Here is a 57,671-nt window from a genome sequence, read left to right on the forward strand (position 1 = left end):
CGCCCACCCGGCCCGTTCGCTCACCCGGCTCCGAAATCCCCTACACATCCTTGACACCATCGGGGCGCAGCCTCCCTACTTAACTCTGCCCGACGCAACTGACAACGTTGTCTAGCTCGTGGAGAGGCGGAGCATGCGACTGAGACGCCCCAGCCCCAGACCATGGCACGCACCCCGACGAACGGCCGCCCTGGTGGCGGCCGTTGTGCTGACGCTGACGGCCCAGGGCGCGGCGGCCGCCGCCGCGCAGGCCGATCCCGCCGCCGCGTCCGCCAAGTCGTCCTCCAAATCATCCTTCGCGTCGTCCTTCGAATCGAACGACCCGCAACCCGACTGGCGCGACACGGTCGAGACCGGCCCCGACGGCGGGAAGAAGGCCTCCGGGGTCGACGGCGACTACAGCAGCGGTATCCCCGGCAATGTCACCGACAAGGTCAGCGCGGTCCGGGCCAACGGGGAGAACACCGGGGGCGGCGAGGTGAAGGAGAACGTCGCCGACGGCGACACCAGCACCAAGTGGCTGGTCTTCGAGAAGACCGCCTGGCTGGAGTTCGACCTCTGCGACCCGGCCAAGGCCGTCCGCTACGCCCTCACCTCCGCCAACGACGCCCCCGGCCGCGACCCCGCCGACTGGACCCTCAAGGGCTCCGCCGACGGCTCCGACTGGAAGACCCTCGACACCCGCGAGAACCAGTCCTTCGCCTCGCGCCACCAGACCCGCGAGTTCAGCTTCGACAACGAGACGGCGTACCGGCACTACCGGCTGGAGATCACCCGCAACGCCGGCGACGACATCGTGCAACTCGCCGAGCTGCAGCTCGCGACCGCCGACACCACCCCGCCCGCCGCCGCCGATATGCGCACCCACATCGACTGCGGCGGCGCCGTCGGCTCCCCCACCGCCAAGGCGAAAGCCGGCTTCACCGGCACCCGCGCCCTGCTGTACGCGGGCACCCACAAGCCGGACGGCCGGGCGTACTCGTACAACAAGATCTTCGACGTGAACACGGCCGTCACCCGCGACACCCTGTTCTCGTACCGGATCTTCCCCTCGATGCCGGAGACCGACCTCAACTATCCGGCCACCCACGTCTCCGTCGACCTCGCCTTCACCGACGGCACCTACCTGAGCGATTTGCCCGGCGCCGTCGACCAGCACGGCGCCCGGCTGAGTCCCCAGGGCCAGGCCGCCTCCAAGACGCTGTACGTCAACCAGTGGAACCACAAGGAGTCGCGCATCGGCGCGGTCGCGGCGGGCAAGACGATCGACCGCGTCCTGGTCGCGTACGACTCCCCCAAGGGCGCGGCGAAGTTCCGCGGCTGGGTCGACGACATCTCCATCGCCCCCAAGGCCCCCGAGAAGCGCCTCAAGCACCTCTCCGACTACGCGGTCACCACCCGCGGCACCAACTCCAGCGGCAGCTTCTCCCGCGGCAACAACTTCCCGGCCACCGCCGTCCCGAACGGCTTCAACTTCTGGACCCCGGTGACCAACGCGGGCACGGACAGCTGGCTGTACGAGTACGCCCGTGCCAACAACGCCGACAACCTCCCCACCGTCCAGGCCTTCAGCGCGAGCCATGAGCCGAGCCCCTGGATGGGTGACCGGCAGACGTTCCAGGTCATGCCCTCGATCGCGTCCGACGTACCCGACGCCGGGCGCACCGCCCGCGCCCTCCCCTTCCGCCACACCAACGAGACCGCCCGGCCGCACTACTACGGCGTGACCTTCGAGAACGGCCTCAAGACGGAGATAGCCCCCACCGACCACGCCGCGATCATGCGCTTCACCTACCCCGGCAACGATGCGAGTGTCATCTTCGACAACGTCACCGGGGACGGCGGGCTGACGCTGGACGCCGAGCACGGCGTCGTCAGCGGCTACTCCGACGTCAAGAGCGGCGGGAGCACGGGAGCGGGCCGCATGTTCGTGTACGGAGTCTTCGACGCACCCGTCAGCGCGGGCGGCAAGCTGTCCGGCGGGGCCGGGAAAGACGTCACCGGCTACTTCCGCTTCAAGCCCGGCGCGGACCGTACGGTCACGCTCCGGATCGCCACCTCCCTGATAAGCCTCGACCAGGCGAAGACGAACCTGGACCGCGAAATCCCGGCATCGGCTTCGTTCACGCAGGTCAAGGAGGTTGCGCAGACCGCCTGGGACGACATCCTGGGGAGGATCGAGGTCGAGGGCGCGACCCGCGACCAGCTCACCACCCTCTACTCCAGCCTCTACCGGCTGTACCTGTATCCCAATTCCGGTTTCGAGAACACGGGAACCGTAGGGAAGCCCCGATACCAATACGCCAGCGCGTTCTCCAAGCCGGCCGGCGAGAACACCCCGACCCACACCGGCGCCAAGATCGTCGAAGGCCAGGTCTACGTCAACAACGGCTTCTGGGACACCTACCGCACCACCTGGCCCGCGTACTCCCTGCTGACCCCGGCCCGGGCCGGGAAGATGGTCGACGGCTTCGTCCAGCAGTACAAGGACGGCGGCTGGATCTCCCGCTGGTCCTCCCCCGGCTACTCCGACCTGATGACCGGCACCAGTTCCGACGTCGCCTTCGCCGACGCCTACCTCAAGGGCGTCCACTTCGACGCCGAGGCCGCGTACGAGGCCGCCCTGAAGAACGCCACCACCGTCCCGCCCTCGTCGGGCGTCGGCCGCAAGGGCATGGACACGTCCATCTTCCTCGGCTACACCACGACCAAGACCCACGAGGGCCTGTCCTGGGCGCTGGAGGGCTACCTCAACGACTTCGGCCTCGCGAAGATGGGCAAGGCGCTCTACGAGAAGACCAAGAAGGCCCGCTACAAGGAGGAGTCCGAGTACTTCCTGCGCCGCGCCCAGAACTACGTCAAGCTCTTCGACGACAAGGCGGGCTTCTTCCAGGGCAAGGACGCGGACGGGCAGTGGCGCGTCGACTCCGACAAGTACGACCCCCGGGTCTGGGGCTACGACTACACCGAGACCAACGGCTGGGGCTACGCCTTCACCGCCCCCCAGGACAGCCGGGGCCTCGCCAACCTCTACGGCGGGCGTTCCGGCCTCGCGAAGAAGCTCGACACCTACTTCTCCACCCCGGAAACCGCCTCCCCCGACCTCGCCGGCTCCTACGGCGGCGTCATCCACGAGATGACCGAGGCCCGTGACGTCCGCATGGGCATGTACGGCCACAGCAACCAGGTCGCCCACCACGCGACATACATGTACGACGCGGCCGGCCAACCCTGGAAGACCCAGGAAAAGGTCCGCGAAGTCCTCTCCCGCCTCTACCTCGGCAGCGAAATCGGCCAGGGCTACCACGGCGACGAGGACAATGGCGAGCAGTCCGCGTGGTACGTCTTCAGCGCCCTGGGGTTCTATCCGCTGGTCATGGGCGGCTCCGAGTACGCGGTGGGCTCCCCCTTGTTCACCAAGGCCACGGTGCACCTGGAGAACGGCCGCGACCTGGTCATCAAGGCCCCGAAGAACAGCGCCCGGAATGTCTACATCCAGGGGTTGAGGGTGAACGGCAAGCCGTGGAACTCGACCGCTCTGCCGCATGACGTGCTCGCGCGGGGCGGGACGCTGGACTTCGACATGGGCGTTAGGCCCACCAAGTGGGGCACCGGGAAGGGCGCAGCGCCTATATCGATTACGACGGACGACAAGGTCCCGACGCCGCGCCACGATGTGACGGTGCCGCCGAGTGGAGGTTCGGCGCTGCTGGACGACACATCGGGGACGGAGGCGTCGTTCGAGTCCGTTGACCTTCCGGTGGCTGAGGCCTCGCGGGTGGTGCAGTACACGCTGACGTCGCCCGGGGATCGGTCGAAGGCCCCGTCGGGGTGGGTGCTGCAGGGTTCCGACGACGGCGAGAAGTGGACGGATGTGGACCTGCGCTCGGGCGAGTCCTTCACGTGGGACAAGCAGACGCGGGTCTTCTCGGTCAGCTCGCCGGGGTCGTATGAGCGGTACCGGCTGGTGCCGGACGGCGGCAAGGCGACGCTGGCGGAGGTGGAGCTGCTGGCGTAGTTGGTTTGCGCTCGGCACGGGCCGCGTCGTCCCTGCGGGGGTGGCGCGGCCCGTCGGCGTCTCAGGCCGCCTCGAAGCTGGGCGCGGAGGGTGCGGCGAACCAAAGCAGCCGGGCGGTGGTGTCGCTGTGACGCCCAAACCACCAGGTAGCGCGCTCAGCAGACTTGAGGCTCAACCGATACCGACCGTCCACGGTGACGACGTGGGCGCTCCCGTCGTCGTACGCCAGTCCCCAGGCGGCGATCCGCCCGTCGGGCTCGCCTGGTGCCACGTCGTACTGGACGGTGACGGCGAAGACGCGGGGGGCGTTGTTCAGGGCGAGCTCGCGGAGCTCTTTGTCGGCGTCATACGGGGCGGGTTGGGTGTTCTGCGGGGATACGGTGTCCATGGATGTCTCCTGTCACAAGGAGGAGTTGGAGTGGCCTGGCTCACAACATAACGCGCCACCTCTAACGGTTTACTCGACTCGCACCAAAAGCTTTACGAGTACCCTCTTGTGAGTGACCAAGAGGCCCATGAGCGGGCAAGAAAGAAGGACCATGCCGCCCAGCAACCCTCCAACCGTGCGACGACAGCGCCTGGGCGCGGAGCTGCGGAAGCTCCGCGAGCGCGCCGGGATGTCAGCGGCAGCAGCGGCAGGCCTCCTGGGCAGCAACCAGACCCAGATCAGCAACATCGAGGCGGGACGGCATGGGGTGAGCGCGGACCGGGTGCGGACACTGGCCTGCAACTACTCGTGCACGGACGAAGCGCTCATCGAGGCGCTGGTCGGCATGACAGGAGAGCGCGGACGCCAGTGGTGGGAGGAGTACCGAGGGATCCTGCCCGCCGGGCTACTCGACCTGGCTGAACTCGGCCACCACGCACTCGCCTTGCGCGTCTCGCCCGCCATCCACATTCCCGGCCTGCTCCAGACACCGGAACACGCCCGAGAGGTCTTCCGCCAGGTCGTCCCAGCCCTCCCACCACACGAGGTAGAGCATCGAGTGTCGCTCCGCACCAAACGACAAGAGGTCCTGCACCGGGACGGCCCAACACCACTCACCGCAGTCATCCACGAAGCCGCCTTGCGCATGAAGTTCGGCGGACCGGAGATCACGCGGATGCAGCTGCAGCATCTTTTGGAGATGAGCGAGCGGGACCACATCACGATCCGAGTCATCCCCTTCGACGCAGGAGTCCTTCCAGGCGCCGGGCAGGCCGTCTTCTACGCTGTTGGCCCCGCCCCACAACTGGATACAGTCCAATTGGACCAGTCACACGGTCCCGTATTCATCGACGCGGAAGCGCAGCTTCAGAAGTACCGGGCACTCTTGGACCGGCTGGAAGAGGTGTCTCTCAAGCAAGAAGAGTCACGTGGTTTTATCCACAACATCGTGCGAAGCCTCAGAAAGGCATAGAAGTTGCAGACCATCACCTGGCGAACATCGTCCTACTGCGGAGAAGGAGAGAGCTGCGTGAACGTCGCACGAATCGCCGCCGATTGGCAGAAGTCCTCCTACAGCCAAGAGGGCTCCAACTGCCTCAACGTCGCCGCCCCCACCCCCGACATCATCAAACTACGCGAGAGCGACGACCCCGACATCATCCTCACCGCCACCCCCGCCGCCCTCGGCGTCTTCATACGCGCCGCCAAGGCAGGCCAGTTCGACCACCTCACCGGTCACTAGAACCCGAAGACCTGCACACCTTCTCAACCCTGCCACCTCGCAGGACCGCCGTGTTCAGGAGAAGAGCATGGGAACACTCTGCTGCACGCAGACCTCAAGGACCGTTACGAGAGCCTTGGCGTCATCAAGAAGATCTTCATCAAGATCACCAAATTCGACATCGGACCAATTCGCCACGATCTCCTTGAGCCTCGGAAGCACTTGTGTACATTCAACTACCGAGAGCTGACCTCGGTCATGCGGATGATCGAGAAACGGCCTGAGCGGGCTTGCGAACTCGCTCCACGATCGGCCGCCCCCAAAGCCCTGCATGGCCTCAAGGTCGATGCCCACAGCCGCCGCAAGCTCCCTTCGAAACATATCGAAATCTGAGTACGACCAACTAGACTCAACATGGCCTGCGTTACCGCTGTCCGGATAGAGGGTCAATCCCATTATTCACCGAGAGCTTCGCCAATTGCTCTCGCCACGGATATTGGCGTCGCCTCATCGCATGGATCGTCCATACCGAGAAGCGGTAGCCCAAGGAGGATAACCACCTCGTTGCCAAACTCGCGCCTGATTGCCTCGAGGCTTCGAACGATTGCAAAATATGCAGGACTCATCGCCGCAAAGTCCTCGCGTACCGTAATCTCGTCACCTTTTCGCGTAACGGGAAGATGTGGGGGAATGGCTACCCACGAGGGAAATCCATCCCCCTTTCGTTCGGCAAGATCTGAGCCTGATTATGAGATGGCCGTCCACCGTAACGTTCGAACGCCCAGATGCCAGCCATCACGATGATATCGGCCTCCACCAACGTGGCCGATGATTCAATAACCTCCACATCATCCCGCGTCCGGAAAACATTCATCCACGATCCGGAAGTCTGGGGGGGTTGTCGTCGCGATGTAAATTTTCACGATTCACCAAGGAGCTGGCATCCAAGGCAACAATGCGCGAGAGCAACGAGCCCGACGTTATCCTCACCGCCACCCCCGCTCCTCGACGCCTTCATACGCACCGCCAAGGCCAGCCGATTCGCCCACCTCACCACGACGACAGCCTCATCCATGCTGATCACTGCCCCAGGAACGGGCCGCTTCGCTCATCTGCCGCACCTGGTCACCCGTCAGCCGTCGTACATCCCACAGGAGTTCTGCCAGGCCAACCAGTGCCGGCTCAGGCTTTCCGGTGGGAAGCTTGATGCCGGTCAAAGCAGCCAGGTCGTTTGCCGGGATTCCCAGTACCGTCCCGAATCCGGCCAGCAGCTCGGGAGTCAGCTCCTTACGGCCGTGTCCAACCGCCCCGATCGTGGACGCTGAGAGATAGAGGTCGGTCATCACGAGCAGCACCTTCGCCGACGCCGTCCAGTCGAGGTTCCGATTGCCGAGCAGGCGCACGAGAAGCGCCCCGAAGCTCGGGTCGTACTGCTGGTACGCCGGAAGCGTCGGAGCTGGATGCTCGCGTGCTTCATCCGGCAGCGACTGAGCAAGCCGGCGCAATCGCAGTCTGTGCTCGGGCGACAGAGCCGCCGCATGTGAGACGAGTTGGGGGATCCATGCCCTGGCTCCCGGGTCCAGGGGAAACAGGTCGTCTGGCAGCGGTACCTCTGCGATCTGGAAGAGGTCTGCCGTGTGCAGGCCGAGTGCGGGTGCGAGCCGACGCAGCAGTGTCGGGCTCGGCACCCCTCCTTCAGCGACCGCTAGCAACTCGGGTTCGGGAAGCTGGGCGCGCTGCGACAGGGTCTGCAGGTTTAGCCTCCGGCTCTCCATCAGCCCCGCCAATAGCACAGCGAAACCAGGCAGCCCGCTCTCGGTCGAACTCACTCCGCCGTCCTTCTTCCCTCATGGCCCCCGCAGGGCCGACTGTCCTTTACTACCGCTATGCAGGCCGACGCACTCTGCGACCGACGGCCAGAGTGCACGGATGCCCATCACCTATAGGAAGGAGGGATCCAAGGATCCCAGGCATCTGGAGCTGGTTCCAGTCTGTGTCGCGCGAAGGCTGCGCGTGCGATGTCCTCCAAAGACTTGGACCCCGGCAACTGAGCGGGCTGGTAATGACCTGAGAAATTGTCGAACCTGTTGATCACACCGTCGGCGTTGACATCGAATGTGCCGGCCATGAGAACGGGCTGTCTCTCTCCCAAGCTTGTATGCCCGGCATCTGGTGCGAGCCTCCACATGTCGTCGTCGTACATCGCGCGCAGCGAACCGTCTAGTTTGACCACATAGTGGTGTCCGCCTGGTTTAAGGGCTTCTCCAGGCTTGATCCCCGCGTCTGCGGGAAGTGCACCCTGCGGTGAGTCGTCCACGCCCGGACGACCGGGATGCCACACCTCGGATGACCCACCTCCACACCCCTCCTTGACACCACTGAGCCCCAGTGGGTCTACCCATCCAGTCGGGTTGTGGACGTAAGTGGTGGGGTTGGGTGCTGGGGTGAGTCCGAGGGGGTCGGGGGTGAGGTAGCGGGCGGTGGTGGGGTCGTAGTAGCGGTGGTGGTTGTAGTGGAGGCCGGTTTCCGGGTCGTAGTACTGGCCGGGGAAGCGGAGGGGCGTGTAGGTGGTGCTGTCTGCGGTCCAGGTGGTGGTGCCCCAGAGAGTGGCGCGGGTGCGCCAGGCGATGTCGCCCGTCTCCTCTACGAGTTCAGTAGGTGTACCGACGAGGTCGGTGACGATGGCGAAGAACCGCCGGTCAATCTCCTGCTGGGTAGTTACATCAGTGATGCGCTCGGTCTGCGCGAGGGGGTGGAGACCTCGATGATCCCAGGTGAGAGTGACCGGGTGGGGCAAGCCGGGTGTGGTGGTGGTCTGTTCGACGAGGGTTGCGCCTTCCCACGTGAAGTCCACCTGCTCGGCGACCGCGCCGTCGTCCGCTAAGCGTTGTTTGGCGGTGCGGCGGCCGAAGGGGTCGTAGAGGTAGCGCCACACCGCGCCATCGGGGGTGGTGACGGCGGTGAGGCGGTCTTCGGCGTCCCAGGCGTAGCGCCAGGTGTCGGGCTTCTTCGACAAGCGGGTCTTCTGACGGAGGGTAAGTCGACCCGCATCGTCGTGTTCATAGCGGATGTTGCCCGCGCGGGTGATCCGCGTGCCGACGTAGGCGCGAGTGCCTGTTGAATCCTGTGCGGGGTGGGCTGCGGGCCAGCTCGCGTGAGTCTGGTTGCCCGCTTCGTCATAGGCATACCTCTCGGTCCAGCCCTGCGCTCGGACCGTGGTAACGCGGCCTGCTGTGTCGAGATCGAAGGCGCGGCGGCCAGTGAGATGGTCATCGATCGTGGTGACATAGCCGTCGGCGCGGTAGGTGTACGCCCGGTGGCGAACAGGGTCGGGCGTGGGGCCGGTAAGTGTTTGCTCGGTAAGGCGACCCAAGGGGTCCCAAGTGTGGGTGAGGGTGAGTGCCTCGCCTATGTGGCGGGTGGTTTCGCGGCCCGCGGCGTCGTGGTCGAAGGCGACGGTGTGGCCGGAGGCCGTCAGGGTGGTGCGGTTGCCAGCAGCGTCGTAGGTGTAGGTGGTGGTGGCGCCAGTGGGGGTAGTGCGGCGGGTACGGCGGCCTAAGGCGTCGTAGGCGTGGGTCAGGACCCGGCCGTTCACCATCTCGGATTTGACCCGCCCCAGCCGGTCGCGCTGGTAAATCACCTCCGCCTCCGGGCTGGTGGCCTGGAGTAGGCGGCCTGCCGGGTCGTACGTGTAGCGGGTGACGCGGTCGTCCGCGGCTTTGCTGGCGATGCGGCCCGTTGCGTCGCGCTCGTAGTGGATCGTCTGGCCGAGCGGGTTGGTGTGAGTCGTGAGGCGGCCTGCCGCGTCGTGGGTGTAGGTGAGGGTGCGGTCGTCGAAGTCCGTTTCGGCGACCAGGCGTCCCGCTGGGTCGTAGTCGTACGACCAGGACAGGCCCTGGGGGTTGGTGACCTGCGTCAGGCGTAGGTGAGCGTCATGCGTGAATTCGTAGCGCACGCCGTCAGGGTTGGTGCGCGCGGCCAGCAGGTCGAAGTGGGTGTACTCGTACGAGGTCACCCGGCCCGCCGCGTCGACGCTCTTCGTGCAGTTGCCCTCGCCGTCGTACGTCCAGGTTTCCATTGTCCCGTCCGGGTTGGTCCGGGCGACGAGCTTGCCCTCCACCGTCCACCGCAGGTGCGTGGTGTGGCCCAGGGGGTCGGTGAGGATCACAGGGCGGCCGAAGGCGTCGCGCTGGTAGCGGGTGGTGGCGCCCGGCGGATCCATGATCTCGACTGGCAGGCCCGCCGCGTCACAACGCACACCTGTGGTCTGACCCAGCGCGTCAGTGATGGCGATCAAGTGACCCCGGTCGTCATAGGCGTACCGGGTGGCGTGGCCGGTCGGGTCCGTGACACTGGTGTGGTGGCCTGCTTCGTCGTACGCCTGGTTCCAGGTGACGCCGTCCGGGCCGGTAACGGAAGTCGGCAGACCCAGGGCGTTGTACGTGGCGGTGGACTCGTGGCCGTCCGGACCTGTGATCTTTGTGAGGTTTCCGGCCTCGTCGTAGGTGTAGGCGGTGGTGTGGCCCAGCGGGTCGGTGTGGGTCAGCGGGCGGTCGTGGCGGTCGTACGTGGCGCGGGTGGTGTGGCCGAGGGGGTTGGTCTCGGCAACCAGCTGGTACGCGTCGTTGAACAGGTAGCGGGTGGCATGGCCGTCAACCGTCGTGACGGTCGTGATCCGGTGGCCTGTGCCCTGGTCGATGCGGTCGTAGTCGAGACGCAGCGCTATGTGGCCCGCTTCCCCACCTTGGGCGATGCAGCGATCACGGTTGTCGTAGACGTAGTCGTAACGGCGCTCGTTGGTGTCGGTCCAGGAGATCACCCGGGACTCGTCGTCGTACTCGAACCTCAGGGGCAGCCCGCTGGAGTTGACGACCTCGGTGAGGTTGCCGTCGGCGTAGCCGTAGCGGATCAGTTCCTGGTCGGTGCCGTCGGCGGCTGCGCCTGCCAGGTGGAGGGCTGTGATCCGGCCGTCCTGAGTCGTCAGCTTCAGGTGGTAGCCGGCGGAGTGGACGATTGCGGTCGGTGTGCCGCCGGAGTCGTATTCGAAGGTGATGAAGTTGCCGGAGCGGTCCGATATCTGCTCCAGCCGCGCCGTCCCGTCGCCTCCGTCGCTCGGGCCGGTGAAGTGGCGGGTGTGGCCGCCGGCCGGGTCGGTGACGGTGTAGTCGCCGTGCTCGTTCCGGTCGAGCGGCCAGCGGGGACCTGTCTCGGGGAGCGTGGACAGGTCGGGTGCGGGGTGCGGATAGGACAGCAGCAGGCCGTCCTCGCTGACGAAAACGACGCCTTCGGCGTCGATCTCCAAGCGCTGGTCGACGGTGCTTGACCACGAGGACCCGAACCAGCGGCCCTCGGTGTAGCCGGATTCCACACGGCGGGTGAACACCAGCGGCAGCGCACCGGGCAGGGTCACATCCGTCTGCGGCAGGAACATCTTTCCCGTCGCCAGGTCGATGGGGTCCGTGCCGCCGGAACATTTCTTTTTGCGCGCGAAGGCTTTCTTCCCCCAATTGCGCAGCGAGTCGCGGACCCTGCCCCGCGGCCGCGCATATTTGCCCGCCGTGATCCCCTTGCGCGCCGCACCGATCCCCTTGGCCCCCAGCACTTCGCCGAAAACCCTGCCGGTGCCCTCGGCAGGGTCCTTGGCGAACCCGTCCAGCATCTGCTTGCCCGCGCCGTACGGGTCGCTGGCCACATTCACCAGGCCCGCCGCCGTGTTGTTCAAACCGGTCGCGTACTCGGCCGGGTGCGTGATGTTGTACGGGTCCAGCGGGTTAACGCTGCGCGCGAAGCCGACAACGCTGGCACCGCCCTTGATCACACCCGCCGTGAAGTGCGTGGCGTCCAGCTTCAAGCCGGTCAGGCCGTCCTCCGCCTGCTCGAAGTACGACGGCTTGGGCGGCGCCGCGTCCCGCGCCGCCTTGACCGCCGTACGGGCCGTATCAGCCGCCTCGTTGCGCTGGCGGCGGGCCTCGTCCAGCTTCTGCTGCGCGAGTTTGGCCTTGCCCGGGCCCGGGTCGTGGAACTTCCCCGGCTTGCAGGCGTCCTTGCCGTCCTCGACAGCCGCGTTGTACGCCACGACCTGCTCGTTGTAAGCCGACACCGCGTCCTTCGACGCCTTCTTCGCCGCCTTGTAGTCGTCGATGGCCTCCTGCGCCTGGAGCTGCGCCCACTCCACCGTGCCCGCGAACGTCTCCATCGCGAGCGCGGCCTTCTCACACGCGTCGGCGGCCTTGAACCACTTCTTCGGCTCGACCGCCACCTCCTCGCGGAACGCGTCCGCCGCCTTGCCCTTCCAGTGCGCCGAGTCCAGCCGCTTCAGACCGTCCCCGACGTCGTTGAACGCCTTCTTGAAATCCCGCAGATGGCCCGCCGTCGAGCGGATCTTGCCCGCACTGCCGTAGATCAGCTTCTTCGGGTCCTCGGTCTCGTCCAGCCGCATCTCGGCGACATCCGCGCCCAGTTCGTTCGCCACCGAGCGGGACTTGTCACGGACCCAGTCCGCCCCGTCCTCCAAGCCCACCTTGTCCAGGCCGTCGGCGACCTTGTTGCCGCCCCACTCGATGCCGTCCCCGATGACCTCGGTGCCCTTTTCGACCGCGTCATCGATGAAGTCCGGCGTCAGGTCGAGTCCGCCCATCAGCCCTCACCGCCAACCTGGTCGCCGCCCTGCTCAGCGGGCGGGACGGCGTAATGGGCGATACGGCTGGTGCCGCCTATCTTGTCGCCCGTGGCCTGCCAGGTGCCCTTGATCTCCTCGCTCGCCTTCTCGTACGACTCCTTGCTGTAGTCCGGGCGCCAGGTGTCCCCCGAGAACAGCTCGCCCCACTTCTTCTGGGTGACCTCCTCCTCGCTCAGATGCGGGTTCCCGGCCACCGAGTTCGCCACGACCTTGAACGTGCCGTCGATGTACTGGTCTTCCTCCCACTGCATCCCGGCCGCCAGGCCCACCTTCTTCGCCAGCTTGTTCGCGTCCTGGATCAGGCCGCGCACGCCCCACTCCCAGCGCTCACAGAAGTCCTCGAAGTCCTTGGCCAGCCCGTTGTGTCCCGCCTCCATCGACGTCAGCGACAACTCGTCGAACCCCGACCCCATCACCGCGTCCGTCGCCGACCCGATGTCCTTCAACTCGCTGATCGCCGCCCGCAACCCCTTGGTGATGTCCTGTAACGCCTCCTTGTCCAGCTTCAGGTCCGGCTCCTTGCCGCCACCGCCCCCACCGCCGCTCATCGGGCGCCCTCCCTGGGCAGGGCGACGCACAGGGCAGGTCTGAGCTCTGCTACACGCGTAGCGACTCCACAGCGGCTGCCCCGTCGTATCGCGATCTGCCCCAGCAGGCTCATCACGCCCCCTTGCCCTCCCTCGTCGAACCCCCGTGCTACGCAACGGTATTCGATTGGCAACGGAGTGTCACCGCCATTGGAGGGCGTGTCGCGGGTCAGTGCGGTGGTGAGTGCCCAACGCTTGATTGCGCTCCGGCTCAGCACCACTGGGCGGCATGCGGCTCTGGCGGGTGCGGGCATCGTCTCGCGCCTTCGGCGCAGGGCGGCCGGCAGCGGGGAGGAGGGCGGTGGGGCTGCCGCCGTCGCCATCAGGTGGCCTGACGGGCCGGTGGCTCGTGACTGGGTGGGTGGTGCGACGTGGCGGGAAGGGGCAGCGGCGCATTATCGGCTGGGCGCCCGCGAAGCGGGGCAGGGCGGTCCGATCAGGGCCTCCCTCCACCCCCTTGCAAAAAATCGTTTGATGGAGAGCAAGCGATTTTTTGCAAGGGGGTGGGGGGAGGGCTCCGCTCGGGCCGCCCAACGCATCGCGGCCCGCTGGGGACTTACCAACTGCCCCCATTGCAGCGGCGCCTTCCGCACCGCCTACGGCCTACCTCCCAAGGACTACCGGCAGCTGCGCCGAACCCAGCAGCAGGACACGCCTCGATGACGACCGGGCCGCAGCGGGGACCAGCCCCAGGGGGACGGTCCCCGGCAGGCCGGGGCTCACTGAGCGCCCGGCTCACGGGGCTGGCGCGGAGTACTAAGAGGAAGGCGCTGTCTGCTAACAATGCGGCGCCGGGAGGGGATCGGGAGGGGACCCGGTACGCCTCGCCGAGCCACGGTACGGTCACGTTGCGCCACGAACAGGCGGCGGAACGGCCGCTGTTGCAAACTCCGCACAAACCAGACCCCAGGATCTTCCCAGCCCGACTCTCGGTAAGTTCCCTTCCGTTATTGCGCTCTGTTACCTTCCTAGTTCTGCCATGAAGAACGTGGTACACGGGTGGAGGAAGGCAGTATGGGGGACACAGGACTGTCTGAGCGTTGGCAGGCGTTTTACGACGCGGCGGGCGGAACGGATAGCGGCGGCAAAGACGTCCAAACCAGGCTGGCCAGTGCGGACGGGGATAAAGGGGGCGGCAAGGGCGGATCCGACGGCGATCTGAAATCGTCGAAGGGGCCGTGGAATGCCGCGTCAAACGCCCTGGACGATCTGCGCCGGAATGCCACGACCGCGCTGGGCGACCTCAAACACGGCCAGGAGGGCGCGGGAGTCGCCAGCAAGGGCGTCGAGGGGCTGGAGAGTACGTCCATGCAGCAGCGGGTCTTCAACTCCTGGGAGGCCCGGCTGACGGTCGTACGCGACGAATGCGGCGAACTCATGGGGAAGCTGCAGAAGGCGGGCAAGGACCTCGGTAATCAGGACGACGCGATAGAGGCTCTGTTCAAGGCGCAGGATACGAGGCCCATACCCCCGCCGGGCGGCCCGTCGGGGAGCTGGTGACCCGCGTCATGGTGACTTTCGCGCAGTTGAAGGCGGTCGACCCCGCTCAGTTCGAGCAGGCGGCGGACGGCTGGCACAAGGTGAGCAGCAGTGCCAGTGCGGCCAAGGACCGGCTGGACAATGAGATCAACGCGAAGCTTCGCGGGGGCCTGAAGGGCCAGGGGGTTGGTGCGGCGCTGGGCCGGCTGGAGCGGCTGAGCGAGAACTTCCACTACATGCAGGTGGAGTGCTCGCTGATCCTGACGGCGTTGAACGGGCTGGCCGCGGAGTTGCGGGCGGCGAAGAAGAAACTGGACAACGCCGTCCAGGACGCGCGGGACGCGGGGATGACCGTCAAGGAAGACGGTTCGGTGGAGTACAAGCCCCCGCTGGTGCTGCTGCCCGGCCAGGAGTACGAGCCGGCCGGCAACGGCCGCACCCCGTTCGTCGCCACGACGCCGAAGCAGCAGGCCCAGGGGTTCGCCGACCGGATCGGCGACGCGCTCAAGGACGCGACCGAGGCTGACGGCAAGTACGCCAAGACGCTGGGCAAGCTGATCACGGTGGCCGATCTGTCGGTCACCAAGGAGGACTGGACCGACGCGGACAAGGACCGGGGCGACGTCAAGAAGACGGTCGGCGACTATCTGCGCGATATCCCCAAGGACAAGTCCCCGAAGGACAACGCCGCCTGGTGGAAGAGCCTCAGCAAAGAGGAGCAGGCGGAATACATCTCCCTCTACCCCGCGAGCCTGGGCAAGCTGGACGGCCTTCCCGCCGAGGACCGTGACGAGGCCAACCGCGTCTGGTTCAACGAGCAGCGGGCCAAGTACCAGACCGAGCTGGACAATCCGCCGGCCGAGCCGAAGCCGAAGTACATCCTGGCCGGACGGTCCATGGTCCTCAATCCGGAGTGGACCAAGTGGGACAACCATATTAAGCATGTGAAGTCCTCCCTCAACGGTATGAAGCGCATTCAGATGCGTTTCGACGACACAGGGAAGGTCGACGCCTTCGACAACACCCGGCCCTCCGGTTACAAGCCGACCGGCGACGGGCTGCCGCCCGCATTTCTGCTGGATTTCGACCCCGAGAAGAACGGGCGCGCGATCATCGCCAACGGCGACCCTGACAAGGCCGATCACACCGCCGTGATGGTCGGCGGCACCAACGGCACGCTCGGCGGCATCAACAAACCCGTCATCGCGGGCACCAACCTCTGGCAGGCAGCCAGCGCGATGCCGGGTGAGCCCAAGGTGTCGACCATCACCTGGCACGGTTACGACGCTCCGCAGAACTTTTTCCCGGAAGCCATGAAGGACAAATACGCGGACAAAGCGGGGCCGGATCTCAATCAATTCCTGTCGGGGCTGCGCACCGCCCATGACCCGTCGGCAGGCGACCACCTGTCGGTGCAGGCGCAGAGCTACGGCACCGTGGTCGTGGGCTCCGCCGCCCGCCAGGGCGATCTGCCGGCGGACGATGTGATGCTCAGCGGCAGTCCCGGCGTCCAGGTGGGGCGGGCCAAGGATCTGGACGTGCCCTCAGGGCATGTGTGGAACCAGAAGGCAGAGGGTGACTGGGTGCCCAAGTGGGGGGCGCCCACTCATGGCCACCATGAGGGTCTGACGCAGTTCATCACCCCCAGCGACGCCGTCTTCGGCGCCAACCAGATGTCCACCGACACCCATGGGCACGGAAACTACTGGCTGGCCGGTTCGGAGAGCCTGGAGAACCAGGCGAGAGTCGTGGTGGGACGCTACGACGAGGTCCAGTTGAAGTAGCGGGGGTAATTTTCGATGTCCGACTCCGATGACCTCGGTCTCGGCTACACGCCCGAGGTGCGGGAGGTCCCCGCGCTGCGGGAGGAGGCCAGGCGGCTCTCCAGTGAGCTGTACGACCTGCTGCGGGTGAAGGGGAAGACGACCGCGCCCGGCCCAGTCGCGGACGTGTGCGGCGACTTGGACCCCGAGACGTTCTATGTCATCCGCCATCTGTGGTCGCTGTACGGCCTGCCGGCCGGGGATCTCGAGGCCGGCTGGCAGGGGCTCAAGGAGGACCTTCCCCGGCACGGCTGGGAGATCGTCCACGAGGGGCGGGAGTCGACCGTCGCCCAGTCCCCGTTCCTGATGGCCGACTCCACCCAGAAGAAGTTCACCCTGAAGGCCACCTTGCTGATCCCGACCGCACGGGACGCCGAGCGGAGCGGTGCGGAGCCCGGGATCATGTTCCATCTCGTCTCCGCCTGCTTCCGGGTCCCCGACGGCACCACGGTGGACGAGTACTGAGCCCTCACAGGGCACACACGCTCCCGGTCGCCCGGTGACCGGGGCCGCCAACCCCGTGGCGCATCGGGCATCATGGACGCCTCCGACGGCCGTCGGCGCGGCTGGATCCAGGTCCACGTCCACCCCGACGCGCTGCGACGCCTCGGGCTCCATCCCGACCAGCCGACCGCGGCGGTCGTGGGACCGTCCCCGCCCGGCTGGTGGCATGCCGTCGCGGAGCGCCACGCCCAGATGTAGGCACCCCTCACGTCGTACGCGGCCGCTCCGCGGGGAAGCCGTGCGCACGGGCGGCGATCACCACGGCCAGTACGGGCGCCAGGAGCGCCAGGACGCTCCAGGGGAAGGCATCGGGGCCGAGGCGGTCGAGGAGGATGCCGCCGACGACTCCGCCGCCGGCCATGGCCGCGTTCCACAGGGTGACGAGCATGGCCTGCGCGGAGTCCGCCGCGTCGCCTCCCGCGTCGGCCACGGCGGTCTGCAGCAGCGTGGGAACGCCTCCCCAGCCCAGGCCCCACAGCGCCGCCGCGAGGTAGACCAGGGCGCGGCTGTCGGCCGGGATCGCGAGGACGGCGGCCGCGGCGGCGAACAGGACCGTGGCGGCGATGGTCAGTGCCCGCAGCCGGCGGTCGATGCGGGCGCCCACGATCCAGATGCTCGCCACGGAGGCGGCGCCGAAGACCAGCAGGACGAGGTCGGTGGAGCCGCCCATGCCGAGCACGTCGAGGTAGGTGGCGATGTAGGTGTAGAGGATGGTGTGGGCCAGCACGTACACCAGCGTGACGAACAGGACCGGCGCCACTCCGGGGACGGTCAGGGCCCGCAGGATCGAGGGGCGGCCGTCCCGCCGCTGCCCGGGGTAGTCGGGGACCAGCGCGGCGATCCACCCGATCAGAACGGCTGCGAGCACGGTGATGAGGGTGAACGTCACCCGCCAGCCCAGCACTTCGCCGAGGAAGGTGCCCGCGGGCACCCCCAGCGACAGGGCGATCGGTATGCCGGTCATCACGACGGCGACCGCCTTGCCCTGCAGCGCCACGGGCGCCATACGGCGGGCGTATCCGGCCAGCAGTGCCCAGGCCAGGCCGGCGGCGACCCCGGCGACGAACCGGGCGGCCATGGTCAGGGGGTAGCTCGTCGAGGCCGCGGTGACCGTGTTGGCGACGGCGAAGCCCCCCATGGCCGTCAGCAGCAGCCGCTTACGGCGCCATCCCGCCGTGGCCGCGGACAGGGGGATCGCGGTGAGTGCGGTCCCGATGGCGTAGATCGTCACCGACTGCCCCATCGCGGATTCGCCGACGCCCAGGTCGTTGCCCATCGCGGGCAGCACGCCCGCGGGCAGTGTCTCGGTCAGGCTGGTGATGAAGACGGCGGTGGCCAGCGCCAGCAGCGCGGGCAGGGGGAGTTTCGGGTTCTGGTCCTCGGTTCCGGTGCGGGAACCGGCTTGTGGTGTGGTGTCGTTGCGCACGCCGCGTATGCTCGAACCATCACATTGATGTGAAGGTCAAGCGAGTGTGTATGAGGTGGAGCACATGCGCATCGGAGAGCTGTCGGAGCGCACCGGCACCCCCCGCCGGTTGCTGCGCTACTACGAGGAGCAGGGGCTCATCGCCGCGGACCGCTGCCCGAACGGCTACCGCGACTACGACGAGCGCTTCGTGGACCGGATCCTGCAGATCAGAGGGTTGCTCGACGCCGGGCTGCCGACCCGGATCATCAAACAGATCCTCCCCTGTCTCGACAAGCCCCGGATCATCCACTTCTCGGACGCGACACCGGAGATGATCGCCACGCTGGAGCACGAACGCGACCGGATGACCGAGCGCATCGGCTGTCTGGTGCGCAACCGGGACGCCATCGCGGAGTACCTGGAGACCGTGCTCAGCAACGACCGCGCGCGGGCCGCCGCCGCCCGCCAGGCGTCGGCCGGGGCATCTGCCGGGGCGTCAGAGGGCTGACGCCCGCGTCAGGACTCCTCGGTCAGGACTCCTCGCCCAGGGCCGCGATTTCGCCGAGCGTCACCGGTGTGGCCAGCGGTCGGCGGGCCAGCGGAAGGAGATCGTCCGCGCTGGGTGTGCTGGGTGATCCGCCCGTGAGCGCCGCCGCCACCTGGGCGGTCGCGAAGCCGCACACCCGGCCCTGGCACATCCCCATACCGGGCCGGGCCAGCATCTTCAGTGTCCGTGGGTCCTTCGCGCCGAGTTCGCGGGCCGCGTGGCACAGATCGCCGTACGTCACCTCCTCGCAGCGGCAGATGAGCGTGGACCCGTCGAGCCAGTCGGTCCAGCCCGGCGGTACCGGAGTGGCGGTGTGCAGGGCGGCGGCGAAGCGCCGGCCCCTGCGGATGGCGCGCTGCAGCCGGCGCATCCGGCCCTCGTCGATGGTCCGTCCCAGGTCGCCTGCCGCGGCAAGCCCGCTCAGCCGCCCCTCGCGGACGGCGAGCGCCGCGCCGCCGACCCCGGTGGCCTCCCCTGCCAGATAGACACCAGGGCCTCCGGGCACATCGGCCCGCTGCCGTGCGTCGACCACGGCGACCAGCGAGCCGTCGGTGTCCAGCCGGGTGCGCGCGCCGACCATCAGCGGCAGTTCGAGCGACGGGGTGAACCCCCAGCCCAGCGCGACGAGATCGGCGTCCACCTCGATCCGCACACCGCTTCGCGGGCGTCCGTCGCGGTCCAGCGGCGCGATGCGGACGGACCGCACCCGGTCCTCGCCGCGGATCTCGGTGACCACTGTCCTGGTGCGGTACGGGATGCCGTGCCGGGCGAGGAGCGCGGCGTACTGGGCGCCCTCGACCGCCTTGGCCGGTTCCCGTAGCGCGCCGCCCGGGTCGCGCAGCCAGCCGCGGAGCGGATTGGCCTCGCAGACCATGACGATCTCGGCGCCCGCCGCGGCGAGGCCGGTGGCCACCGGCAGCAGGAAGGGTCCCGTCCCCGCCACCACGGCCCGCCGCCCGGCGAGGGTGCCGCTCCCCTTGAGCAGGGCCTGTACCCCGCCGGCCGCCATGACGCCGGGCAGATCCCAGCCGGGCACCGGGAGTTGGCGATCGTACGCACCCGGGCAGAGGATCAGCGAACGCGCGGTCAGCGTCCTGGTCCCGGGTCCGCGGCCGTCGTGTGTGGGCCGCAGGTGGAGGGTGAACCGGTCGGCGTCGCGGGCGATGAGCCACACCTGGTGTCCGAAGAACGTACGGGTCCCCGTACGGACCAGGCCCGCGCGCAGGGCGGCGAACGTACGGCGGCCGTGCTGACCCGCGAGAGGTCCCTCGTCGTGCGGACCGTGCCGCCAGTACTGGCCGCCTGGCCGCTCGCCGGCGTCCACCAGGGCCACGGTCAGCCCGGCCGTCGCCGCCTCGACCGCGGCGGCCATCCCCGCCGGACCGGCGCCGACCACCGCCACATCGGCAACCGCCACGTCCGCCACGGCCACATCGGCCGTTACATCAGCGTTCCCGCGCATCGGTGTCCCTCCCCGTACGTCCGGACTCCAGCCGCATACCGTCGGCCGCGGGCACCAGACAGGCCCGCTGGTCGGGGCGGCCGTCGACGGTGATCAGGCAGTCGTAACAGACGCCGATCCCGCAGAACAGCCCGCGCGGCCTGCCCTCGCCACGGGTGGTGCGCCAGGCGACCACCCCGGCCTCGACCAGCGCCGCCCCGACGCTCTGGCCCGGCCGGGCGTGGATGGTCCGCCCGTCGAAGGACAGGTCGAAGGGCTGCGGGAAGGGCGGGTTGCCGGGGGCCGTCTCGGGAGGCATCTCAGGGGGCATCGGGGTTCACCTCGTCGCCGGGCAGGGCTTGTTCGAATCGTTCGGGCGCGAAGGGGGTCAGGTCCAGGCCGGTCGGGCGGTCCGTCAGCGCCTGCGCGAGCAGCTTGCCGGTCCCCACGGACAGGCCCACTCCGGCGCCCTCGTGGCCGCAGGCGTGCCAGAGCCCCGGGGCCCGCGGGTCGGGGCCGATCACCGGCAGGTGGTCGGGGCAGTACGGCCGGAAGCCCAGATAGCTGCGGATGGCCTGGACGGAGGCCAGGAAGGGGAAGAGCGCGATCGCGTTGCGGGCCAGTGCGGCAAGGAGGGGCGGCGGGACCTCGCGGTCGAAGCCGACCCGTTCCCGGGACGAGCCGATCAGAATGGTGCCCGCGCGGGTGCCCTCGACGACGGGTGAGGTCTGCAGCGCCGCGTCCGAACTGGCCACGTCGCCCACGTACTCCGCCGCGTACACCTTGTGCCGGACCATGACCGGCAGCGGCTGGGTGACCAGGACGCATCCCCTCCGCGGCAGCACCGGCACCCGCACCCCGGCCAGTTCGGCGACCACGCCGGCCCAGGTGCCCCCGGCGTTGAGCACGGCGGGGGCGCTGAGCGGGCCGCGGCTGGTGCGGACCCCGGTGATCCGCTCGCCGGTCCGGAGGAACCCGGTGACCTCGGTGTCCGTCCGCACCCGGGCGCCGGCCTGCCGCGCCATACGGAGCAGATGCGCCACCACCAGCATCGGCTGGACCTGTGCGTCCTGCGGGTAGAAGGCGCCGGAGACCAGCTCGGGCGACAGGTGGGGCTCGTAGTCCGGCAGCTCGTCCTTCGGTACGTCGACGGCCTCGATCCCTTGGGCGCGCTGCTCCAGGACAAGCTTGGCGAGCGCGTCCGCGCCGCCCGGGGTGGCGGCCACCACCAGGCCGCCCTTGGCCTCGAACTCCCAAAGACCCGCGTGTTCGGCCAGGTCCTCGCGCCAGACCCGCTGGGAGAACAGGGCCAGGTCGAGTTCGGGTCCGGCCTCCTTGTCGGAGACCAGCAGATTGCCCTCGCCGGCGCTGGACGTACCGCCGGCGAGCGGGCCACGGTCGACGACGGTGACGCGGAGCCCGGCGCGCGCCGCGAAGTACGCGGCGGCCGCGCCGACCACCCCGGCCCCGATCACCACCAGATCCGTGGTCTCGGCGCGCGGCGAGTGCCCGGTCGGCCCCGTCATGTGCCGCCCGCCCAGATGCCCCGTACGTGTCCGATGTGGCGGTGCATGAACAGCTCGGCCGCCTCGGCGTTCCTGGACTCGACGAAGTCCAGCAGCTGGTGGTGTTCCGCCGCGGACTCCACCAGGGTGCCCTTGCTGACCAGGGGCGCCAGCCCCAGCAGCCGGGTCTGGGCCCGGAGGCTGGACACCACGTCCAGCAGCCGCCGGTTGCCGCCGTGCGCCAGCAGGGCGAGGTGGAAGACCCGGTCGGCCTCGACATAGCCGATGAGGTCGCCCTTCTCGGCGGCCTCCACGATCCGCTGGGCCAGCTCCCGCAGCGCGGGGAACGCCTCCGCGGGGACCAGCGGCACCACGGCCCGTACCGAGGGCGGCTCCACCAGCAGCCGCACCGCCGTCACCTCGTCCAGGTCCTGCTCGGAGACCTCGGTGATGAGGAAGCCCTTGTTGGGCTGCGCCACCACCAGCTCCTCCTTGACCAGATCGATCATCGCCTCGCGCACCGGGGTGGAGGACACCCCGAACTTGGCGGCCAGCGTCGGCGCGGAGTACACCGTGCCGGGTGTCAGCTCCCCGGAGATGATCGCGGCGCGCAGGGCGTTTCGCACCCGGTCACGGAGGATTTCACGCTTTCCCACGGTGCGGAGGTGCGTCGTCGACTTCTCCGTGACCGGCCGTTCGCCGTCCAACTGGGTTGCCTCTTTCTAAAGCAGGAATCCGGCCGGAAAGGGGTCGTCCGGATCCAGGGTGAACTGGGCGGTGCCGGTGACCCATGCCCGCCCGGTGATGGTGGGCACCACGGCGGGTCGTCCGGCCACCTCAGTCTCCTCGATCAGCCGCCCGATGAAGTGCGTGCCGATGAAGGACTCGTTCACGAACTCCGCCCCCAGGGCCAGTTCGCCCCGGGCGTGGAGCTGCGCCATACGGGCGCTGGTGCCGGTGCCGCACGGCGAGCGGTCGAACCAGCCGGGGTGGATACCCATGGCGTGCCGGGAGTGGGCTGCGGTCGAGCCGGGTGCCTTGAGGTAGACGTGGTGACAGCCGCGGATGTCGGGGCGCTCGGGGTGGACCGGTTCGTCCTGTTCGTTGATGGCGGCCATGATCCCCATGCTGGCCGCCAGCAGTTCGGCCCCGGCCCGCCGGTCGAACGGCAGGCCCAGCTCCGCCAGCTCGACGATGGCGTAGAAGTTGCCGCCGAACGCCATGTCGTAGCGGACCTTGCCGAGGCCGGGCACATCGACCGTGCGGTCCAGGGCGTGGGCGAAGGAGACGACGTTGCGCAGGGTCACCGAGCGCGCACGGCCGTCCTCCACCGCCACCTCGGCCGTCACCGGCCCGGCCGGGGTGTCCAGACGGATGACGGTGACCGGTTCGCGCACCTCCACCATGCCGGTTTCCACCAGCACGGTGGCGACTCCGATGGTGCCGTGGCCGCACATCGGCAGCAGGCCGCTGACCTCGATGAACAACACGCCCCAGTCGGCCTCGGGGGTGGTCGGCGGCTGCAGGATGGCGCCGCTCATCGCCGAGTGGCCGCGCGGCTCGTACATCAGCAGGGTGCGTACGTCGTCGCGGTTGGCCATGAACCACGAGCGGCGCTCGGCCATGGTGTCCCCCGGGATGACACCGACGCCGCCGACCACGACCCGGGTGGGCATGCCCTCCGTATGGGATTCGACGGTGTGGAAGACGCGGCTGGATCTCACTTGTATCCCTTGGCGACAGCGGCTTCGGTGTCCCGGACGACCCGCTCGGCGATCTCGGGCGGGAGCGGGGTGCGCGGCGGGCGGCAGGGGCCGCCGCGCAACCCGACGACATCCATGGACAGCTTGATGGACTGGACGAACTCGGTCTTGGAGTCCCAGCGCAGCAGCGGGTGCAGATCGCGGTAGAGCGGCAGGGCCTTGGCGATGTCGGCGGGTTCACCGGAGGTGGCGAGCCGGTAGAGCTCCACGCAGCTCTCCGGGAGAACGCCCGGGTAGCCGGCGATCCAGCCGACCGCCCCGGCCAGGCCCAGTTCGAGCAGGACGTCGTCGGCGCCGATGATCAGGTCGAGGCCGGGGGCGAGTTCGGCCAGCTCATAGGCGCGGCGGACGTCTCCGCTGAACTCCTTGACGGCGACGATCAGGCCCTCGCCGTGCAGTTCGGCCAGCAGGTCGGGGGTGAGATCGACCCTGGTGTCGTGGGGGTTGTTGTAGGCGACGACCGGAAGGCCGACCGTGGCGACCTCGCGGTAGTGCGCCAGCACGCCCTCGCGGTCGGCGCGGTAGGTGTTGGGCGGCAGCAGCAGCACCGAGTCGGCGCCCGCCTCGGCCGCCTGCTCGGTCCACCGGCGGGCCTCCAGCGCACCGTACGCGGACACGCCGGGCATCACGGTGTGGCCCTCGGGGGACGCCTCGACGGCGGTGCGCACCATACGGGCGCGTTCCTCGTCGGTCAGGGTCTGGTACTCGCCGAGGGAGCCGTTGGGGCAGACGCCGTCGCAGCCGCCCTCGGTGAGGAAGCGGACGTGTTCCGCGTAGGCGTCGTAGTCGACGGAGAGGTCGCTGCGCAGCGGCAGCGGTGTCGCGACATGAACACCGCGCCAGGGGGTGTCGGGGCCAGCAGTCATGGATCCTCCTTCGGAACAGTGCAATGTTACATGCCACTGTAGTGGATACTACTTCGATGCTTGGGCTTGTTACGGTTCCCCGGCCGACGGGCCGACGGTCCATCGGCCGGGGGTCGGCAGACGGTCAGCGGGTCGTCATCCAGCGCTCCAGACCCGTCGCGTCGAGCGGCAGCGCCGAGGACAGCACCTCCGCACCCTCCTCGGTGACCAGCAGATCGTCCTCGATGCGCATCCCGATCCCGCGCAGCTCCGGCGGGAGGGTGCGGTCGTGCTCGTGGAAGTACAGCCCCGGTTCCACGGTGAGCACCATGCCGGGCGCCATCTTCGCCCCTTGGTACGCGTCGTAGTCCGCCCGCGCGCAGTCGTGCACATCGAGACCCAGGTGGTGGCCGATGCCACACACCAGATAGCGCCGGTGGTGCTGGCCCTGCGGGGACAGCGCCTCGTCGACGGAGACCGGCAGCAGCCCCCAGTCGGCGAGGCCCCGCGCCACCACCTCCATCGCGGCGGTGTGGAAGTCGGCGAAGTCCCGGCCCGGGGCGACGGCGGCCAGGCCCGCCCGGTGCGCCCGCTCCACCAGGTCGTGCGCGGCGCGCTGGGCCGGGCTGAACCGGCCCGAGGCCGGGAAGGTGCGCGTCACATCGGCGGTGTAGTAACTGTTCGTCTCCACACCCAGGTCCAGCAGCACCGCCTTGTCCTCCGCCACCGGGCCGTCGCAGCGCACCCAGTGCAGCGTGGCCGCGTGTGCGCCGCTGCCCACGATGGACGCGTAGCCGGGGCCGTTGCCGTGGGTGCGGGCGTAGCGGTCGAAGGTGCCCTGCAGCCAGCGCTCTCCGCCGCCCGCGATGGCCGCCGGGAACTCGCGCACCACGGCGGCGAATCCCTCGACGGTGCGGTCCACGGCCTGCCGCATCTGCTCGATTTCCCAGGCGTCCTTGACCATGCGCAGTTCGGACAGGGTACGGCCCAGATCGGCGGACGCGGCGAGTCCGTGGCGGTGTGCGGTGTCGGGGTCGAGCGCGCCGGTCAGCAGCGGCTTGGTCAGTCCGGCCAGCGCGGCGTCGAGCTCGTCGAGCGGGCGGACGTCCAGGCCCAGCGCCTCGCTCCACTCGTCAAGCCCGGGTGCGCCACCGACCCACAGCTCGCCGTGCGCGGCGTCGGCGAAGAACCCCAGATCCCCGGGGCGGGCCGGGGTGGGCAGGTGCAGGGTCGCGTCATGGCCCCCCGGTACGGGGCGCAGCACCAGTACGCCGTGCTCCACCCCGCCACACCCGGTCAGCCAGTAGAAGTCGCTGTCCGGGCGGAAGTCGTAGTTGGTGTCGTTGGAACGCACCGGAGCGCGCCCGGCGGCCACCACGATCGGCGCTCCCGGGTGGGCGGCGCTGAGCCGCGCCCGGTGGTGTGCGGCGGCGTCCGCGGCTCCCGGCACGGTCCGGGCGCTGCGGTCGGGGGTGTCCCAGCCCTCCGCCATGAACGCCGCGAAGGAGGGCAGCTCGGCCAGCCGGGGCATACGGGGGTCCAGCCGCGTGGACCGCGGCGAGGACTGCGGCGCGGTGGCGGCGGCTTCCGTGGCGGGGGTATCCGTGGCGGGGGTTTCCGTGGCGATGGCGGGAGCCTCCGTGGCGGTGGCGGTACGGGATCGGGTTGACAGGTCGTCGGTCATGGCAGTTCCTCGGGTGAGGCGGTGATGGACGCGTGCTCAGCGGCGCCCTCGCGGCGCCGGCGGTCCCATTCCGGGTCGATACGGGGTATCGCGGCCAGCAGGGTGCGGGTGTACGGGTCCCGGGGGCGCTCGAAGACCTCCGCGCAGGGGCCGGACTCCACGATGACACCCTGCTTCATCACCGCGATACGGTGCGAAATCCGGCGCACCACGGCGAGGTCGTGGGCGATGAAGAGGTACGAGAAGCCGCTCTCCCGCTGGAGGCGCAGCAGCAGGTCCATCACCTGTGCCTGCACCGACACATCGAGCGCGGAGACCGCCTCGTCGCAGATCACCAGCTTGGGGCCGACCGCGAGGGCGCGGGCGATGCCGATCCGCTGGGCCTGTCCGCCGGAGAACTGCGCCGGGTAGCGGTGCAGATGGTCGGGGTTGAGGCCGACCCGTTCCATCAGCTCCCCGGCGAAGGCCCGCCGCCCCCCGGGGATGGGAAGCCCCTGGTAGACCAGGGGTGCGGTGAGGATGCGCTCCACGGTGTGGCGGGGGTTGAGCGAGGAGAAGGGGTCCTGGAAGACGACCTGGACGTCATTGCGGAAGCGGGCCAGGTCGGTCCCGCGGGCATGGGTGACGTCCCGCCCGGCGAACTCGATGGTGCCGTCGGTGGCTTCCATCAGCTTCGCCACCAGCCGCGCGGTGGTGGACTTCCCGCTGCCGGACTCGCCCACCAGCGCCAGCGTCTCGTGCGGAAACACCTCGAAGCTGACCGAGTCCACGGCGGTGAACACCGATTTGCGCCCCAGCGGACCGCCCCCGCCCCGCGTGGTGAAGCGCTTGGTGAGATCACGGGCGCGCAGCAGCGGCGGTGCATCAGCTTGGCTGCCTCGGCTGCCGGTCACCGGACTTCCTCCTGTGCTGGGGCGGGATCTGTTGGTCGGGCTGGTCGGGCCGTCGGCGATACGACGCCCGGTGCGGCCAGCTCGTCGTCGATACGCGGGATGCTCTCCAGCAGCATCCGGGTGTAGGGGTGGCGCGGCGCGGAGAAGACCCGCTCCGTGTCGGCGTATTCGAGCTGTTCCCCGTCGCGCATCACCAGCACCCGCTGGGCGATCGTGGCGATCACCGCCAGGTCGTGGGTGATGAAGAGCATGCCGGTGCCGGTCTGCCGCTTCAGCTCGGCCAGCAGCTCGAGGATCTGGGACTGCACCGTGACGTCCAGCGCGGTGGTGGGCTCGTCCGCGATGAGCAGGGCGGGTTCGCAGATCAGTGCCATCGCGATCATGATGCGCTGACGCTGTCCACCGGAGAACTGGTGCGGATAGCGGTCGACCCGCTCGGCCGGGTCCGGGATGCCGACCCGGCCGAGTGCGTCGATGGCCATCCGGCGGGCCGCGCGGCGCGAACCGCCGCGGTGGCAGCGGTAGACCTCGGCGATCTGGAGGCCCACCGTGTAGTACGGGTTGAGCGAGGACAGCGGGTCCTGGAAGACCATGGACATCGCGTTTCCGCGCAGCCGGCGCAGCTCGGCGTCCGGGCGGCCGAGCAGTTCGGTGCCCCGGAACCGGATGCTGCCGCTGGTGCGCGCGCCCCGTGGGAGCAGCCCCATGACGGCGAGCGCCGTCATGGACTTGCCCGAGCCGGACTCGCCGACGATGCCCAGGGTTTCGTTGTTCCGCAGAGTGAAGGTGTTGTCGCGGACGACGTCCACCGGTCCGCGAGTGGTCGGGAAGGTCACGGTCAGGCCCTCGACCTCCAGCAGGTCCGCGGACTCGTCCGGTCCGGCCCGGTGGGCTGGGGATTCGGTCATGACGCGGTGGTCCTTACGCGCGGGTCCAGCGCCGTGTAGAGCAGGTCGACCACGACGTTGCCGATCACCACGAAGAACGCCGCCAGCAGCGTGACCGCCATGATCACCGGCTGGTCGTTCTTCGCGATCGCGTCCGAGGCCATCTTGCCCACGCCGTTGAGGCCGAAGACGGTTTCGGTGATGAGGGCGCCGCCGAGCAGACCGGCGAAGTCCATCCCGAAGATGGTGACGATCGGGGTGAGCGCCGGCCGCAGCGCATGCCGGCGGAGTATCAGGACCGGCCCGAGCCCCTTGGCGCGGGCCGTGCGCATGAAGTTCTCGGCGAGCGTGTCGATGACGTTGGCCCGGGTCATCCGGGCGTAGAGACAGGCGTATCCGATGGCGAGCACGATCCACGGCATCAGATACGACTGGAACCAGGCCACCGGATCGTCGCCGAACGGGATCGCCGCGGGAAACGGCAGCACTTGCCACTTGACCACCAGCAGGTACTGGAGCGCCAGGGCGAGTACGTACGGGGGGATGCTGGAGCCGCCGAGCGCCAGCGCCATGGTGGAGCGGTCCCACCACGTACCCTCCTTGACCCCGCTCAGCAGCCCGATGGTGACCCCGCCGAGCAGCCAGAGCACGGCCGCGCCGACGGCGACGGTGACGCTCACCGGGAGCCGCTCGAGGACCATCTCCCACACCGACTGGCCGCTCTGGAAGCTGTAGCCGAGGCAGGGGGCGGGGCAGTGGACCAGATTGGCGCCCGAGCCGTAGTCCCGGCCGGCCACGATGCCGCGCAGGAAGTCCCCCAGCTGCTGAAGGAAGGGGCGGTCGAGGCCGAGGGAGGTCCGGATCGTGTCGATGCGCTCCGGTGTGCAGGTCTTGCCGCAGATCATCACCGCGGGGTCGGGTGAGAGCTGGAAGAAGATGACATAGGTGAACACACAGACTGCCAGCAGGATGACCAGCACCCAGGAGAGCCGGCCGGCGACGTAGCGGAGCATCAGGAGGCCTCCCCCGCGTCCAGGGCGTGCCGCAGCCGGTCGCCCACCACGGTCAGGGCGAGCACGGTGCCGAAGAGGAAGGCGCCGGGGATCACGAAGTACATCGGGTCCACCTGGTACCAGCTGACCGAGTTGGCGATCATCTGCCCCCAGGAGGCGGTCGGCGGGGTGACCCCGACGCCGAGGAAGGAGAGTCCGGCCTCGGTGCCGATGTATCCGGGCACGGCGAGCGTGGTCATCACGATGATGGTGCTGCGCAGATTGGGCAGGATCTCCGCGAAGATCAGCGCCCGGCTGCCGGCCCCGGAGGCCCGCGCCGCCTCGACGAACTCCCGGCCCGTCAGGGTCAGCGTCTGACCGCGCACCACACGCGCCAGATACGGCCAGCCGAAGACACTCAACACGATCACCAGCAGTACCGGGCGGTTGCCGGCCGGCAGCGCGGACAGCACCGCGATCATGAAGATCAGGGCCGGGAAGGCCATCAGGAAGTCCATCAGCCGGGAGATGACCTGGTCCACCCAGCGGCCGTAGAACCCGGCCAGCAGGCCGAGCACCACGCCGATGACGGTGGTCAGGAGGGTCGCGGAGACGGCGATCAGCATCGAGATCCGCGCCCCGTAGGCGATCCGGACCAGGATGTCGCGGCCGTTCTGCGGTTCCACGCCCAGCCAGTGGTCGCCGCTGATGCCACCGAGCGACCCCTTGGGCAGCCCGCCCAGGTCCTTGTCGACGGCCGCGCTGTCGAAGGTGTCCGGGCCGTGCCCGGCCAGCGTGCCGATCAGCGGCGCGAAGAGGGCCATCAGCACGATCAGGACGAGAAACGCGGTGCTGAGCACGGCCCCGATGTCGCGCCGCAGCTCGCGCAGGACACGTCGCGCGGTGCCGCCGGGCGGCGCGGCGCCGGTCGGTGGCGAGGGCAGTGACGGCTGCGCCTCGTGGAGGGTGGTGGTCGCCATGCCGGTTACTTCTTCGGGTCCGCGAGGCCGATGCCGACCAGGTCGATTCCGCCGCTGTACGAGATCGAGGTGTGGGCGCCCGCGATATTGGTGCCGACCACCAGCACGGTCTTGGAGTAGTTGAGCGGCACGATCGGGGCGCGCTTCATGATCTCGGCGTCGAGCTTGCCGTAGGCCTCGTTCTGCGCCGTCTCGTCCTCCATCGCCGCGATCTCGTCGATGCGCTTCTGGATCTTCTTGTCGTCGAGCATGGAGAGCACCGAGTTGCCCTTGTCGGAGATGAGGCGTCCGTCGAACAGCGGCGGCAGGAAGGTGGTGCCGCCCGGCCAGTCCGGGCACCAGCCGGTGAGCGCCGCGTCGTGCTGCTGTGAGGGCGTGCCGATGACCTCGTAGAAGGTCGAGGTGTCAATGGTGTTGATCTTCACCTTGATGCCCACCCGCTTCAGCCCCTGCTGGACGGCCACCGCCACCGCCTGCTCGGTGGCGTTGGCGCGGGCGTCCACGGTGAGGGTGAAGCCCTTGGACTGGCCGGCCTCGGCCAGCAGTTTGCGGGCGGCTTCCGGATCGCCGGTGCCGTCCTTGGAGGGATACACATCCGTGGCGTCCCGCCCGGGGATCGACGGGGGCTCGATGGAGGTGGCCGCGGTGGCCAGGGCGGAGCCGCCGAGGGCGTCCACCGTGGTCTGCTTGTTGACGGCGTACTCGATCGCCTGGCGCACCCGGACGTCCCGGAGCGGCCCCTTGGTGGTGTTCAGGCTCATATACGTGGTGCAGCCGGTCACGCCGGCGAGCGTGCGCTGCTTGAGCTGCGGTGTCTGGAGCCGGGCGATGGTCGCGGGCTGCACCTTGGGGCCGACGGCGTTGATGTCCTTGCCCTGCCCCGCTATCAGACGCTCGTCGATGGTCGCCGCGTCCAGGCCGAAGGTCCATACGAAACTGTCCGGGCGGGCGGCGCGCACCGTGTCGGTGGAGCGCTTCCAGTGCTTGTTGCGGACCAGCTCGAGCGACGAGCCCCGCCGGTAGTTCGCCACCTCGTACGGGCCGGACGCGATCGGCTTGGTGTCGAAGGCGGCCTTGGCGCCGGTGCCCTTGGGGAAGGGGGTGAAGTTCGGCTGTGCGACGACGCTGGAGAACTGCGGATAGGACTTCTTGAGATGGAAGACGATGGTGCGCTCGTCAGGGGTCTCGATGGTGTCCAGGTCGCCCGACTGGTACGGGCCCTTGTAGTCGGCGGGTGCGGCGATGACCTGCTTGGCGTACGGCGAGCCGATGCCCGCGTCGGGATCCCAGGCCCGCTCCACGCCGAACTTGACGTCCTGGCTGGTGATCGGGGCGCCGTTCTGGAAGAACAGCCCCTTCTTGAGGGTGAAGGTCCAGGTCTTGTTGTTCTCGGACGCCCGGCCGGTGTCGGTGGCCAGATCGCCGACGATCTTCGTCCCGTCGCTGTGCGGACCGGCCGCCTCCCGGGTGGTGAGGGTGCGGTAGATCAGGCGGTAGAAGTTGTTGACCCCGCCGTCGAAGCCGCGCGCCGGATCGAGGTGCGAGAAGTCGGGCTTCTCCAGGAAGTGCACGGTGCCGCCGGTGGCGGGGTCCGCGGTGGGCTTGGCCTGGCCGGAGGCGGCCGGGCCGCCTCCGCTGCAGGCGGTGAGGGTCAGGGGAATGGCAGTACACAGGGCGGCGCAGGACAGGACGGCTCTTCTCATGGCACCTTCTCCGGGAGTGAGCAACGTGCGGACATGGGACGTACGCGGGGGGACGTACATGTGGGGGGGGAGAGATACGGGCGTGGGGTGATCAGGTGTTTCTGATCCACACCCGCATGGGGCCGGGCTCTCGGTTGCCCCAGGCGAAATACGGAACGAGGGTCAGCTCGGCGGTGTCGGTGTCGGTGCCGGTGCCGGGCTGCGCCTGCTGCGGGCCGGTCGCGAGCACGGGATACAGCTCGGGTGAGGGCGGCGGCGCGACATCCGCGGTGACCCCGATCAGCGGCGCTCCCGACGGCACACCATCGGATTCCGGGGCGACCGCGGTCCGGGCGGCCGCGATGTGTTCGGCGCCGATCACCACGTCGTCGACACCGGCCGGGCAGTCCTGCTGCTCCACGCAGTAGACCAGCGGCCCCCGGGCCACCGCGACCGTGCCGCGCGTCGCGTCCAGGTAGGGGTGGGAGACATGGCCGCGGACCGGCATGGGCAGGCTCAGCCGCAGTTCGTCACCCGGGCGCCAGCGCCGCTCGACGGTCAGCCAGCCGTCCGACACGTCCCCGGCCGCGGTCTCTTCGCCCGCCGTGCCCACCGTGAGCCGGACCTGTCCGGGGTCCGCCCAGCCGGGCACCCGGAGCGAGATCCGGTACGGCTCGTCGGGCGCCCGGCGTACGGTGAGCCGCACCTCGCCGTCCCACGGATAGCCGGTCGCCATGTCCAGCGCGGCCTCCGCCCCGTCCACACCGGCCTGGGCGTACCCCGCGACCAGCAGTTCCCCCGGCCGTTCCGCGACGAGGAAGTCGGCGAGCTGGGCCATCCAGCGCACCACGTTGGGCGGGCAGCAGGGGCAGCTGAACCAGGCCTGGCGCAGCGGCTCGCCGCCCTCCTCGGCCCCGCTGCGCTGCTCGTGGTCGGGGCGCCGCTGCAGCGGGTTGTCGTAGAAGAAGGCGCGCCCGTCCGCTGAAAGACCCACGGCGAACGCGTTGTACAGGACGCGCTCCAGGACATCGGGGTAGCGGGCGTCGCCGGTGGCCAGGAACATCCGCCAGGCCCACTGCATGGTGCCGATGGCCGCGCAGGTCTCGCTGTAGGAGCGTTCGGAGGGGAGTTCGTAACGGTCCCCCACGGCCTCGTCGGAGTGGCGGCTGCCCAGCCCGCCCGTCACATACAGCTTGGTGGCCACCATGTCGTCCCACAGCCGCCGCAGCGCGTCGAGCAGGGTGCGGTCGCCGGTTTCCAGGAACACATCGGTGGCGCCCGCGGCCAGGTAGGCCATCCGCACCGCGTGTCCGGTCACCGACGGGAGTTCACGCAGCGGCAGATGGTCCTGGAAGTACGCGGAGCCCATGCCCCGCGATGGCACAGTGCCCCGGCCTCGGCGGTCGACGAACAGCCGGGCCTGGGTCAGATACCGCTCGTCGCCGGTCTCCCGGTACAACTCCACCAGGGCCATTTCGACTTCGGGATGGCCGCAGACCGCATCCTCGCCCTGCGGTCCGTAGCGCTCCACCACCAGATCCGCGAAGCGGACGGCCACGTCCAGCAGGCGTTTGTCCCCGAGCTGCCGGTGAGCGGCGACCGCGGCCTGGATGAGGTGACCGAGGTTGTACATTTCATGACCCCAGGAAAGATCTTCCCAGGGCGCCTTGGCGCAGTCGGGATCCTGGAAGAAAGAGTTGAGATAGCCGTCCGGGGCCTGGACGCGCTCCAGCAGGTCCACGGTCTCCTCGTAGAAGTCCCGCATCGCCTGCCGGCCACCGTCGTCGTCCGGCCGCGCCAGCTCGTAGGCCAAGCCCTCCAAGGTCTTGTAGAGGTCGGTGTCCAGGAACGGATACCGGCCGCGGTAGGGCGTGTCCTGCCGCTTCTCGTCCGACACCTCGGGCAGCAGCCGGCGGAGGTTGTCGAGGTTACCGGCCTTCCTGAGCTGCTCCAGCGTATGCGGCGCGGTGGCCTCGCGGTTGCGCCGCTGCCAGTCGGCCAGCAGTCCCCCGGTGATACGCACGCGTGAGCCACCCAGGGGCGTCACAGTCTGACGAGCCATCCGACCTCCAGTGCCGTGTAGCATTGCACTGCACCATAAACACAGTTGCGGGCCATGCCAAGGGTTGTGCGGAACGGAAACCTCCGTGCCCGCCTGTTTCATCGGACGAGGTACGGGGGACCCGCGGGCTCGCACCAGAACCCTCATCACGCGTTCGGCCTCAGCTGCGGGGTTTCCGCACGCCGCAGCTGAGGAGAGGCAGGCCGCCATGACCCTGATCCGGGCTTCGGTCGACATCGATGTGCCGGTCGATATCGCCTACAACCAGTGGACGCAGTTCCCTCTCTTCCCCCGCTTCATGGACGGGGTGAAGCGCGTCGACCGGCCTCAGGCCAATATGACCCACTGGGTCACCAAGATGTACGGCGTCACCCGCGAGTTCGACGCCGAGACCGTGGAGCAACGTCCTGATGAGCGGCTGAGGTGGCGCTCCCTGGAGCATCCCGAGCGCTCGGGCCGCTGGAGGAGCAGGCCCAGGCACGTCGGCCGGGTGGAGTTCCAGCCGCTCGAAGGGGACCGCTCCAGGGTGACGCTGGCGATGTCCTTCAGACCCAGCGGAGTGATGGAAAGAGCAGGTGGCGGCCTGGGCATCGTCCGCCGCCATATCCAGGGCGAGCTGGAGAACTTCAAGGAATTCATCGAAGAGGAGGGGAGCGAGACCGGAAAGTGGCGCGGTGCGATCAAGGACGGCTATGTGCAGCCCGAGTCCGGACAGGAGCGCCCACAGGTTCCGAACTGGCCGTGCGGCTGACCGGCGCGGACCGACGAAAGGTGCACTGCGATGGAGGACCCGAGGACCCCGGATGGGCATGATGACAACGCAACGGTGACGCCGCCCAAGACCTGGGCCGTCGGCGTCCCCGGGGTGGCGAACGCGCTCAAGTACTCGCTGAGCCAGACATCGCCTCGGCGTACCGCTCTGACGCTGCTGAACATAAATCAGACGAAGGGTTTCGACTGCCCCGGCTGTGCGTGGCCGGAGCCCGAACCGGGCATGCGGCATCGAAACGAGTACTGCGAGAACGGCGCCAAACACGTCAATGACGAGGCGACGACGCGCCGGATCACCGCCGAATTCTTCCGCCGGTATCCGGTCTCGGAACTCGGCCGCCGATCCGACCAGTGGCTCAATCAACAGGGCCGGCTCACCGTGCCCATGGTGAAGCCGCCCGACGCGGACCACTACGAGCCGATCAGCTGGAGCGGTGCGCTGCAATTGATCGCCGACGAGCTGCGGGGGCTGGACTCGCCGAACGAAGCGGTCTTCTACACCTCCGGACGGGCCAGTAACGAAGCCGCGTTCGTCCTCCAGCTCTTCGCCCGCGCCTTCGGCACCAACAATCTTCCCGACTGCTCCAATATGTGCCATGAGTCCAGCGGCGCGGCGCTGTTCGAGACACTGGGCATCGGCAAGGGAGACGTGAGCCTGACGGATATCTACCACGCCGATCTGATTTTTGTGGTGGGACAGAATCCGGGCACCAACCATCCCCGGATGCTGTCCGCGCTGGAGGAGTGCAAGCGCCGGGGCGGCCGGATCGTCGCGGTGAACACCCTCCCCGAGGCCGGGCTGATGCGCTTCAAACACCCGCAGGAGCCCCGCGGTGTGATCGGCCGCGGCACCCCGCTCGCCGACCAGTTCCTGCATATCCGTCTCGGCGGCGACCTCGCCCTCTTCCAGGCCCTCAACCTGCTCCTTCTGGAGGCCGAGGAGGCCGCGCCCGGCACGGTGCTGGGCCGGAGCTTCATCGACTCCCATACCAGCGGCTTCGCCGAGTTCGCCGAACACCTCCACAAGACCGTCTCCTGGCCGGATGTCCTCACCGCCACCGGGCTCACCCGCGGGGAGATCGAGGACCTGCGCGATCTGGTGCTGCGCAGCGGCCGGATCGTGGTCTGCTGGGCGATGGGGCTGACCCAGCACAAACACGGCGTTCCCACCATTCGCGAGGTGGTGAACTTTCTTCTGCTGCGCGGGAACATCGGGAAGCTCGGCGCCGGCGTATGCCCGGTGCGGGGTCACAGCAATGTCCAGGGCGACCGGACCATGGGAATCTGGGAGCAGATGCCGCAGGAATTCCTGGACGCACTGGAAAAGGAATTCTCCTTCACCCCGCCGGCCGCACACGGCTGGGATACGGTGGCCTCCATCAAGGCCATGCTCGACGGCCGGGCGAAGGTCTTCCTCGGTCTGGCCGGAAACTTCGTCCGCGCCACGCCCGACAGCAAGGTCACGGAGCAGGCGATGCGCCAGTGCCGGCTCACCGTGCATATCTCCACAAAGCTGAACCGCTCACATGCGGTCTGCGGCCGGACAGCGCTCATCCTCCCCACACTCGGCCGCAGCGAACGCGATATCCAGGCCGGCGGAGAGCAGTTCGTCACGGTCGAGGACTCGATGAGCGAGGTGCACGCCTCCTACGGAAAACTGGAGCCCGCCTCCAAACACCTGCTCAGCGAGGTGACGATTCTCAGCAGACTGGCCCGGCGGACCCTGGGCGACAAAGTGCCGGTCTCCTGGGAGCGCTTCGAGACGAGTTACGAAACGATCCGGGAACACATTTCCCATGTCGTGCCGGGTTTCCACGACTTCAACGCCCGGGTGCTCAAACCTGGCGGCTTCAGACTTCCGAGCCTGGTCGACGAGGGAATTTTCGAGACGGCGACCGGAAAAGCAATGTTCACCTGCAATGAATTCGACATGCTGCAAGCGCCGGAAGGGCATCTCATCCTGCAGAGCCTGCGCTCCCACGACCAGTGGAACACCGTCCCGTACACCTTGAACGACCGCTACCGCGGCATCCACGGCTCCCGCCATGTCGTCTTCGTCAACCCCGCCGATCTGCGTGCGCTCGGCCTGCAGCAGGACGACCGGGTCGATCTGGTGAGCGTCTGGCACGACGGGGTCGAGCGCCGTGCGGAAGACTTCCAGCTGGTCGCCTATCCCACGGCGCCCGGGTGCGCCGCCGCGTACTACCCGGAGACCAACGTCCTGGTGCCGTTGGACAGTGTGGCGGACATCAGCAATACGCCGACGTCGAAGGGGATCGTGGTCCGTCTGGAGGAGCGCGTCAGGCACACATGAAGTCCCGCACCGCCAGCGCCCGGTCCACGACCCGGACGTCGCCGATCCAGCCGTTCATGACCTGGTCGATCTTCCCGCCGTACTCATAGCCGCCCAGCAGCCAGGGCAGCCCGAGGGTGGTGAGGCCGGTGGCCACGGTCGAGGGGTTGCGGGCCACCGGGCAGCCGTCCACATACATCGTGGTGTGCCGTCCGTCGTTCACCACCGCCGCATGCCACCAGGTGTTCAGCGGCAGCTCATGGCTCCAGTTGGTGACCGCGCCGTCCTGGTTCAGCGGATAGACGGCCCACTGGAGCCCATGGCCGTCGGACAGCGAGAGGGTGACCACCGGCTCGTCCGTGTCCCCGCCGGTCTTTCCGGCATCGCCGCTGCGGCCCCGCCGGCTGAGCAGCGCCGACCAGGCGTTGTGCCCGCTGTCCCAGTCTGCGGGCAGCTTGAGGAACGCCTCGACGGTGTAGCCGGAGCGGAAGGTCTCGCCGCTCAGCGGGGCGCCGTCGGCCGTACGCAGATAGGCGCCGCGCAGCGGGGGTTTGTCGCCGTGGAAGGCGAGGCTGCCGTGTCCCGGCTGGTCGGGGTGGTACTCATCGGACCAGGTGAGGGCGGTGGCGGGGCTGCCGTCCACGGTGACCTTGGTGAGGTGGTTGCCGCGGCCGGAGTGGTCGGTGATCCGTACGGAGTCCTCGACGGGAGCGCCGTTCCGGTCCCCCTGGTCGAAGCGCCAGTACGCGACCGTACCGGGGATCACCATCCGGGAGGCGGGCCGGGCCGGGCGCGGGGCGACGGGGGCGAACCCGGCGAAGCGCCGCTCGAAGTCGACGGGGATGCTGAAGTAGTCCTGCGGACCCGTGCGTTCGATCTCGCCGCGCTCCAGCTCGTTGAGTTCGTCGTCGGCGCGGCCGAGGATCCAGGGCGAGAGCGTCCGGACGTCGATGGTGTTACGGGCCAGGTCGAACTGGTAGAGGCGGATCATCCCGGCGCCGCCGTAGTAGCGGTCCTGGTAGTTGGTGATGTGCAGATGGACGTCGTGGCCCGCGGTGTTCTTGCGGACCGTGCGGGCGGGCGGCCAGTAGTGGCCGTTGAGCGTCAGGAATATCTGGTCGTGGTCCGCGATCAGCTCGTCCCACAGCCACTGGCCGTGGTCGGAGAACTGCGCCTCCTCGCCCTCGCGGTCCGCGTAGACCAGTTCATGGGTGGTGAGCAGTACCGGGGTCCTGGGGTGTTGTGCGATGACGTCCCGCGCCCAGGCGATGCCCTTCGCGGAGGGGCGCCAGTCCAGGGCGAGCACCAGCCACTCCCGGCCCGCGGCGCGGAAGGTGTGGTACGTGTTGTAGCCGTCCGGGCTCGCGCCGCGGAACGAGGGCGCGGAGCGGAACCGCCGGGGGCCGAAGGTGTCCAGGTAGGGCGTCCGGCCGCGCTGGTCGTCGGTGCGCGAGTCGAGGTCGTGGTTGCCGGCCACCACGCTGTAGGCGGCGCCCCGCTCGTCCAGGAGCCGGAAGGCCCGGCCGATCGGCCCGAATTCGGCGGGCTGTCCGTGTTCGGTGAGGTCGCCGAGGTGGGACAGGAAGACGATGTTCTCCTCGCGTGCGCGGCTGAGGAGATAGCGGAAGGACGCCTCCACCGGCGCCGGGTGGATGCTCTCGCCGTCGAAGAGGTACTGGGTGTCCGGCATGACGGCGACGGTGAACCGCGGGCTGTCGGGGTCGGGGCGCCAGGCGGGGGCCTGTTCGGCAGCCGGTTCGGCGGCCCCGGCGGGCGCCGCCTCGAGACCGGGGATCGCCACGCCCGCGCCGACGAGTCCCGTGGTGCGCAGGAAGGTACGGCGGCGGGTTCCGGTCTGCGGCTCACTGGCCTGATCGGGTCTTCTGCACATGGCGCTGCTCCACGCGGTGGTACGGGGGTGATGGAGCGCACGCTATGAGCCGCGGGGGTGCGAACACAGGAAGGTGGTCGGTAACGGACGGGGAAGTGCTCATGAATGCCCCGGTGGGCGTCCGCCGTACGGGCCGGGCCGGGCCGCGGGCGGTGGCGGTGGCGGATCCGGTCGGACCGATCAGAGATGGTCCACGTCGACGACGGCCCGGGCGAAGGCCGTGGGCGCCTCCTGGGGCAGGTTGTGGCCGATGCCCTCCAGGGTGCGGTGCTCGTACGCGCCCGTGAACCTGTCCCGGTACGTGCTGCCGTCGCCCGGCGCCGTGAAGGGGTCGAGCTCGGGGTCGAGGGTGATGGTGGGTACCTCGATGTACGGCCGTGCGGCGAGCCGCTTCTCGAGACCGTCGTAGCGGCGCTCGCCGTCGGCGAGACTCAGCCGCCAGCGGTAGTTGTGGATGACGATGTCCGCGTAGTCGGGGTTCTCGAAGGCCGCGGCCGTGCGCTCGAAGGTGGCGTCGTCGAAGTCCCATGTCGGGGAGACGGTCTCCCAGACGAGCCTGGTCAGCTCGGAGCGATGGGTCCTGTCCTCCATGGCCTGCCGGCCTCGCTCCGTGGCGAAGTAGTACTGGTACCACCAGGTGTGCTCGGCCTTCGCCGCGATCGGCTCGAGGTTGGCCTTGAGGTTGGTGATGAGGTATCCGCTCACGGACACCAGCGCCTTGCACCGCTCGGGCCAGAGCGCGGCGATGATGTCGGCGGTGCGCGATCCCCAGTCGAAGCCGGCCAGCACGGCCTTCTCGATCTTGAGGGCGTCCATCAGGGCGACGATGTCGAGGGCGACGGCCGACTGCTGGGCGTTCCGGAACGTCCGGTCCGAGAGGAAGCGCGTCGTGCCGTGGCCGCGCAGATAGGGCACGATCACCCGATAGCCCTCCTCGGCCAGGAGGGGAGCCACGTCGACGAAGCTGTGAATGTCGTAGGGCCAGCCGTGCAGGCAGATGACCGCGGGGCCGCGGGCGGGGCCCAGCTCGGCGTAGCCGACGTCGAGCAGACCGGCCCTGACCTGCTTGAGCCGGGGGAAAGCGGTGTGCGTGCCGGGGGCGGGCGCGGTCGCTGTCGCGGCCTTGTGCGAGGTGGCGGCGTTCGGTGTGGCGACGTTCGATGTGGCAGCGGAGGCGGTCGGCAGGCCCAGCGGGCCGGTCAGCGAGGCGGCCGCCGCGCCCGTACCCAGGGCCTTGCCGAAGGTACGCCTGTTGATCATCTGGAAGCCTCCGCGTCGTCCGGTGTCGGCCTGCTGTCGCAGGAGATCCGCGGGATGACTGTCGCACAGGCTTCGTCACCGGTCAAACAGGTGACGCAATCCATGGAGCGGACGCCCGCCGACGGCGGTCACAGGGTGACCGACTTGTACTCGACGTACTGGGCGAGCCCGACGGCGCCGTACTCGCGGCCGCGGACACCCCGGCCGCCTGGGCGAGTTCGCTGCTACCGCAGCTGATGCACCTGGCCGCGCAGCAGCTGCCCCATCTCAGCGACGCCCAGGCCGCCGACATGGTGGTCGACACCTTTCTGCGCGGGCTCGGCGCGCAACAACCCGCACGGTAACCCGCAGTCGCCACGCCATCACCAACACACTTCGGCCCCGGCCAAACGGTAATTCCGAATACTTGGAACGGGCAGCCGGTGCGCACTCCGTGCCGGAGCTCAAGGACCGACCCCGCAGGCAGAGTGCTCTTCGTGTGAAAGGTAGTCGGATGCAGCAGGCAGTGCCGGAGGTCCCGCTCACCATCCCGTCGATGATCACGAGTCGGGCCGAAAAGCTGTTTGCCGGCCGGCCGGTGGTCAGCCGGGTCGGGGAGGGCCTTCACCGCTCGACATGGGGCGAAGTGGTGGAGCGGGCCCGGCGGTTGGCCGGGGCGTTGCGGGAGCTGGGCATCCGGCCGGGCGACCGGGTGGCGACCTTCGCCGGGAGCACACACCGGCACGTCGAGACCTATCTCGCCGTACCGTCGATGGGCGCGGTGCTGCACACGGTGAACACCAGCCTCCCCGCCGAGCAGGTCGCCTACATCGTGGACCACGCCGACGACTCGATCGTGCTCTGCGACCGCAGCCTCCTCTCCGAGTGGCGGCTGGCCGAGAAGCAGCTGAGCCGCCCGCGACGCGTCATCGTCCTGCCCGACTCCACCGACACCTCGCGGGACGGAGACGCGCTGGACTACGAGGCGCTGCTCGCCGCGGCGGAGCCGGTGGAGACCTGGCCGGTACTGGAGGAGAGCGCCCCGGCCCACACCAGCTATACGACCGGTACGACGGGGCGCCCCAAGGGCGTGGTCTTCAGCCACCGCAGCACCGTTCTGCAGAGTTTCTGCACGGGCCTCACCGACGCGGAGGGGCTTTCCTCGTCCGAGACCCTGCTGGCCCTGGTCCCGTTGGGGCTCAGCCAGGTCGGGCTGCCCTTCGCCGCCGCGCTGCACGGCTCGGCGCTGGTTCTGCCGGGCCGCGATCTGACCCCGGCCGGGGTGTGCGAGCTGGTGGAGAAGGAACGCCCCACCGTGGCCGTGGGGTTCGGGGCAGCGCTGACCGGGCTGCTCGACCACTGGCGGGCCCAGCGCCCCGATCTGTCGTCGCTCAAGCGCATGGTGTGCGGCGGCTCTCCGGTCGCCCGGCCGATCTCGCGCGCCTTCGACGAAGAGGTGGGCTTCCCGGTCGTCCAGGTCTTCGGCATGACCGAGACCAGCGGCCACGGCAGCTTCAGCGGGCTCCCCGCGGAGGTGGGCGAGCGCCCGACCGAGGAGACCCGCGGGTACTACGCGACCTCACAGGGGCGTCCGCTGCCGCTGGTGGAGATGAGGATCGCCGACGACGCCGGGACGGAGATGGCGCGGGACGGCCACACCATGGGGGAACTGCAGGCGCGTGGCCCCTGGGTCGCCCGCGAGTACTCCCGCGAGGGCGCCCAGCCCGACAAGTTCATGGACGGCTGGCTGCGCACCGGCGATGTGGCCGTCATCGACGAACTGGGCTACATCCGCATCGTCGACCGGATGAAGGACCTGGTGAAGTCCGACGGGGAGTGGATCTCCTCGCTCAAGCTGGAGGAGCAGCTGCTCAACCACCCCGCCGTGGTGGAGGCCGCCGTCGTCGCGGTCCCCGATGCGAAGACCGGAGAGCGCCCGCTGGCCTGCGTGGTGCTCCGCGCGGAGGCCGGCGAATCGGTGACGGGAGAGCAGCTGCGCGAGTTCCTGGCCTCCCGGGTCGCGGCCTCGTGGGTCCCGGACACCATCGAGCCGGTCGCCGCACTGCCCAAGACCAGCATCGGCAAGATCGACAAGAAGACCCTGCGGGCGCGGTATTCCGAGGACACCGCCTGAGGTCGCACACACATCAGCCGCACAGAAGCCGAGAAGAGGAATCTCATAGTGGCGCAGTCCGCAACGACCAGCGAGGAAGTGCACCAGCAGGTGCCGGCCGCAGATCGGGTGTCGAGCCAGGAAGTGTCCAAACGGCTTGCGGTGCGAGGACTGTCGCTGCCGGAACCCTGGCGCATCCCGATCAGCCCCGATGTGAAGATTCCGGCCCAGCTGGTGCGGGTGGTCGGCTCCCGGGTCTTCATCTCGGGGCATGTACCGATCAGCACAGTGGGGCAGCTCACCGGCCCCTACGGCAAGATCGGCGACACCGTCGGCCTCCCCTCCGCACAGGACGCCGCGGTGCGGACGGTTCTGTCCATGGTCGCGAGCGTCGAGCGCACGGTGGGGGACCTGAGCCGGGTGAGGGCGTGGTGCCGACTGCACTGCATGGCCAACGCGGTTCCCGGCTTCTTCGACTTCCCCGCCGTCTTCAACCCGGCTTCGCAACTCCTGCTCGACATGTTCGGCGAGGACATCGGCTACCACGCCCGGGTGGCGGTCGGCGTGGCCGGGCTGCCGTGGGATGTGCCGGTGGAGATCGCGGCGGAACTCGAATTGCACCCCGAGTGAGAGTGAGGACACCACGATGAAGACACGCATGCTGGGCGGACTCGAGGTCTCCGCCATCGGTCTCGGTTGCATGGGCATGTCGCAGAACTACGGTCCTGCCGACCGGGGTGAGTCGATTGCCTCCATCCACCGGTCGCTCGACCTCGGCATGACGTTCCTCGACAGCTCGGATATGTACGGGGTTTCGAGCGTGTCCGGGATGGGGCACAACGAGGAGCTGATCGGCGAGGCCATCGCCGGACGCCGGGACGAGGTGACGATCGCCACCAAGTTCGGCATCAAGGGCTGGTCCAAGGACGGCAGTTTCGTCCTCGACTCCAGCCCGGCGTATGCGAAGCAGGCGTGCGAGGCGTCCCTGCGCCGGCTGAAGGCCGATGTCATCGACCTCTACTACCTGCACCGCAGGGACCGTTCGATGCCCATTGAGGAGATCATCGGCGGTATGGCCGAGCTGGTGACCGAGGGGAAGGTCCGCCACATCGGCCTGTCCGAGGTCAATGAGGACACGCTCCGGCGGGCGCACGCCACCTATCCCCTGGCGGCCCTGGAGAGCGAGTACTCGCTGTTCGCCCGGCACAACGAGCCCGCCATTCTGCCGGCGTGCCTGGAACTGGGCATCGGACTGGTCGCCTTCTCACCGCTGGGGCGGGGCATGCTGACCGGCACGGTCCGCACCCTGGAGGGGCTGTCCGATGACGACTACCGGCACACCGACCCCCGGTTCCAGGGCGACAACCTCGTCCGCAACCTCGCCCTGTTCGACCGCATCCAGGACTTCGCCAAGGAGGCCGGAGCGACCACCGGGCAGATCGCACTCGCCTGGCTCCTGGCCAAAAATGAACACATCGTTCCGATCCCCGGCACCAAGCGAGTGCGCTACGTGGAGGAGAACGCGGCGGCGGCCGACGTTGTGCTGACCGCCGCCCAGGTCGGCGAACTGGATGCGCTGGTGCCCGGTGACGCGGTGTCGGGAGACCGGTATCCGGAGGGAATCATGCGGACGATCGACGCCTGACCGCTACAGGCGCGGCAGTGCCGCTGAATGGACTGGGGCCTGGTCGATGACGGTGGTCATCGGGCAGGCCCCAGTTCGCACAGTGTCAGACCGAAGGTGCGCCGTAATCCGGCCAGACCGACCCTCGTCGGGGCGACGGTGCGGTCGTCCTTGGAGGCCCGTGTCAGCCATCCGAGGCTGAAAAGACGCTGGGTCAGGGCCGCGGCCAGACCGCCGGCGATGTGGTGGCTCGGCCCGCTCCAGTCGGCGCAGCCACGGACGATGGGCCGCCGGGAGTCCTTCAGCGGCTCACAGGTGATGCCCAGGGGGCGGCGTTGATCCCATGTCTCGAATTCGACCTCCCATTGCTGGGCGTCCCGGCGGATCAGGCCCTGTTCCTGCAGTGCTTCGGTGAGTGCCACCCCGAGCTTCCCGCCGAGATGGTCGTAGCACGTTCTTGTCTCGCTCAGAACACTCGGACCGTGAGCCGGCGGGGCGGGCGGCGTCAGATCCGGGGCCACCGAGGCCAAGGCGTCCAGCGCGACGGCGACGTCGTGGCTCGCGAGCCGGTAATAAGCGTGCCGCCCGACGCGCTCGACATGCAATATGCCTCCTTCGACCAGCTTGCCCAGATGTTCGCTGGCGGTCGGCCTGGAAATTCCGACCAGGGCCGCCAGCGAACTGGCTGATAATGGCTGGCCCGTTGTCAACTCACCGACCATGAGGGCACGCGTCCGATCCCCTAACAACTGTGCCACCGTGGCGATATCAGGCCCGAACTCCGGTGATCGTCCCATGTCGATCACCATAACCTCGGCCCCGCCGAAGCCAACTGAGCGACACGCCGAAGTAGGGAATTCCATAGTCATTTTCGGCCTCGCCCACAGGAACGGAATCTTTACTTCCAACGAATCCAGAGAGACTGATGGATTCACCTCCCATCGGAACGGAATGAAGTATTCCGATTGCCTTGCCGGGCCAACACCCTGCGTCTTTCGCACACTTAGGCGGGTCCCGAACTGTTCTTCAGGTAACTTTTTGGCAGCAGGCGCCGCAAGGGAAACAAGGATCAATCAACCCCCTTGACCGCGCCCAGGTGCGTTGAGTTTTCCGCTCATTCACGAGAGGATCCACGCGATGGCTGACAGGCTCACCTATCGGGGCACCTACGACGAGAAATTCTACTGGGAGCGGGTCGACCGCAACCTCGGCTGGCTCGGCAACACCCCCGAAGAGCAGCGGGCCCGCCAGGAGAAGCTTCGCGACTCCGTCATCGGAATCGTCGGGACCGGTGGAATCGGCGGCGCGGTCGCGATGCGGCTCGCCCGTATGGGAGTCCGCAATCTCAAGCTCGCCGACCCCGACATCTTCGAGCTCTCCAATGTGCAGCGGCAGATGGGGGCGGATGTCAAGACCATCGGCCGCAACAAGGCCGAGGTCGTCGCGGAAATGACGTACGACCTGACCAAGGACGTGAATATCGACGTGTTCCCCGAGGGGATCACGCCCGATTCAGCCGAAGAGTTCATGGACGGCTGTGACTACGTCATGGACCAGATGGAGTTCTACCAGGTAAAGAATCGGTATGCTCTGCACCGCGCATTCCGAAAGTCCGACCGGTGCAAGTTCATGCTCAAGATACCGACGGTGGGCCATACGGTCATCGTCTACAAGTACACCAAGGACTCGATGACCATCGAGGAGGTGTACGACATCCCCGAGGACGCCGAGTTCACGCCCGAGGTCATCAACAAGCTGGTGGAGCGCGCCATCGCGGTGATGCCGTCCTATCCGGGACGCGAGATGATCGACCACTGGTTCGTCGATATGCAGCGCATGCCCATCTTCGGCGCCTGCCCGCCGATGGCCGAGGGCATCCTGACCGAGCGGCTCGCCCTGGAAATCCTTGAGATCCCAGGCCTCGAACCCCTCCCCGTCCAGCCCGGCTACGCCATCTTCGACTCGCTGAGCTGGACGGCGAAGATGGTCCCGGGGAAGTGGTGGGCTTAAGTGAGCGAGTTACACCCGATCCGGGTCGTACTCTTCTCCGAAGTCAACTCAAAGCTCGGTTCGCCGTTCCTGTCCATTCTCGCCGAGCACCCGCTGGTCCAACTCGTCGGCGTGGTCACCAGCCCGCCCGGAAAGCTGTGCCCCTACTTCATCGGGGAAGAGGATCAGGTCGACCTCGAGAAGCAGGCCAGTGAACGAGGCATTCCGGTGTTTCGCGCGGCCAAGGTCAACGACCCCGCGGTGATCAGTGAACTGGCGGCCCTGGAGCCGGATTACTTCCTGATCGGCAACTACCAGCAGATCCTCCGGCCCGACATTCTGGCGGTGCCGACCGTCACCACGGTCAACTTCCACCCAAGTCCGCTGCCGCGCTATGCCGGCTGGGCGCCCTTCTTCTGGATGGTCAGAGAGGGAGAGCTGGACAGTGGGGTGACCGCGATCGATGTGACACCGGAAATCGACGGTGGGCCGGTCATCATGCAGAAGCCGATCCGGCTGACCGGCCATGAAACGGCCCTCGAGGTCAGGGAATCCCATACGATGGCCAATGTGGCGCTGCTGAGGCAGCTCCTCCCGCGGCTGATCGCACGGGAGTACACGACCTCCCCTCAGGTGGCCGACTTGCGCAGCTACTTCAGCAAGCCGGAGGATCGCGACTACTGGCTGGACTTCACCCAGCCGAGTGCCGCGATCGCGAGAACCGTCCGTGCGGGATACCGCAGACCCGGTGCCTATGTCTCCACCGACCGGGGGGACCAACTCACCATCCTGACCGTGGAAGACGTCGGCCGTAAGTTCCCCGAGCCCGATGCTCCGGGAATGCTGCGCGTCGAATCCGGCGCGGTTTATGCGGCGAGCCGGGACGGCTGGCTGCGACTGTGGTCCATCGACGTCAAGGGTGAGGAACGGCTCGCCCGAGTTCCGGACGGCACCGCGCGTTTCGACACCCGATTCCAGGCCCGCGGCGACATCTAGCGGCGACCTTCACCCCAGCGTGTCCGGCCGCGGCCGCGGCTGCGGCCGGACGCGCTGTTCCCTGCCCGCACAGCGGCTGTTACATCCCGCCGGCCCCTTCCCGCCGGCCCCTTCCCGCCGGCCCCTTCCCGCCGGCCATTCCCCGGGGCCAGGCCCGTGTGGTCGGCAACGAGAGGAACACCCACATGGTTGAGCAATCCCCCACTTCTGGCATCGGACTCGACGACCGCGCGTACGCGTCCGGCTCCCCCACCCGCCGTGACGACAGCGTCAGGACATTGGTGGACTTCAACTATCTGTCCGCCACGACCGGCGAGCAGAAGACGGTCCGCGCCGCTCATCAGATATACGAGCATCTGATAGGTATGTGGGCGCCCGCAGTCATCGAGGCCGCCCACGACCTCGGGGTCTTCTCCTGGCTGGCCAACCGGTCCGGCACGGTGGAGGAGATGTCCGCCGAGCTCCAAACCGAACAGCGGGCCACCCGGGTCCTGCTGGGCGGGCTCCTCGCCTACGGGGTGATCGAGCGTTCCGAGCTCGACGGTGAGGTCCGCTACTCCCTTCCGAGTGATTTCCAGCAGGCGCTGCTCCCCGGCGGAACCTTCAGCCTGGTGGGCAAGATGCTCCATGACCGGCATGTCGCCTGGGCCGGCTGGCGCAACCTCGGCGACGCGGTCCGGCACGGCACCCGCGACCAGTCGGGCAACGACCGTACGAACCAGATCTCGGAGACCAACTACGAGGATCTGACCTCCGGTATCAACTTCTGGGCGCCGCCGATCGTGGACGTGCTGTCCGCCGCCCTGGCCGAGACCGGCTGGAAGAAGGACGAAGTCGTCTCGGTGCTCGATGTCGGCTGCGGGACCGGCCTTTACAGCCAGCTGCTCCTCGAGCGGTTCCCCACCTGGAAGGCGGAGGGCATCGACGCTCCGCGCATCATCCGCCTGGCCACGGCACAGGCGGAGCGGCTCGGCGTCGGCTCGCGCTTCACCGGCACGGTCCGCGACTTCTGGAAGGACGGCTGGGGCGAGACCGTCGACCTGATCCTGTTCGCCAACATCTTCCATCTGCAGACACCCGACTCCGTACAGAAGCTGATGCGCAGCGCCGCCGACGTGCTCGCCCCCGACGGCCTCATCTGCATCGCCGACCAGATCGTCGTGGACGAGGCGCGGCCGGTGACGGCGCAGGACCGCTTCGCCATGCTGTTCGCCGCCTCGATGCTGGCCACCGGCGGCGGCGACGCCTACACGCTGAGCGCCTACGACCAGTGGCTGGCGGAGGCCGGGCTCGAGCGGGTGGCGGTGCTCGAGGCGCCGATGCACCGCCTCCTCCTGATCGGCCACGCGGGCCGGCACCCGTTGCCCGCCTGAACCCGCGCACCGCGGGGCAGCGACCGACCGCCGCGCCCGACGACGGTTAGGCCGCCCCCGAATCACGGAGCAACTAGGCTTATTCGGCAAAACGGAGTGGACACATTCCACGCCCGTCTCCAGCGTCCGAAAGAGTGAGCATGGCAGTCTCCTTATTCGCGGTTGGCGATGTCTTCATCGACCGGGAGAATCCCGAGACCGCGTTTGATGTGGCCAAGAACGTACTGAGCGCCGGGGACGTCGTCTTCGGCAACTGCGAAGGAGTTTTCAGCGACACCTGGGAAAGGGCGCCGAGTTCCGGATCTCCCGTCGTGGCCCCGGCCAAGAACGCCGCACCGTTCGCGGAAGCGGGATTCCATGTGATGTCGCTGGCCAACAACCACAGCGTGGACGGCGGTCATCAGGCGCTGCTCAACACCCGGGACACGCTGCACGATCTGGGCATCGCGACGGTCGGCGCGGGCGCCAACATCGCCGAGGCGCGTACTCCGGCGATCGTCGAGCGGGACGGGCTGCGCATCGCCTTCCTGGCCTACTCCTCGGTCTTCCCCCACGGCTATGAGGCCCGCGCCGGGGTTCCCGGACTCGCCCCGCTGCGCGCCCACACCCGCTATACGCCGTGGGAGCTCAACGAGTGGAATCCCGGGCTGCTGCCCCGCGTCACCACGGAGAACTTCCCCGAGGACGTGGAGGCTTTCACCCGTGACGTACGAGCCGCGCGCGAGCAGGCGGACATCGTTGCCATCAGCTTCCACTGGGGGGACTTCACCCGCCCGTTCGTACTGACCGACAACGAGCGCCGACTGGCCCGGCTCGCCGTGGATTCCGGGGCGGACATCGTCCTCGGGCACCACCACCACATGCTGCGCGGCATCGAGTGGTACGAGGGCAAGCCGATCTTCTACGGGCTCGGGCACTACGTCTTCGATCTGCCCAACCTGCCCCAGCGCCTGGCCAAGGACGGCTACCTGAGCGCGGCTCGGCCCCAGGACGAGATCGAGCTGAGCCGCCGGTTCGGCGAGTTCCGTATCAGCCCCAAGGAGGAATACCCGCTGCTGCCCTTCCACCCGGATGCGCGGATGACCGGTGTGGCCGTGGTCCGCGTCAGTTCCGAGGGAGTGCTCTCCGCCGGGTTCTGCCCGGCGCTGATCGACGCCCGTAACGAACCGGTGCCGGTGGCGCCCGAGAGCGAGACCGGGCGCCGGATCGTCGAATACCTCACGGAATGCTGCTCCCAGGAGCGGCTGCCGACCCGCTTCAGCGCACCGCTGGACGGCTCGGGGCTGCCGGCCGACAGCATCCAGGCTCTCCCCGTGTCGGAGTCCGAGATCGGAGCCAAGGCATGACCACTGACCGTCGGGAAGACGGAGCGGCGGCGGACGAGGAGGTCGTCCGGTATGTGGAGGTGCCCGGTGTCGGCGATCCGCGCAGGTTCGGATACGCACAGGCGGTCAGCGCCGGCGGACTGCTCTTCGTCTCGGGTCAGCTCGGCATCGACGAGGACTACAAGCCGGTCAGTGACAGCTTCGACGAGCAGGCGTACCGGGCGATGGAGAACATCCGGCGCGTGCTGAGCGCGGCGGGCGGTGGCATGGAACACCTGGTGTCCATGACCATCTATCTGACGGATATGCGCAATGCCCCGCGTTTCTTTGACATTCGAAGGGAGATCCTTGGGGAAATTCTGGTCTCGAGCACCGCGGTGGCCGTGTCCGGGCTGCCTCTGCCCAACCTCCAGGTGGAGGTTCAGTGCGTAGCGCATATTCCCCCCTCACAACCCACGGCGTGACAACGGAGAAAACATGCTGGACCCCGGGCAGCCACGGCCCGATATCGCGACCGTAGCCGAGCTTTTGGGCAATACGACACGTGCGACGATGGTCAGCGCTCTGGCGGGAGACTTTGTGATGCCCGCCGGCGAACTCGCCTCGATCGCGGGCGTCTCCAGGCCCACGGCGAGCGAACACCTCTCCCGTCTGGTGGACCGCGGTCTGCTCTCCGTCGACCGCATGGGGCGGCACGCCTACTACCGGATCTCGAGTCCGCAGGTGGCGGAGTTGATCGAGGCGCTGGCGGTCATCGCACCGCTGAGGCCTCCCACCTCGCTGCGGTCCGCGCGGCTGCTGAAGACCCTCAGCCACGCACGTACCTGCTACCGGCACCTGGCCGGGCGGATCGGGGTGGAGCTGGCGGGCGCGTTGCTCGACCGGGGGCTGGTGCGCCGTGGGGAGAGCGGCCTGGAGATCGACACGGAGCGCTGGGACGCGGAGAAGCCGCTCGGCCTGGCCTCCGGCCCGTTGGAGATCGAGGGACAGCCGCTGATCAAAGGGTGCGTGGACTGGAGCGAGCGCCGCCACCACCTGGCCGGGACCGCGGCAACGGCCCTGACGGACCAGCTGTTCGAGCTGGGCTGGATCGTGCGAGCGCGCGAGCACAAGCGGGCGGTCGTGGTGACCCCCGCGGGCGCGGAAGGGCTGTCGGACGAGTTCGGATTGAACCTCCTGTGAATCGCCCCTCGCCGCCCGGGGCAACTCCCGGGCGGCGGGGCGGTGGAGTGTGCGCAGACGGCCGTCCACGCTCTGGGCTGCTGTCCGTCGGTTTGACGCAAGCAACCCATTGGAGAATTGATGGCTGGCCGACGACTCGACATCTGCATCATCGGCATGGGGCCTCGAGGACTCTCGGTGCTGGAGAGAATCTGTGCCAACGCCCGGCATACGGGGCCCGACACGCAGATCACCGTGCATGTCGTGGATCCCCACCCGGCAGGGGCGGGCAAGGTGTGGCGCACCGCGCAGTCGCGACACCTGCTGATGAACACCGTCGCCTCGCAGGTGACCATGTTCACCGACGACAGTGTGGACCTCGAAGGCCCGCTGGCGCCCGGTCCGAGCCTGTACGAATGGGCCAGGTTCCTCACGCTGATGGGGCCCTTCGACAAGTACCAGTACCGGCCCCTGATCCTTGAGGAGGCCGCCGCGCTGGGGCCGGACTCGTATCCGAGCCGGGCCTTCTACGGGCACTATCTGGAATGGGTGTTCCACCGTGTCGTGGGCGCGGCACCGGACCATGTCCTGGTCCAGGTCCACGAGGCACGCGCCGTCGCCCTGGACGACGCCGCTCCCCCGATGGCAGCGGCCGGGGAGGACACCCGGACCGCGGAGCGCGGAGCCGGTGATCTGCAAACCGTGCAGCTGGACGACGGCAGCTGGCTCGACGGGCTGCACGCGGTGGTGCTCGCCCAGGGCCATCTGCCCACCGCCGCCACCGGACGCGAGGCCGCGCTGAGCCGGTTCGCGGACGAGCGCGAACTGCTGTACTTCCCGCCGGCCAACCCGGCGGACGCGGATCTCGGCCAGGTGCGCCCGAAGGAGCTCGTCGCCCTGCTCGGTCTTGGCCTGTGCGCCTTCGACTACATCGCCCTGTTCACCGTGGGGCGCGGTGGGCGGTTCGAACGCGAGGAGGACGGCTCCCTCACCTATCTGGCGTCCGGCAACGAGCCGCGTCTGTACGCCGGTTCCCGGCGCGGCATCCCCTTCCACTCCCGGGGCGAGAACGAGAAGGGCCCGCATGGGCGGCACATTCCCGTCGTCCTCACCCCCGAAGTGATCGACGGCCTGCGGGCACGGGCGTCGAACGGTGGCATCGACTTCCGTCGCGACATATGGCCGCTGGTGGCGAAGGAGGTGGAGACGGTCTACTACGCCACCTCGCTTACGGCGTCACAGGGCGTACGGGCGGCCGAGGCGTTCCGCAGACGCTATCTCGCCCTCCCGTGGGACACGCCGGAGGAGGCCCGGCTCCTGGACACCTTCGGCTTCCCCCGCGACCGCAGATGGGACTGGGAGCGGATCGCCCGCCCGTACGGCGACCGGAAGTTCACCAGCCCCACCGACTTCCGCGACTGGCTGCTGGACCATCTGCGCCAGGACATCGCCGAGGCGCGGGCGGGCAATGTCAGCGGTCCGCTCAAGGCCGCGCTGGATGTGCTGCGCGATCTGCGGAACGAGGTGCGGCTGCTGGTCGACCACCGGGGGCTCACCGGCCGCTCCCACCGCCAGGACCTCGAACGCTGGTACACGCCGTTGAACGCCTTCCTGTCCATCGGTCCGCCCGTCCAGCGGATCGAGGAAGCCGTGGCCCTGATCGACGCGGGCCTGCTGGAGGTCCTGGGCCCCGATGTGACCGCGCACGCCGACGACGAAGCGGGGGTCTTCGCCGTCAGAGCGGGCTCAGTACCGGGGTCCGAGGTGTGGACCACGGCCCTCATCGACGCCCGGCTGCCCGATATCGACGTACGCAGGACCGCCGATCCGCTGCTGACGTATCTGCTGGTCAGCGGCGCGTGCCGACCGCACCGGATTCCCAACCCCGACGGCACGGCCTACCAGACCGGCGGCCTGGACGTGACCGAGGGCCGCTTCCAACTGCTCGATGCGTCGGGCCGGCCGCATCCGAGGCGGTTCGCCTTCGGTGTGCCCACGGAAGCGGTGCACTGGGTGACCGCCGCGGGCATCCGTCCGGGCGTCAACTCGGTGACGCTCAGCGACGCCGATGCCATCGCCCGGGCCGCCCTCTCTCTGGCCGCCGAAGTGTCCGGGACGGAAACCGAGACCACGAAGGCCACGGTATGACCGCGCAGGACGGCCCCACTCCGGCCGTCGACTGCGGCCTGGACTCCGGACTGCTGTCCCCGGTGCGCGCGGGCGCGCCGGCGGAAGCCGCGACCTCCGACGAGGCGTGGCTCCAGGCGCTGCTGGACGCGGAGGCGGGCCTGGTGAGGGCCCAGGCCCGGCTGGGTGTCGTACCCGAGGATGCCGCCGCGGCCATCACCCGTACCGCGCAGGCCGGTCGGCTCGACCTCGTACGGCTGGCTCGCAGCAGCCGCGGTGCCGCCAACCCGGTGGTGGCGTTGGTGGAGGAGCTGACCGCCGCCGTCGCCCTGACCGACCCGGACTCGGCCGAGTACGTCCATCGGGGCTCCACGAGCCAGGACATCATGGACAGCGCCGCGATGCTGGTCGCGCACCGGACCACGGGGCTGATCCTGGCCGACCTGGACCGGGTGGCCGCGGCGCTGGCCCGGCTCGCCGAGGACCACCGGGACACCGCCATGCCGGGGCGCACCCTCGCGCTGCACGCGGTGCCCGTCACCTTCGGGCTGAAGGCGGCGGGCTGGCTGCAGGCCGTCCTGGAGGCCGGGGAGCGGCTGCGCGCGCTGCGCGCACAGCTGCCCGTCCAGCTCGGCGGTGCGGCGGGCACCCTGGCGGGCTATCTGGAGTACGCCCGTGTCCACCCCCGGCCGGACGCTGGTGACGGTGGCGGGGCGCGCGTGGCGGAGTACTCCGCGGGTTACGGGGACAGGCTCATCGCCGCCTTCGCCGCCGAGCTGGGGCTGGCCGAACCGGTGCTGCCCTGGCATACGGCGCGCGCCCCCATCGCCCGGATCGGATCGACACTCGCCGAGGTCACCGGCGCGCTCGGCAAGCTCGCCGTGGACGTCCAGACGCTCTCCCGCACCGAGATCGCCGAGGTCGCCGAGCCGGCGGCGGCAGGCCGCGGAGTGTCGTCGGCGATGCCGCACAAGCGGAACCCGGCGCTGGCCACGCTCATTCGCTCCGCAGCCCTTCAAGTCCCCGCTCTCGCCCTGGTGCTGGCGCAGGCCATGCTGGCCGAGGACGAGCGGCCCGCCGGGGTCTGGCACGCCGAGTGGCAGCCGATGCGCGAGTGTCTGCGGCTGGCGGGAGGCGCCGCGCACAACGCCGTCGAACTGGCCGAAGGGCTGAGCGTGCGCCCCGGGCGGATGCAGGACAACTTGGGAATGACCGGCAGTCTGCTGATCACCGAGCGGCTGGCCGCCGTGCTGGCGCCCGTGGTCGGCAAGGCCACGGCGAAGTCGCTGATGAGCCGGGCCGCGGCGGAGACGACGCGCACCGGCAGACCGCTGAGCGCCGTCCTGCTGGACCTTCCCGATCTGAACGGCCACTTCGACGCGGCCGAACTGGCCGAACTGCTCGACCCCGGACGCTACACCGGTGCCGCCGGCGAACTCGTCGACCGGGCCCTCGCCCACTACCGGGAGACCCGCCGGCCGCTCTGACACCCCGACGCTCCCACAGTCTTCCCACAGTCCGGATCAACGCCCACGCACGCCCGTATCCGCACAGGCAAAGGGGTATCGCGATGTCTCGGCTCGACCCGGGATCCGGCACGGAAAACCGTGCGCAGATCCGCCGTGTCGTGCTGTCCGGCTGGCTCGGCAGCACGATCGAGTACTACGACTTCCTCCTCTACGGCACTGCCGCATCCCTCGTGTTCGACAAGCTCTTCTTCACCAACCTCTCCCCCGTGGCCGGGACGATCGCCTCCTTCGGCACCTTCGCCGTCGGCTATCTGGCCCGCCCCCTGGGCGGGGCGATCTTCGGTCACTTCGGGGACCGGCTCGGCCGCAAGGCGATGCTGGTGGTCTCGATGGCGATGATGGGCATCGCCAGCACGCTCATCGGCCTTCTCCCCACACATGACCAGGTCGGCAACCTGGCACCCACGCTCCTGATCGTGCTGCGGCTCATCCAGGGTGTCGCCGTCGGCGGCGAGTGGGGCGGGGCCGCGCTGCTGACCGCCGAGCACGCGTCGTCGCGCCGGCGCGGACTGCTGACCAGTCTGGTGCAGATGGGAGGGCCGGCCGGTACGGTGCTGTCCACGCTCGCCCTCATGCTGTTCTCCACCCTGCCCGACGACGAGTTCCTGTCCTGGGGCTGGCGGATCCCGTTCCTGCTGAGTGCAGCCCTGCTCACGATCGGCCTGTTCGTACGGCTGAAGGTGACCGAGAGCCCGCTGTTCACCGAGGTCCAGCAGAGCGAGTCCGTGGTGCGCAGACCGCTGGTCGAGATCTTCCGCAAGCCCAAGCCCCTGTTTCAGGCGTGCTTCGTGGTCTTCGGAGCCACCGTGTCCCAGGCCCTGACCAGTGTCTTCGCCATCAGCTTCGCGAAGGACGTCGGCTATGGGCGCACCGAGATCCTGATCGGCCAACTGGTCAACGGCGTTGCGGCGGCGATCGCGATACCGGTCTCCGCGGCCTGGTCCGACCGGGTCGGCCGGCGTCCGGTCCTGCTGGGCGCGGCGCTCACCCTCGGCGCCATGGCGTTCCCGGTCTTCGCCCTGATCAACACGGGGTCGCTGCCGCTGATGCTGATCGCGCTGGGAATCCTCGCGCCGCTGCCGATGGGCTCGCTGCTCGGCCCGGTGCCCGCGCTGTTCTCCGAGATGTTCGGCACCAGCACCCGCTACACCGGGGTGTCCATGGGCTACCAGCTGGCCGCCGTCGTCGGCGGCGGCCTCGCGCCGCTGATCGGGGCGCTTCTGCTGTCGGCCAACGGAGGCGACGACCCCTGGCTGGTCGCGCTGTACATGCTGGCCACCTGCCTGGTCAGCGCCACCGTGGTCTGGCACACCGCCGAGACCCGGGGACGGGATCTCGCGCTTGAGTCGACTGCTCCGCCGTTGGGAGAAGGTGCGGACAACGGAGCCAAGGCGGCAGTGCTCGCCGCTCCTTACCAGGCGCGCGACGAGGTCGCGGGGGATCTCGATGCCCGGTAGTCAGGATTGTCGCCACACCAGCGAGGTGGCCATCGTCGGCGGCGGTATCGCGGGGGCCTGGCTGGCCTACCGGCTGGCTCAGCGAGAAGTGCCGACGGTGCTGATCTCCACGGAGGAGCATGCGCCGGCGACCTCCCGGCAGTGGGCGTTCGGCCTTGTGGAACAGCGGGTTTTCGACTGTGCCACCGCGCCCGCGGCAGAGGTGTTCGCGGACGGCTCCGGCACCCAGGATCCGGGCTACGCCCCCATGATGGCCGAGTACTTCGCCGAGGAATTCGAGGAACTGAACCGGCTGGTGGAATACGGGCCCTTCGGTCCGTATCTGCACCCGCGCCTTGCCGAACCGGGTATTCATATGGGCGGCGGCGGCAGCGTGGTGGACGCGGTGCTGGCCCGGTTCGAGAAACTGGGCGGGACCACAATCCACGGCCGGGTGACCGATCTCGTCGTCGACGGTGACGTCTGTCTGGGCGTGCGTTATGAACACCATGGCGTGCCCGGCAGGATTCTGTGCACCCAATTGGTCTTCGCGTCGGGCGGGTTCTGCGGATTGTTCGCGGACGGGGTCGGCAGCAACACCGGGTATCTGCTGGGCACCTATGCGCGGCACGGCGGCCGTCTGGCCAGTCTCGAACTGTTCAACCGGTTCCCGCTGGGCCTCCCCGACCGCAACCGCCCCCTCTACCCCTCGGATTTCGACGGGGCGCCCCGGCTGCTGCGGGCCGGGGAACGGGCGGGCGAACTGGAGAAGGCGCTCGACGCGTACCAGGGGGACCGGTGCGACGTGGATGTGTTCGCGCACTACTGGACGCGGAACCTCGATGTGCCGCACACCGTGGAGCTGGCGGACGGCTCGTTCCGGCTGGGGCCGGTCAGGGGATTCAGCATGGGGGGCATGGCGACGCGGTTGGCCCCCACCGTGCGGAACGTCCACGCCACCGGCGAATGCGCCTACGGCCTGGCCGTCGACTCGATTTCCGGTAAACCCTTCCCGTCCTTCCTCGCCAAGGGCCGTATGCTCGCCGACGCGCTGGCGCGACACTCGACCGGCGTCGCCGAGGCCGACTTCGAGGCGGGCGGGGCCCAGCCGGGTGCGGATGCGTCCTTGCGCCAGGAGATCCGGCACCGTCTGGACGCCTTTCAGGACAGCAGATTCTCCCTGGCCTCGGCCGAGGAATTCGCGCGGTGGTGCCGGAGCCAACGAGGGCGGCGCCGGGCGGACGGCACACCGGACAACGAGGACGTGGATCTGCTCATCCTGGCCGAGGCATACACCCGGTCGACCATGGCGCGCGGGGAGAGTCGCGGATTCTTCTTCCGCCCCGATCTGCCCACCGCCGATCACACCCTGGACAACCACGTGACCCTGGCCCATTACGACGCGGCCGACGACCGGATACACGTGACGCTCTCCCCCCGAGAAACAGGAGCGAGTACATGACCGCCGTCACCGGAATCGATCCCCGACTCATCTCAATCGCCACCGAAATGCCTCGCCCCGAGTACACGACCGAGGAATTACTCGAGGCCGGCCGGGGGCACTGCTCCGACAAGCTCGCGGCGATGCTGGGCAGCCTGGGGGTGGAGAAGAGGCATTCGGTCCTCGCCAATTACACGGACGTCCTCTTCCAGGGTGCCGAGCCGAAACTGGACACGCTCGCCGTCGACCTCGCGGTCGGCGCCGCCCGTAAATGTCTGGCCAAGGCCGATGTGCCGGTGGAGTCGATCGGTCTGGTGCTGGGCGTGAGCAGCACCCCCGGCCGGCTGCTGCCCAGCCTGGTGTGCGATGTGTTCGCGCGGATGCCGGAACTGCCGCGGACCGCGGCGAACCTGAGCATCGAATACATGGGCTGCTCCGCGATGTCGAAGGTCGTCGATACGGCCCGTTGGTATCTGAGCTGCAATCCCGGCAAACGGGTCCTTGTCTGCTTCATGGAGGCGATCACACCGCTGTCCCCGGAACTTCCGGGCTTCTACTCGCACTTCTCCGAAGTGGACCAGGAAGAACACCAGGACACGGTGAACGTGCTGCACGGCTTTCTCTTCGCGGACGCGGCCGTGGCGATGCTGCTCGGCGCGGAGGGCGAGGGACCGTCGTTCGGCCCGGTGTCCAATCTGACGAACGAGCAGCCGGAGGACGCCGAACTCGGCACCGTCCCCGATGGCGGATCGGATATTCCGGTGGTGCACGGGCGGCGGGCCTACACGCTGGGCCCCGACGTCACTCCGCGCGGATCCTTCTACGCCCGGGAAACCGTCCGTATGGCGCTGGCCGACGAGTCCTGCGCCCTGTCCGACCCCCGCGACGCCTCGGTGCTCCTCCTGCACACCGGCAGTGTGCGCATCCTGGACACC

46 protein-coding genes (1 of these 46 running past the window's edge) are annotated in these 57,671 nt (G+C 68.7%); 24 read left to right on the forward strand and 22 right to left on the reverse strand.

Features of this window, described 5'->3' with window-relative positions; genetic code table 11:
• The first annotated feature begins 133 nt into the window (after window positions 1-133).
• Window positions 134-4,018: a GH92 family glycosyl hydrolase gene (locus tag CCN51_RS24830; RefSeq protein ID WP_055413916.1), complete on the forward strand. Its 3,885-nt coding sequence runs from the start codon at window positions 134-136 to the stop codon at window positions 4,016-4,018.
• Window positions 4,019-4,079: 61 nt separating this feature from the next.
• Here CCN51_RS24830 and CCN51_RS24835 read toward each other — a convergent pair whose 3' ends face one another.
• Entirely contained in the window at window positions 4,080-4,406 is a 327-nt protein-coding gene (locus tag CCN51_RS24835; RefSeq protein WP_014175730.1) for a hypothetical protein, read from the reverse strand.
• 151 nt (window positions 4,407-4,557) lie between these two features.
• Here CCN51_RS24835 and CCN51_RS24840 point away from each other — a divergent pair, with 151 nt between their 5' ends.
• Both CCN51_RS24840 and CCN51_RS24845 read left to right on the forward strand, forming a co-directional pair.
• Complete coding sequence (locus CCN51_RS24840) at window positions 4,558-5,418, forward strand: DUF5753 domain-containing protein (RefSeq protein ID WP_043486583.1); 861 nt, start codon at window positions 4,558-4,560, stop codon at window positions 5,416-5,418.
• Window positions 5,419-5,475: 57 nt separating this feature from the next.
• Window positions 5,476-5,688 carry a DUF397 domain-containing protein gene (locus tag CCN51_RS24845; RefSeq protein WP_014175733.1) on the forward strand — a complete coding sequence of 71 codons (213 nt, stop codon included), beginning with the start codon at window positions 5,476-5,478 and terminating at the stop codon, window positions 5,686-5,688.
• Window positions 5,689-5,742: 54 nt separating this feature from the next.
• On the opposite strand, the gene CCN51_RS24850 is transcribed toward CCN51_RS24845, so the two are convergent.
• From CCN51_RS24850 to CCN51_RS24865, 4 genes are all read right to left on the reverse strand, one after another.
• The gene (locus tag CCN51_RS24850) at window positions 5,743-6,021 is read right to left on the reverse strand and encodes a hypothetical protein (RefSeq protein WP_055413917.1); all 279 of its coding nucleotides are present in this window, start codon (window positions 6,019-6,021) and stop codon (window positions 5,743-5,745) included.
• 713 nt (window positions 6,022-6,734) lie between these two features.
• On the reverse strand, window positions 6,735-7,496 hold the full coding sequence (locus CCN51_RS24855; RefSeq protein ID WP_238545355.1) for a hypothetical protein: 762 nt from the start codon (window positions 7,494-7,496) through the stop codon (window positions 6,735-6,737).
• Between the two features lie 107 nt (window positions 7,497-7,603).
• Window positions 7,604-12,304, reverse strand: a complete 4,701-nt coding sequence (locus tag CCN51_RS59315; protein WP_086860104.1) for a putative T7SS-secreted protein — start codon at window positions 12,302-12,304, stop codon at window positions 7,604-7,606.
• The gene (locus CCN51_RS24865) at window positions 12,304-12,894 is read right to left on the reverse strand and encodes a hypothetical protein (protein WP_014175736.1); all 591 of its coding nucleotides are present in this window, start codon (window positions 12,892-12,894) and stop codon (window positions 12,304-12,306) included. The genes CCN51_RS59315 and CCN51_RS24865 overlap by 1 nt, the downstream gene beginning before the upstream one ends.
• A gap of 1,053 nt (window positions 12,895-13,947) precedes the next feature.
• On the opposite strand from CCN51_RS24865, the gene CCN51_RS24870 reads away from it, so the two are divergent.
• From CCN51_RS24870 to CCN51_RS55975, 4 genes are all read left to right on the forward strand, one after another.
• Entirely contained in the window at window positions 13,948-14,433 is a 486-nt protein-coding gene (locus CCN51_RS24870) for a hypothetical protein (RefSeq protein WP_014175737.1), read from the forward strand.
• A gap of 8 nt (window positions 14,434-14,441) precedes the next feature.
• Window positions 14,442-16,196 carry an alpha/beta hydrolase gene (locus tag CCN51_RS24875; RefSeq protein ID WP_043489899.1) on the forward strand — a complete coding sequence of 585 codons (1,755 nt, stop codon included), beginning with the start codon at window positions 14,442-14,444 and terminating at the stop codon, window positions 16,194-16,196.
• Between the two features lie 15 nt (window positions 16,197-16,211).
• On the forward strand, window positions 16,212-16,700 hold the full coding sequence (locus tag CCN51_RS24880) for a hypothetical protein (RefSeq protein ID WP_014175739.1): 489 nt from the start codon (window positions 16,212-16,214) through the stop codon (window positions 16,698-16,700).
• A 72-nt stretch (window positions 16,701-16,772) separates the two neighbouring features.
• Window positions 16,773-16,937 (forward strand): hypothetical protein, encoded by a 165-nt coding sequence (locus CCN51_RS55975; RefSeq protein WP_014175740.1) that lies wholly within the window; start codon window positions 16,773-16,775, stop codon window positions 16,935-16,937.
• A gap of 7 nt (window positions 16,938-16,944) precedes the next feature.
• Here the strand turns inward: CCN51_RS55975 and CCN51_RS24885 are convergent, their stop codons facing one another.
• A complete protein-coding gene (locus CCN51_RS24885) occupies window positions 16,945-18,165 on the reverse strand; it encodes an MFS transporter (RefSeq protein WP_014175741.1) in 1,221 nt (406 codons plus the stop codon).
• A gap of 64 nt (window positions 18,166-18,229) precedes the next feature.
• Here CCN51_RS24885 and CCN51_RS24890 point away from each other — a divergent pair, with 64 nt between their 5' ends.
• On the forward strand, window positions 18,230-18,655 hold the full coding sequence (locus CCN51_RS24890) for a MerR family transcriptional regulator (RefSeq protein WP_014175742.1): 426 nt from the start codon (window positions 18,230-18,232) through the stop codon (window positions 18,653-18,655).
• Window positions 18,656-18,677: 22 nt separating this feature from the next.
• Here the strand turns inward: CCN51_RS24890 and CCN51_RS24895 are convergent, their stop codons facing one another.
• The 13 genes from CCN51_RS24895 to CCN51_RS24955 form a co-directional block, all read right to left on the reverse strand.
• Window positions 18,678-20,156 (reverse strand): FAD/NAD(P)-dependent oxidoreductase, encoded by a 1,479-nt coding sequence (locus tag CCN51_RS24895; RefSeq protein ID WP_014175743.1) that lies wholly within the window; start codon window positions 20,154-20,156, stop codon window positions 18,678-18,680.
• Window positions 20,140-20,466 (reverse strand): (2Fe-2S)-binding protein, encoded by a 327-nt coding sequence (locus CCN51_RS24900; protein WP_014175744.1) that lies wholly within the window; start codon window positions 20,464-20,466, stop codon window positions 20,140-20,142. The genes CCN51_RS24895 and CCN51_RS24900 overlap by 17 nt, the downstream gene beginning before the upstream one ends.
• A complete protein-coding gene (locus CCN51_RS24905) occupies window positions 20,456-21,661 on the reverse strand; it encodes an NAD(P)/FAD-dependent oxidoreductase (RefSeq protein WP_014175745.1) in 1,206 nt (401 codons plus the stop codon). Before CCN51_RS24905 ends, CCN51_RS24900 begins: the two co-directional genes overlap by 11 nt.
• On the reverse strand, window positions 21,658-22,296 hold the full coding sequence (locus CCN51_RS24910; RefSeq protein ID WP_238545356.1) for a GntR family transcriptional regulator: 639 nt from the start codon (window positions 22,294-22,296) through the stop codon (window positions 21,658-21,660). Before CCN51_RS24910 ends, CCN51_RS24905 begins: the two co-directional genes overlap by 4 nt.
• A 66-nt stretch (window positions 22,297-22,362) precedes the next feature.
• Window positions 22,363-23,364, reverse strand: a complete 1,002-nt coding sequence (locus CCN51_RS24915; protein ID WP_014175747.1) for a proline racemase family protein — start codon at window positions 23,362-23,364, stop codon at window positions 22,363-22,365.
• Complete coding sequence (locus CCN51_RS24920; RefSeq protein WP_014175748.1) at window positions 23,361-24,269, reverse strand: dihydrodipicolinate synthase family protein; 909 nt, start codon at window positions 24,267-24,269, stop codon at window positions 23,361-23,363. The genes CCN51_RS24915 and CCN51_RS24920 overlap by 4 nt, the downstream gene beginning before the upstream one ends.
• A gap of 124 nt (window positions 24,270-24,393) precedes the next feature.
• Window positions 24,394-25,932 (reverse strand): aminopeptidase P family protein, encoded by a 1,539-nt coding sequence (locus CCN51_RS24925; protein ID WP_014175749.1) that lies wholly within the window; start codon window positions 25,930-25,932, stop codon window positions 24,394-24,396.
• Window positions 25,929-26,825 (reverse strand): ATP-binding cassette domain-containing protein, encoded by an 897-nt coding sequence (locus tag CCN51_RS24930; protein ID WP_014175750.1) that lies wholly within the window; start codon window positions 26,823-26,825, stop codon window positions 25,929-25,931. The genes CCN51_RS24925 and CCN51_RS24930 overlap by 4 nt, the downstream gene beginning before the upstream one ends.
• On the reverse strand, window positions 26,822-27,733 hold the full coding sequence (locus CCN51_RS24935) for an ABC transporter ATP-binding protein (protein WP_014175751.1): 912 nt from the start codon (window positions 27,731-27,733) through the stop codon (window positions 26,822-26,824). Before CCN51_RS24935 ends, CCN51_RS24930 begins: the two co-directional genes overlap by 4 nt.
• Window positions 27,730-28,725 (reverse strand): ABC transporter permease, encoded by a 996-nt coding sequence (locus CCN51_RS24940; protein WP_014175752.1) that lies wholly within the window; start codon window positions 28,723-28,725, stop codon window positions 27,730-27,732. The genes CCN51_RS24935 and CCN51_RS24940 overlap by 4 nt, the downstream gene beginning before the upstream one ends.
• Window positions 28,725-29,684: an ABC transporter permease gene (locus CCN51_RS24945; protein ID WP_014175753.1), complete on the reverse strand. Its 960-nt coding sequence runs from the start codon at window positions 29,682-29,684 to the stop codon at window positions 28,725-28,727. Before CCN51_RS24945 ends, CCN51_RS24940 begins: the two co-directional genes overlap by 1 nt.
• 5 nt (window positions 29,685-29,689) lie before the next feature.
• Window positions 29,690-31,387, reverse strand: coding sequence for an ABC transporter substrate-binding protein (locus CCN51_RS24950; protein ID WP_014175754.1), 1,698 nt, complete (start codon window positions 31,385-31,387; stop codon window positions 29,690-29,692).
• A 91-nt stretch (window positions 31,388-31,478) separates the two neighbouring features.
• Window positions 31,479-33,389, reverse strand: a complete 1,911-nt coding sequence (locus CCN51_RS24955) for a glycoside hydrolase family 127 protein (protein ID WP_202948296.1) — start codon at window positions 33,387-33,389, stop codon at window positions 31,479-31,481.
• A gap of 247 nt (window positions 33,390-33,636) precedes the next feature.
• Here CCN51_RS24955 and CCN51_RS24960 point away from each other — a divergent pair, with 247 nt between their 5' ends.
• Together CCN51_RS24960 and CCN51_RS24965 are read left to right on the forward strand one after the other, a co-directional pair.
• On the forward strand, window positions 33,637-34,179 hold the full coding sequence (locus tag CCN51_RS24960) for an SRPBCC family protein (protein WP_014175756.1): 543 nt from the start codon (window positions 33,637-33,639) through the stop codon (window positions 34,177-34,179).
• 30 nt (window positions 34,180-34,209) lie between these two features.
• Entirely contained in the window at window positions 34,210-36,513 is a 2,304-nt protein-coding gene (locus CCN51_RS24965) for an FdhF/YdeP family oxidoreductase (RefSeq protein ID WP_043486587.1), read from the forward strand.
• On the opposite strand, the gene CCN51_RS24970 is transcribed toward CCN51_RS24965, so the two are convergent.
• Together CCN51_RS24970 and CCN51_RS24975 are read right to left on the reverse strand one after the other, a co-directional pair.
• The gene (locus CCN51_RS24970) at window positions 36,500-38,383 is read right to left on the reverse strand and encodes a LamG-like jellyroll fold domain-containing protein (RefSeq protein WP_014175758.1); all 1,884 of its coding nucleotides are present in this window, start codon (window positions 38,381-38,383) and stop codon (window positions 36,500-36,502) included. The genes CCN51_RS24965 and CCN51_RS24970 overlap by 14 nt on opposite strands.
• A 180-nt stretch (window positions 38,384-38,563) precedes the next feature.
• Complete coding sequence (locus tag CCN51_RS24975; protein ID WP_014175759.1) at window positions 38,564-39,643, reverse strand: alpha/beta fold hydrolase; 1,080 nt, start codon at window positions 39,641-39,643, stop codon at window positions 38,564-38,566.
• 493 nt (window positions 39,644-40,136) lie between these two features.
• Between CCN51_RS24975 and CCN51_RS24985 the strand changes: the two genes are divergently transcribed.
• The 3 genes from CCN51_RS24985 to CCN51_RS24995 are packed head-to-tail and all read left to right on the forward strand — an operon-like array spanning window position 40,137 to window position 43,380.
• Window positions 40,137-41,756, forward strand: coding sequence for a long-chain-fatty-acid--CoA ligase (locus tag CCN51_RS24985; protein ID WP_014175761.1), 1,620 nt, complete (start codon window positions 40,137-40,139; stop codon window positions 41,754-41,756).
• A 48-nt stretch (window positions 41,757-41,804) separates the two neighbouring features.
• Window positions 41,805-42,365 carry a RidA family protein gene (locus tag CCN51_RS24990; protein ID WP_014175762.1) on the forward strand — a complete coding sequence of 187 codons (561 nt, stop codon included), beginning with the start codon at window positions 41,805-41,807 and terminating at the stop codon, window positions 42,363-42,365.
• A 16-nt stretch (window positions 42,366-42,381) separates the two neighbouring features.
• Window positions 42,382-43,380, forward strand: a complete 999-nt coding sequence (locus CCN51_RS24995) for an aldo/keto reductase (protein ID WP_014175763.1) — start codon at window positions 42,382-42,384, stop codon at window positions 43,378-43,380.
• A gap of 56 nt (window positions 43,381-43,436) precedes the next feature.
• Here the strand turns inward: CCN51_RS24995 and CCN51_RS25000 are convergent, their stop codons facing one another.
• Window positions 43,437-44,168 (reverse strand): ArsR/SmtB family transcription factor, encoded by a 732-nt coding sequence (locus CCN51_RS25000; protein WP_158104700.1) that lies wholly within the window; start codon window positions 44,166-44,168, stop codon window positions 43,437-43,439.
• A 328-nt stretch (window positions 44,169-44,496) separates the two neighbouring features.
• Here CCN51_RS25000 and CCN51_RS25005 point away from each other — a divergent pair, with 328 nt between their 5' ends.
• From CCN51_RS25005 to CCN51_RS25055, 11 genes are all read left to right on the forward strand, one after another.
• On the forward strand, window positions 44,497-45,369 hold the full coding sequence (locus CCN51_RS25005; RefSeq protein ID WP_014175765.1) for a ThiF family adenylyltransferase: 873 nt from the start codon (window positions 44,497-44,499) through the stop codon (window positions 45,367-45,369).
• Entirely contained in the window at window positions 45,370-46,344 is a 975-nt protein-coding gene (locus CCN51_RS25010) for a methionyl-tRNA formyltransferase (protein ID WP_014175766.1), read from the forward strand.
• 185 nt (window positions 46,345-46,529) lie between these two features.
• Window positions 46,530-47,717, forward strand: coding sequence for a class I SAM-dependent methyltransferase (locus tag CCN51_RS25015; RefSeq protein ID WP_043486589.1), 1,188 nt, complete (start codon window positions 46,530-46,532; stop codon window positions 47,715-47,717).
• Between the two features lie 140 nt (window positions 47,718-47,857).
• Window positions 47,858-49,063 (forward strand): CapA family protein, encoded by a 1,206-nt coding sequence (locus tag CCN51_RS25020; RefSeq protein ID WP_014175768.1) that lies wholly within the window; start codon window positions 47,858-47,860, stop codon window positions 49,061-49,063.
• The gene (locus CCN51_RS25025) at window positions 49,060-49,506 is read left to right on the forward strand and encodes a RidA family protein (protein ID WP_014175769.1); all 447 of its coding nucleotides are present in this window, start codon (window positions 49,060-49,062) and stop codon (window positions 49,504-49,506) included. Before CCN51_RS25020 ends, CCN51_RS25025 begins: the two co-directional genes overlap by 4 nt.
• Window positions 49,507-49,519: 13 nt before the next feature.
• Window positions 49,520-50,224 (forward strand): ArsR/SmtB family transcription factor, encoded by a 705-nt coding sequence (locus tag CCN51_RS25030; RefSeq protein ID WP_043486591.1) that lies wholly within the window; start codon window positions 49,520-49,522, stop codon window positions 50,222-50,224.
• Window positions 50,225-50,380: 156 nt separating this feature from the next.
• Entirely contained in the window at window positions 50,381-52,351 is a 1,971-nt protein-coding gene (locus CCN51_RS25035; RefSeq protein ID WP_342749393.1) for an FAD/NAD(P)-binding protein, read from the forward strand.
• Complete coding sequence (locus CCN51_RS25040; protein WP_014175772.1) at window positions 52,348-53,817, forward strand: nitrosuccinate lyase; 1,470 nt, start codon at window positions 52,348-52,350, stop codon at window positions 53,815-53,817. Before CCN51_RS25035 ends, CCN51_RS25040 begins: the two co-directional genes overlap by 4 nt.
• 83 nt (window positions 53,818-53,900) lie before the next feature.
• A complete protein-coding gene (locus CCN51_RS25045) occupies window positions 53,901-55,316 on the forward strand; it encodes an MFS transporter (protein ID WP_014175773.1) in 1,416 nt (471 codons plus the stop codon).
• Window positions 55,306-56,757, forward strand: coding sequence for an FAD-dependent oxidoreductase (locus CCN51_RS25050; protein ID WP_055413919.1), 1,452 nt, complete (start codon window positions 55,306-55,308; stop codon window positions 56,755-56,757). The genes CCN51_RS25045 and CCN51_RS25050 overlap by 11 nt, the downstream gene beginning before the upstream one ends.
• On the forward strand, window positions 56,754-57,671 hold the 5' portion of the coding sequence (locus tag CCN51_RS25055; RefSeq protein WP_014175775.1) for a 3-oxoacyl-[acyl-carrier-protein] synthase III C-terminal domain-containing protein. It continues 222 nt past the right edge of the window; only the first 918 of its 1,140 coding nucleotides appear in the window; the start codon lies at window positions 56,754-56,756; its stop codon lies beyond the right edge, outside the window. Before CCN51_RS25050 ends, CCN51_RS25055 begins: the two co-directional genes overlap by 4 nt.

The sequence above is a fragment of the Streptomyces milbemycinicus genome, from assembly GCF_002154605.1.
GTDB lineage: Bacteria > Actinomycetota > Actinomycetes > Streptomycetales > Streptomycetaceae > Streptomyces > Streptomyces milbemycinicus.

Coding starts and splice junctions, on each gene's coding strand:
- CCN51_RS24920 (WP_014175748.1), bottom strand. CDS start 24,269: ATGACTGCTGGCCCCGACACCCCCTGGCGCGGTGTTCATGTCGCGACA.
- CCN51_RS25015 (WP_043486589.1), top strand. CDS start 46,530: ATGGTTGAGCAATCCCCCACTTCTGGCATCGGACTCGACGACCGCGCG.
- CCN51_RS25020 (WP_014175768.1), top strand. CDS start 47,858: ATGGCAGTCTCCTTATTCGCGGTTGGCGATGTCTTCATCGACCGGGAG.
- CCN51_RS24835 (WP_014175730.1), bottom strand. CDS start 4,406: ATGGACACCGTATCCCCGCAGAACACCCAACCCGCCCCGTATGACGCC.
- CCN51_RS24840 (WP_043486583.1), top strand. CDS start 4,558: ATGCCGCCCAGCAACCCTCCAACCGTGCGACGACAGCGCCTGGGCGCG.
- CCN51_RS25045 (WP_014175773.1), top strand. CDS start 53,901: ATGTCTCGGCTCGACCCGGGATCCGGCACGGAAAACCGTGCGCAGATC.
- CCN51_RS24895 (WP_014175743.1), bottom strand. CDS start 20,156: ATGCGCGGGAACGCTGATGTAACGGCCGATGTGGCCGTGGCGGACGTG.
- CCN51_RS24830 (WP_055413916.1), top strand. CDS start 134: ATGCGACTGAGACGCCCCAGCCCCAGACCATGGCACGCACCCCGACGA.
- CCN51_RS24925 (WP_014175749.1), bottom strand. CDS start 25,932: ATGACCGACGACCTGTCAACCCGATCCCGTACCGCCACCGCCACGGAG.
- CCN51_RS24900 (WP_014175744.1), bottom strand. CDS start 20,466: ATGCCCCCTGAGATGCCTCCCGAGACGGCCCCCGGCAACCCGCCCTTC.
- CCN51_RS24875 (WP_043489899.1), top strand. CDS start 14,442: ATGGTGACTTTCGCGCAGTTGAAGGCGGTCGACCCCGCTCAGTTCGAG.
- CCN51_RS25050 (WP_055413919.1), top strand. CDS start 55,306: ATGCCCGGTAGTCAGGATTGTCGCCACACCAGCGAGGTGGCCATCGTC.
- CCN51_RS25025 (WP_014175769.1), top strand. CDS start 49,060: ATGACCACTGACCGTCGGGAAGACGGAGCGGCGGCGGACGAGGAGGTC.
- CCN51_RS59315 (WP_086860104.1), bottom strand. CDS start 12,304: ATGGGCGGACTCGACCTGACGCCGGACTTCATCGATGACGCGGTCGAA.
- CCN51_RS24905 (WP_014175745.1), bottom strand. CDS start 21,661: ATGACGGGGCCGACCGGGCACTCGCCGCGCGCCGAGACCACGGATCTG.
- CCN51_RS25000 (WP_158104700.1), bottom strand. CDS start 44,168: ATGGTGATCGACATGGGACGATCACCGGAGTTCGGGCCTGATATCGCC.
- CCN51_RS25035 (WP_342749393.1), top strand. CDS start 50,381: ATGGGGCCTCGAGGACTCTCGGTGCTGGAGAGAATCTGTGCCAACGCC.
- CCN51_RS24890 (WP_014175742.1), top strand. CDS start 18,230: ATGCGCATCGGAGAGCTGTCGGAGCGCACCGGCACCCCCCGCCGGTTG.
- CCN51_RS24970 (WP_014175758.1), bottom strand. CDS start 38,383: ATGTGCAGAAGACCCGATCAGGCCAGTGAGCCGCAGACCGGAACCCGC.
- CCN51_RS24975 (WP_014175759.1), bottom strand. CDS start 39,643: ATGATCAACAGGCGTACCTTCGGCAAGGCCCTGGGTACGGGCGCGGCG.
- CCN51_RS24865 (WP_014175736.1), bottom strand. CDS start 12,894: ATGAGCGGCGGTGGGGGCGGTGGCGGCAAGGAGCCGGACCTGAAGCTG.
- CCN51_RS24935 (WP_014175751.1), bottom strand. CDS start 27,733: ATGACCGAATCCCCAGCCCACCGGGCCGGACCGGACGAGTCCGCGGAC.
- CCN51_RS24985 (WP_014175761.1), top strand. CDS start 40,137: ATGCAGCAGGCAGTGCCGGAGGTCCCGCTCACCATCCCGTCGATGATC.
- CCN51_RS25040 (WP_014175772.1), top strand. CDS start 52,348: ATGACCGCGCAGGACGGCCCCACTCCGGCCGTCGACTGCGGCCTGGAC.
- CCN51_RS24870 (WP_014175737.1), top strand. CDS start 13,948: ATGGGGGACACAGGACTGTCTGAGCGTTGGCAGGCGTTTTACGACGCG.
- CCN51_RS24880 (WP_014175739.1), top strand. CDS start 16,212: ATGTCCGACTCCGATGACCTCGGTCTCGGCTACACGCCCGAGGTGCGG.
- CCN51_RS24995 (WP_014175763.1), top strand. CDS start 42,382: ATGAAGACACGCATGCTGGGCGGACTCGAGGTCTCCGCCATCGGTCTC.
- CCN51_RS55975 (WP_014175740.1), top strand. CDS start 16,773: ATGGACGCCTCCGACGGCCGTCGGCGCGGCTGGATCCAGGTCCACGTC.
- CCN51_RS24960 (WP_014175756.1), top strand. CDS start 33,637: ATGACCCTGATCCGGGCTTCGGTCGACATCGATGTGCCGGTCGATATC.
- CCN51_RS24950 (WP_014175754.1), bottom strand. CDS start 31,387: ATGAGAAGAGCCGTCCTGTCCTGCGCCGCCCTGTGTACTGCCATTCCC.
- CCN51_RS24945 (WP_014175753.1), bottom strand. CDS start 29,684: ATGGCGACCACCACCCTCCACGAGGCGCAGCCGTCACTGCCCTCGCCA.
- CCN51_RS25030 (WP_043486591.1), top strand. CDS start 49,520: ATGCTGGACCCCGGGCAGCCACGGCCCGATATCGCGACCGTAGCCGAG.
- CCN51_RS24965 (WP_043486587.1), top strand. CDS start 34,210: ATGGAGGACCCGAGGACCCCGGATGGGCATGATGACAACGCAACGGTG.
- CCN51_RS25005 (WP_014175765.1), top strand. CDS start 44,497: ATGGCTGACAGGCTCACCTATCGGGGCACCTACGACGAGAAATTCTAC.
- CCN51_RS24940 (WP_014175752.1), bottom strand. CDS start 28,725: ATGCTCCGCTACGTCGCCGGCCGGCTCTCCTGGGTGCTGGTCATCCTG.